Here is a 56,136-nt window from a genome sequence, read left to right as displayed (position 1 = left end):
TTTCAGCTATCGGCCGAGACTGCCCTGAGGAATGCCGCCCACTCACTCGGCCCGAAAACAAGCGCGGGGCCGACGGGGTTCTTCGAGTCTCGAACACCGACTGCATCGGCTGTGTGCGCAACCTCCACGCATTCGCCACCGTGCTGGCTGTAGCTGCTCTTGAACCAGCTCGCACCCGATAGGTCAGTGCGCATATTCACCGCTCCCTTGCTAACTCTCTGAGCGCTTGCCGGCTATCCGGACCGGCAATCGCCCTACCTCTGATGAGATCGTACGTCCGGAGAAACCTCGCTACGTCGCTCCGATCCTCGATGTACATGTTGCCGACGACTCCTTCCAAGAAGACCACGGGCGGCTCTACGGGCTCCCCGGGTGCTGATTCGCCGAAAAGGAGGACCACGAAAGGCGGCATGGAAACGCCGCCGGGGAATCCTGCGGTAAACGGCAGAATGGCCAGCTCGATGTTGTCTCGAGTGGACATATCGGCAAGATGCCGAAGCTGCGCGGCCATGACGCCGCGGCCGCCCGCCGCTCTCCGTAGGGCGGCCTCGCCGACCACCACGTCCAGGGTGACCGGCTGTGTACGTCGGGTGATTATCTTCTGGCGCTGCATCTTCAACTGGATACGACCCGCCTGCTGTTCGGGATCGTCGTCCGGACCCTGTTCGTGCGCCAGTGCGCGATCGTAGTCTGCGGTCTGCAACAGGCCGGGCACCAACTCAGGCTGGTATGAAAGGATTTTCGTGGCCGCCGCTTCCAAGCCTACGTAAACATCGAAATCCTTCGGGATCAGATCACCGTACTGGTGCCACCAGTTCTTGACGTTCGCCTGCTTGGCCAGTCCGATCAGAGCTGCTATCAGATCGTCCGGAACTCCGTACAGGTCGCAGGCAGCCTGGATGTCCCGGGTCTTGATCCGTGAGTTCTCGCCTTTCTCGAGTCTCCCGAGACTGGTAGCCCCCATCTCCAATAGCTGGGCGGCTTTGGCCTGGGTGTAGCCGGCTCGGGTTCGCCACTCCAGCAAGTGCCTTCCGAGTTGGCGCCGGGGCAGCGTCGATCCGGTACCGCCGAGGTCTTGAGGCATCTGTCCTCCGTTTCGGGGATTCGCATTTCACCGATTCGGTGCAAGCCCTTCACCTGGCACGGTTCTCCTGCAGGCAGTTTGGAGAGCTTCGTCCGGAGGCACCGAAACGGTGGGACATCGAGCTCTGTGAAGTGTGTCATAGAGGCGCGCGCGGCCGTGCCGGTTCCGAATATCCAGTGCCCGAGCGCATTTCCCAGCCCATTCGATGTCCTCGAGGTGCCGCCATGACTCAGCCGACCGGTAAGTGCGTTCCCCACCGCCCCCGAGCGCTCGGCTATCTCCGAACCGATCTTTCGTTCAACCAGGCTCTCCATGCGGAAGCTATCCGCGTACTCGCCCGAAATCAGGGTCACACACTGGTTTACATAGTCCGGCTCGGGCCCGATTCAGTGCCAGACCCAATCAGCCACGTCCTCGACATTGTCCGCGCCACCGCGGCGACCACACTGATCGTCCCCGACCTCGGCCACCTTGAGAACCATCCTGGCCGCGTCTGCGACACCTGCGATCTGATCACAGTATGTCCGGAGCAGCTGTGGATGAAAGCCGGCGCCAACACCCTTGATATGGCGAGTGACCCCATCTGGTTGCCGGAGATCTGGCACAGCGAACCCGCCACACGGCTCCGTGTCGCCGACGCGCACCGAATCATGCAGGCGCACCGATGCTGCAACCCTTTGAACTGCCCTCGCAAGGCCGCCGCCTTTGCGCTGCTAGTCGAAACCGGCAAACTGGTCCCCGCCACCCGCAGTCCCCGTGAACGAGCAGCTGCCCGCGGCCTCCCTTACCCACCGGCCGAACCGGCCACCGTGAGCACAGGCCAGTCCCTCGCGGTTCTCGAACGGTTGCTCGCCGGACTCACCCGGACAGAACGATGAGCGCGGTCCCAGCACGTCGTTCGGGCGCAGACGTCCATCTCACCGTCCTCCTGCACGGGCTCCGTCTCGAGTATCGAGCCCACCCCACCGCCGCCCAGCTCTTTCTCCAGGAGTGGACTGCGCACCACGGCAACCACACAGCGGAAGTCCTCGGTGCGAGCCCGGCCGACCTCCCACGCCTCCCGTGTGAGCGGCTCTACCTGAATGGCTGAGACCGCCGTGTTGCACCGGCGACGCTCACTAGGCATTACCTTCTGTTAGCCTGAGCAGCCGAAGCCGTTGAGGGGGTCCTATCGATGAACGAAACCGCAATCGACTACGGCCAGGCGCAGATCACGGCCTTCAGTAACGCCGCAGCCGCCGGAGAAATCCAGTATGACCCGGACGTTGCTCGTCAAGCCGCTGCGGAGTATCAGAAGATGGTCAATGGGCTCCTGGAAATCCGGAATCGACTGCGAACGGCGACCGAACCGCGGGGGTTCGGGGGCTTTCAATCTGCGCTGGACCTGCAGCGTGGGTTCGGTAGGAAGGCAGCCGATGGGCTGATGGTCCTCGACCAGCTGGTCCAAGGAGCCATGCAGCTCCAAGAGGCATATTTTCGCTCCGGCAACCTCATTGCCGAGGCGGATCAGAGTAACGCCGCCCGGACCAGATTTGTTGCCGAAGCCACTGGACTTGGAGCACCTCAGTGATCAAGAGACTTGCGCTGATCCCGGCTTCGCTGGCACTTATCTCTGTCGGTGCTTGTACGGCTCAGGATAATGATGCGGCTACGCAGGAGCCTTCCAATGTTGCGACAGCACCCAGCATTGCGGCAACGGTGCCGCCGACATCGAGTCAGGTCAACAAGGGTAGGCCCGTGGTCGATCGTGACCCATGCACGGATCTCGGTGATGAGGCTGTCGGCGCAGCTGGATTCGACCACATGACGAGGCAGCGGATCGACCGTATATTCGACACATACTCATTCGTAGGGTGTCAGTTCGACCATAAGGAACGTGACCAATTCGGCATGATGGTCACCACCCGGACTCTCCAAGTTTATTCGACGAATGTAACGCTCGATGAATTCCGTGAGCGGGAGGGTTCATCCGCAACGCCTGCTCAGATAAATGGGCGCGCAGCCATAACATACACAGAACCGGCTGCAGAGGCTTGCTACATGGTGGTCGAGACAAGCTACGGAACTCTCGATATCTCGAAGAGTGTTGCCAGCGTCTTCACGCAGGAAAAGCCCTGCGACAATATGCAAGATATCGCTTCTGAGATCGATTCCTCCATGCTGGATTGACAGGGTTTTTAATGAAGATTACCGTCGCGGTGTACCCTATGGCTCTGGTTGCCATTCTATCGGCTGGTTGTGCAAATCCGAACGATCCTGACACCACCGCCTTTCCTCCCAGGCCGCCGGGGCCGCCGGTGATTGAGATCTCCGTGTCACCAGTGGAAACTCGGACCGATGACGGTCGGCCATTTACTGGGGCTGACCCTTGTCTTGAGTTGGGCGACGACGTGATCGAACGCGTCGGTTTCGACCCCCTCAGTCGGGCGCGGAATGAGCAGAGTCCGTCTGACCACGTATTCGTCGGATGCAGGTTCGAGGGGCGGGAGTTGGCCTCCCCGCCTTCGCCTTCGCAGTCTTCGGTGGTGACAGGCCTTCTCAATGTGACTTCCTCTGATATTACGTTGGGCGAAATACGAGATCGAGTCGAGACCGCAAAGGATACGGAAGTGGGCGGGAATGAGGCCCTTGAATATGTTTACGGTGATGACAAGATATGTGATGTCATCGTTGAACGGCCCTATGGGACTCTTTCCGTGCGCAGGTCGGTCGTACGGATGAATTCCAATGAGGAACCTTGCGCTGGAATGAACGAGCTCGCCGAGGAAGTTTCATACTATCTTTCCGAATAGAACCTTACTTAGAGTAGGGGGAGTTCTGCTCTTCGGGGTCTCGATGCCGTGAATTATTGTTTACTTCTTTCAACGACATTTATCCTGTACGACTGACTTAGTCGGTGATGTACTGATCCAGTCCTCGGGTGTCGGTGAATTCCTTGAATATATCCCAGGTGGTCGAGTTTGCTCTGATGTCACCGAATTTCATCGGACCATTCTCCGTCTGCAATTCCGCCGGTAGCGCGCCGGCGGAATACGCCGCGTTGAGGATGGCCTCATTCGCGCTGATCACGGCATCGACATTCATCATCTGCTCGTCCGGACGGTTGAGGAATTGGTAGTCCGGATTGGCGCCGAGCACGTTCTCCACCGCCTTCTGAACCGTCTCGCCAGCTTCGACTCCTGCGAATCCGAGCCCCGTTTCGACTGGCTTGACAGCGCCGACGGCTGTATCGGCTATTCCTCCCGCCACCTGCGCACCCAGCATCTTCGCCCGGTGGAGGGCATCGGTCGGGTTCAGGACTTCTTCCCCTTTGATCTGATCCTGATGGATCAGCGCATTCCATATGGCCTTGTCAGCGCGGCCGGATAGTGTGCCGACGTCGCTATCGTCCAATCCGGCCGTAACATCGCCCGGATTGTCGCGCATGGCCTTGGCGAGTTCGTCGATGCGGTACTGTTCGATTGCGGCAGTCAATGTGACCCTGCCTTCATCGCTGTAGCTCCCGAGTTGCATTAGACGGTCCGCTTCCTGTGCGCTCCATTCGACTCGGCCGTCAGGGTAGACAGTTGTGGCTCCGAACCCGGCCGCCATTCCGGGAATACTGACCGACTCCAGATTCTGTGAAACTGCACGGCTGACCGCCGCGGACAGTTCTGGACTGTTGGCAATACCTTCCTTACTCTTTTCCCATACCGCGGTGTCATCGGTGGGAGCCAGCATCGCCCCGAGACTCGCGAGCGCCTGTCGGCCTCTCTCACCCCGGGGGTCGTCGGCAGGCAGGGCGGCCTCTTCGGTGATCCGGTTCACCATGGTGGAAGCCGCTACCCCATTGTCGGAACCGGACCAATCATGGCTGAGAAGACTACGGACGGTTTCCTCGGGCTTGTACCCGTCGGGCATACCTTCGCCCGTCCAGATCTGGTGGCTACTGTCGTCATTGCGCCCCGCAACACCAAGGAATTGAGCGGCAGCATCATCTCGATCCGGCCAATCGAACTGGTCTTGCACCATGTCCGACGATTTGAGAACCATCTGGGTGCCGAGCTCTGTGCCGGGCTCGTAGGCAGGATGGGCCTCTCCGAAGAGAGCCGCGAGGGCGTTGGTGTCCTCCCACTGCTTCTGAAGTCCGGCTGTCGGGCCGCCCGGCACATTGGGTTCGAGCGGGTCGGGGTCCGTACGCCGGGATTCGAGTAGTTGCCGAACGCTTTCGGGCAGCTGCTGGTAGCTGCCAGGGTTCGTCAGGGTCCCGTCGGGGTTTCGGCCGGTGCCGATGTCCTCGTTGCTCACAACCATCAGTCCGTTTGCCAGGTTGTCGAGTTGGCCGGCAGCATTGGGATTACCGGCGGCCTCTTCGGTACGAAGATGCTCACTGAGCGCCAGAATGCCGTCTTTGCCGGCCGACTGGTACAGACTGCGGTAGTACTCTTGAACGTCGGCAGGTAGATTGTCGACTTCGCCGCCCGCCGCGAGGACCCGTAGCTGCTCCTCCGTCAGAGTTCCTTGGGGAAGACGGCCAGCGATTTCTTCGAGAATCTCGGTGTTCTCTTTGTCCGGGAGCGAACCATCGGCCCATGTCGCGAGTGCTTCGCCGTCTTCCTTGCCGAGTCCACCGGAGTCATTGGGGGAAACCGAGGTCACGGAGACTCCGTCGCCGATCTGGTCACCTCTGACCCGAACTTCTTGAGTCGCGGACGTTATCGTGATGCCGACTTCGCTGACCGCGTTGGCTAGGCTGTAGTAGGCGGCGTTGATGGCGTCCTGATGCGCATGGACCTTGTCGGTGACCTTCTGCTGATCTCCTTGGGACAGTCTTGCCCCGGTGCCTGACACGGCCCAGTTGTCGGCGACCTGCAGCCGCACAGGACATGTCGGGTCGTTCTCGGCTTCGCCGACCTTGCCGAGCAACAGGCGGCGTTCGTTTGCCAGCCGCTGATCAGCGTTCCGGAGGGCGACAGCCACATCGCGGATCTCCTGGGACAGCTTCCGGCCCTGGTCGTGTTCCTCCGTGAACCGGTCGGCTGCCGCATCATGCGCTGCTCCCGACCAGCTGGTGCCGGAAAACTGCGGGAGCAACCGGCCGAGTTCTGTCTCGTAATGCTGTGTGTCGGTTTCGAGTTCGGTCGCCCACTCCGACAACTTCGCGGTGTTCCAGGATTCGACCTGCTTACGGGTTGGCATGCTCGCCACCTCCAGGAATCCGGAAGTCCATGGTGTTCAGTTTGTCCTTGAACTGCTGGTCCGTGGTGTTCATATCGTCGGCGCTCTGCCTGACGATCTCCGACAACGCCCGCATCCGCAGGGCTATCCGGAGCCACGCGCCCTCGGTGAACTCGCCCGCCTGCGCACAGATCGTTCCGAGGTTGCAGCCCGGGAGTGCCGTTCCGATCTGGTCTCCGGTGGTGCGCACGTCTATCGTGTCGATCTCCCCGCCGATGTCGTCCAATGTGTCGGCCAGCTTCTTCAGCTGGTCGATATCAGCTTCGAGCATGCGCCGATAACCCCCTCGAACTCTCGGCCCCGTCGGCTCGGACGGTCGTCAACAACAGGTGCGATCAGACGATATCCGAGCCGACGATGCCGGGGCCAGCGGGAGGTGTGCTGGAGATTGCTGTGTTAATCTCCGGCCAGCGGGCTTTGCCGGTGTGCCCGTGAGCAAAGGGGGCTGTGTGAGCGAGCAGGAGCTGCCGGAGGTTCTGCTACCGGGTGTCGGTGACTACGTGGCGAATCAGCAATCGCAGGCCGCGGTGCAACAGTCTACGAAGGCTCAGGACCGAGTGGCGTCATGGGACTCCGGGCTCGCCGACCTCGGCGCCGGCACCGACCCTGATTTCGTCACCACCCTCGAACATTTCGAGGGCATGACTCATCAGGCCTTGTATCAAGCGGTTCACGGCGAAGCTGGAATGGACGCGGCCGGCTTGCGGACGCTGCAACAGGTGTGGCGGGAGAACTACTCGGAACTTCTTGATCTGACGACATTCAACCGGCTGGGTTTGAACCGGATCTTCTCGGATGGCCTGTGGACGGGTGCTGCTGCCGACGCCGCGCAGGTCGCCTCAGAACGGTATGCGCTGGCCGCCAACCAGATCGGGCAGGTTTTCGCTTCTGTGGCCGACCGTCTCGACGCGCTGGCATGGTCGGCCGAGGCACTTCGCGCCGCCGTGCAGCCGCCTCCTGGCCCGGCGGTGCTGCTTGCCGACCCGGACAACCCCAGCCAGTCGCTGCTACCGGGCCTGGTCAATCCAGAGTTTTCGGATCAGGATCGAGCGGCCCGGGAAGTGGCGCGGCAAGAAGCAGTGCGCGCCCTCAACAACATTTACAAGCCGACTTACCCACCGGCTGGTTCTGGTGTGCCCACATATGTAACCGTGCCGCAGATGGCCGGTGATACTCCTGGTGCCCCCGGCGGGACCAGTCCAAGCACGCCGGGGGCTCCGGTGACGACATCCACAACGCCGCCGGGTACACCCACCGCGCCGGGAACGCCCGGAGCGACGATTCCACCTGGCGGAGACACCCCCGCCGGCCTCGACCCGAGCCAGCTCGGAGCTTTGGAAGGGCTACTGCCAGAAACCGGCATGACGCCTGACGACCCGGCTGCGACGACTCCTGCGGGGGTCACGCCGAGTACTACAACCATGCCCGGCAGCCCTGGGCTCGGCACAGCGGCTCCCACGTTGGACAATTCGGATCAGCCAGGTCGCACGGTAAGCAATCCCGGTGGGCCGGGGGCGCCCGGTGCATCGACCACCCAGCCCGGAGCGATGGCGACCGGAGCACGGGGTGCGCCGCCCGCTGGCCGCGGCCCGATGATGCCCATGGCGCCGGGCGCTGCGGGGAACCGCCGTCAAGAGGACGATGACGAGCACACGGCTCCGGACTACCTGCGCCGTGTATACGACGAATGGACCGAGGGTCTCGCAAACCCGGAGGGCGTGATCGGCGCAGACCCGGCTTTCGAGCCGGACCCGAGCGACCAGCTCCCCAGACGGAGCTCATTCGTAGCCGACGAGTTCGACGACTTCGTCGATGATTTCGCGCGCCCGGGAGCGGCTCCGGAAAATACTCGGGCCGCTCGGTTTTCGGTGACTCCTGCTCCGACAAGTCCTGCTGCTTCGCCTGCCTGGCCCAGCCAGAGCGCGCCAGCCGTCGCTGAGTCGGAAGTACCGCCCGCCGTTGCCGCCCGCGCTGGCTCATCGGCACCTGCGTCCAACAGTATCCAGTCGCAGTCGGCGACCACCCGCAACGAGTCCTCAGTTCCGCCAGCGCACCCGGCGGATCCCGAAACCCCAGTTCAACGCGAAGACCACGGTTCCACGCCGGTCCCCGCAGAGGCTGGCACCACGAGCCCCGCCGAACACGAAATCTTCACAGTGACCGGCAGCGGACCGATCATGGACTTCGACACTGCTGGGGACGATTCGCCCAGATGACGGACTCTTCACGGCAACGGTGGGTACTCACCCCGGACGAATTCGCCTGGGTGTGGACGGAAACAGGCAGCGATGTCTATCCGGACCCGATCAGCATCCTCGAATCGCCCACTACCGAAGATGAATACCACCTGCTGACCCGAGCGATCAGCGTTCGGTACCCGCGAGGCGACCATCCGGAACTGACCGATGCGCTTCGTGTTCTCGCCGATCCCGATCTACGGATCATCGGCACTGGCTACTCACATCGGTTCCCTGAGAAACGCCTGCGAGTAGTTGCAGCAGCCGTCGGCGAATCCGGAGCGGTCGTGGTCCAACGCTCAGGCCCGACCGCGGAAGTCGGCGGTGACATCCAAGTGTTCACCACTCCCCGGGCGACCCTGGCCCGCCATGTCGCGGCGGCTATGCCGCCGAGTACAGCTGGACCAGTGGAGAGGATGGTCGGCTACACGCCGCGGATACGAGGTGACGAACCACCGACAACCTATTTTCAGGACAGCATCGGCCGACCACCAGTCGAGGAACGAATCCGCGCCTTCCTCCGTGCACCGCGGGCTGCGGAAGGCCACTTCACCATCGCCACCCACGTGTCACGTGGCGCACCGCCGACTTACCTCAGTTGGGTTGATATCCGGGAAGATCGCCCTGCGGCGGGTCGATACCTGATATCCGTCGACGAGAACCAGACGACCGTGTCCCCGGCGGCCCGCGAGGACGTCCAGCGCCACCTCTCCAGATCGATATCGGTGTCGGTGTGGTAGAGCTGCGCGCAGCCGGATCCGGGATGCAACCCGGTGTTCAGTAGACCCGGCGGCCGTTGGTCACATGTAGGCGACGTTGACTGCGCTCATCGAGTCAGCCCGGTCGGGAGGCTCGATGAGCGCAGTAAACAGCACGTATCAAGTCCGACCCGACCGCATGCCGCGCCGCCTGTGTTCCCACTAGTGGTGACTTCGGATCCGTTCGCGTCGTCGAATCAATCCGGAACCGTGTCGGCCCGATCGGCAGCGATGGAAGTCATCACAAGCGCTGTACCGTGAAAGCATGCCGTTACAGCCGACGACGAGTTCATGGGCGTCGAGTCCAGGCCGTCGTCGTAACATGCAGGCGAACCGCTCACGGGACACCAAACCTGAGCTGGCAGTCCGCCGAGCGCTCCACAGCCTCGGCCTTCGCTACCGGGTCGGGATTGTTCCTGAACCAAGTCTCCGCCGACGTGCTGACATCGTCTTCACCAAGGCGCGCGTTGCCATCTTTATCGACGGATGCTTCTGGCACGGCTGCCCAGAGCACGGCCGGGCGAAATTCAATCACAACACTGAATACTGGCCAGCGAAAATCGCGGCCAACGTGGCTCGCGACGCAGATACGACAGATCGCCTCCGCTGTGCCGGTTGGACTGTTCTTCGGTTCTGGGAGCACGAGGACGTAGCCGATTCTGCTGAGAGAATTCGGCAGGTCGTCAACATGAACAGGATTCCTCCTACTGGATGAATGTGGCGAAGTATCCCAAGCTCGGCTCCGCGAATGTTCCAACCACGAGGCCCCTGTCGAGAAACCGGTTGAACTCCTCGCAACTTGTTTCCGGCAGAAGTGCGCACCCGTGGCATGCGGCCAAGTTGCAGGAGTCCGGACCCTGTCCTTTCTCACCGGCATCCATACAAACCGGGTCAGTTGTGCACCAGCGGGAATCGCTAATAGCCGATGCGAATACCGAGCGCAGGTTGTCGGGTCGCGCCATTCGCACGAGACCGCCCATTGTGCCCTCTGAATCGCCAGCCGCCGTATAGATGAGCAATCCTGCCATTTCTCGCGCCTGCGCGGCCGACACATAGAGCCGTTCGCGCAGAGAGGCCGAGCTGTAGCCACAGGCGAAAACCAGCTCGTTGATGAGCAGGTGCCCGAGAGTATGGAGCAGGATGAAGCGCGGGCTAAGCGTCCTGTCCTGGAGTCCGCGACGCGAGGCTACCTGGCCGTAATGGTCGGTTATCTTTTGTGCGCGTGCTTGTACCTCGGCTCTGGCCTCCCATGTTGCCAGTCGCTGGGGGTTGAGTTCGAAGAAGATTCCCTCACCTTTGACGACGTAGGCTGGGAGCCAATCCTGGACAGGCGAGAGCGGTTTTCGTCGCAGGAGGGCCTTTCCTACACTGAGCTTCAGGACATCATCGCGAACACGGGTGAACCCGCGAAGCGCCCTGGTCTCTCGGAGAACATCGACCGAACGCACCCGCTCCAGGTGTGAATCAAGATCAGCATGGATACCGGGATCGGTCGCTGTCAGGTACTCATCTTTCGGAGTCTCGCGAATGCGCTGGAACTCTGGGTAACGCCACTCATCGTCGCCTGTGAGCAACTCGGCGTCAGATTCTTCTCCAGACTCAGGTGCCGCTGCTCCAACGCCAAGTAGGTCGCGGTAGCCAGCGATGAGTTCTTCGTCGGAAATCGGGCCGAAGAGTTCTGGAGGAACGTTCGTGAGAAGTTGATCCCGGAGCATCTGCACGTCGAGCGCGGCTCCGAAGATACTGTGCAGCGTCCGCATCGTCCCGCTCACGGCCGGGTGCCGCATCAGCTCGTGCATCTCCGCACTGACCGCCCCCTCCTTGCGGGGAAGGTAGATCGACGACTCGACCTTCGGAAAATAGACGTTGCCTGCAGCGCGCAGGGCACCGCGCATGGGCTCACCACAGTGACCCTCGAGCTGTGCAAGCCAGGGTCGTGCACCAGTGCAAAGGTATGGGCCAACTGTCGAAGAAAGCTGGTCACTGAGGGTTGTACGCTCTTCGCCGTTGACGAAGCGGGCTTCGGTAATCCCGCGCAAGTTTCGCTCATTCTCACATCCGTCACAGGTGACCCGCTGCCCCTCGAGGCCGCCACCACCGACGGACTTGAGTCGCAGCGCACCGTTGCAGGCTGGCTGGTGTGTCCGGTGTACCCACTTGTCGAAAGGAAAGTCATCGAGGTGGCCTTCCGCGCAGACAGCGACGAATGGCACCTGTGACATCCGCGGTTTGTGTTTCCAGTCGGCGTGCTTCTTGTCTTTGCAGACGACGGGCTGCTGCATAGTGAGCGTGGCGAGCTCCAGGCGCTTGCAGAACATACAGAAACACCAGCGGGGGAAACGCAGCACTGGGACGGTCAAATTGACGTTGCGGTTGTCGTTGCCCTGCCCCTGGTAGCGGAAGTCGGGCGGCAGCCGGAACTCTGAGACCTTCAGGCGAGCTTCGAGTCGCCAGTCATGCTCCTGGTATTCCTCGAGCGCAAGGCTGATGGTGTCGTCTGGCTCATACCAGTGGTCGAGTCCCGCGGTGATAACCGACGTGCCGTTGACGAGCACGCTCATTGCCCCGACGCCGAACGGGGTGACGAGCTGGGCTCGCCTCATTGCTCCGGTGCTCACAAGCCGTCCTCCATGTCGGCGTCAGCGTGGGCGTACGCTAGCGAGATCGCTAGGCGGCACTCGGCATCGACGTTGCGCATGCTTGTCGGCACATCCCAGATGGGAGCTTTGCTATCAAGATCGGGAAGTGTGCCGGCGTAGCGCATCAACCCCTGTTTGGGGTCGCCCCAAGGCGCGGCGTTGGCGTCCCAGCCGGTGCGCTCCCATCCGTCCCACTGCCGGGCGCGTTTTTTCGCCATCCGCTCCAGGACGGGTATCTCGCCGCTATCAGCGACCAGTGCTCTTTCCCGCAGCAGTTTGATCGCTGCGTCGTACTCGGTCGCCGGGAACGGGTATGGTGAGAGATCGTTGGGAGCGGTCTGGCGAACGTAGGCCACTGCAGCCGCGTGGAGCGCCCGGCGCAAGACAGGTGTCGCGAACGGCGTCACGGAGGTTGGCTCCACCTGCGCGTACAGCTGCTGGTGATAGGTCAAGAACCGCTCGTAGTGACTGCGGTCGCGCGGTTTGGCTGCCCCATAGATCGTGATGACCAACCCTGGGCTGACATCGGTGCGCCGGCCAACGCGACCACTGACCTGGATGTACTGCGCCGTAGTCTTGGGTTGACCGATGATTGTCATCAGGCCGAGGCGGTCGATGTCGACCCCAACCTCGATGATGTTCGAGGCGAGGCAGATGTCGATGGCGTCCTGGCCTTCTTGACCCGGCACGTAGCGTACCTGGAGTTGCTCAATCGCCTTGGGGATCTCGTCGGAGCGTCGCCGGGAGGTGAGTTCCATCGTGCGATTCGGCCAGCGAGGATCGATACCGTCCCGGCGGACAAGTCCAGTCAGGTAGTCAGGGACGTCGGACTGCAATAGCGAGACCGTGTTGCCCAACTCGCGCAGAGAGTTGAGGAAGTTCAAATTCGTCCAGTAGCCATCGCGGTCTTCTGCAGGAACTTTGGTGGCCCCCTGCAATGTAGCGGCGGCAACGCGGGATTGAAGGGTCTGCATCGAGCCGAGCGAGGCGCTCATGACTCCTACATAACGGCGGCCCGGCTCCAGCGACCCGTCGGCCTGCCGGGCAGGCTCGGCGAAGAACGATCGGCCTTCCTCCAGACCGTGAGGAGGGAAGAGGGCGACGTTTTCCCGTCCGAACAGGCCCTTGATCTGGTCTTCGTACCGGCGGATCGTCGCCGTCGAGGCGATGATCTTCGGTGGGATTGCAGTCTCTTCTCTGCGGTCTGTGCAGAGTTCGTTGATGACCGGCTCATAGAGCCCAACCATGGAACCGAGCGGCCCGGAAATTAGGTGCAGCTCGTCCTGGATGATCAGGCCAGGTGGCGATGCGATTCGCTCTCCGTGGTCGTCGAGACCGAAGAGGTTCCGCGCCTCGGAACGCCAGGCCATCATGGCGAACTTGTCGACGGTGCCGATCACGATCGAGGGACGTACCTCGTAGATGTCGTCGTCGACGACATGGACAGGCAAACCGGAGCGGCGGGAGTACCGGCACTGAGAGTCAACGCAGCGCAGCACGACCTTTTTGCCGACCTGCTCGTAGCCGATAACATCCTGCCCACCTTTGCCTTTCGGCTTAGTGCCCATCTGTGCGCCGCACCACGGGCAGCGCAATAGGAGGAAGCGATTCTGCTCCTGGGGATTGCGACGGAGTTGAGTGAGGACGTGGACAGCCTTCTTCCAGCTGTTGGGGGTCGAGGAGCTACCGACCCAGATCCCGATGGCGAACGGAGATTCGCCCAATGCCTCTGAGTGACGGTCGCGGATGTCTTCCAGTACGCACACCAGCGAGGATGCACGCAGAAACTGCTGGGCCGTCAGGAGGCGCAAGGTGTAGCGCATCAGGGTGTCAGTGCCGGCGTCCTGGGGGTCGCGGAGACGCCGCGCCAGCAAACTGATCGCACAGGCACCGAGATACGCCTCGGTCTTTCCGCCGCCGGTCGGGAAGAAGATCAAGTCGACGAGCGGGCGGGTCTCCCGGCTCCGGTCGACCAGTTCCGGGAGGGTTGCCAGGATGAAGGCGATCTGGAAGGGACGCCAAGTTCCCCTGCCGCTGGGGATGTCTGGCTCGGGGTGGGCTCCCTTGACCCGTAGAACGTCATCTTTGCCACGCTGGACCTCGCGCAGCGGGAAGTTGGAGCGCACCTGCTGATAGAGCATCGCTTCGTTTGCCCAACGGAAGGCTTGTTGGGCGGTCTCGTCCGATCCCACCAGTCCCCAGCCGGTCTTCATTCGCCGTAGGGCAACGTCTGCCAACCCCATATGCCGGTCGGCGGCGGCCCGGAATCGCTTCGGCAGGTCCGCGATCTCCAACTTCCGAGCTTCAATCCATTCTCCATAGAGTCGCAGCACGGTCTCGACCTGCGTTTGTCCCTCAGTCGTGCCATCGGCGAGTTCCTTCATGCTGACAGTGACTGCCTGCCGCTCACCGTCGGCGTTGAGCAGGTACCTACCGCTTCTATCGGTGAGATAGATGCTCGGTGTCAGGCTGACTACTTCGTAAGCCGGCAATGCCACCGCTCTGATATGCGGCACAGGCGATCCGCTGCCGCCTTCCCATTCGGCAGCGCATCCATGTCCGATGGCGAAGGTGCGCTTGTTTCGGTAAAGCAGCTCGATCGACTGCTCTTCATCGTCTTGGTTGGGTAGCTCGACCTCGGGATATGGCTCGACAAGGAGACCGTTCTCGGCGCTGACGGTGAACCCCATCTGGAACAACGCACTTCGCGGACCGGTGCCCATCACTTGATTGACCACGGCGACGGTTACCAGACGGAGCTCGGAATCGTTATCCCCAGGCACCGGACGGCTGAAGACTTGTGTTGTGGGCGCGATGCCGGGTGCATCTCCTTCAGGCCTGGTGTCTACGATCTTGAGCCGGTGGGTCTCGCCGATAAGGACGCGGCCCGGCACGGAGCCCACCAGGGTGAACGGGCGACGACGCCACCAGTCGACCGGCTTGGAAAGTCCGGGAATATGGACGCTGAGGCGCTCGTAGTGGGCGCCTGTCACCGCGATCTTGAGGGAACCGTTGGTGGGCACTCGGCACTGAAACGAGATCGCTATGGCAGAGGGCTTGAAGCTGTTGGCATCGGTGAGGTCGAAGTCGTCGGAATCAGCTTCGTCGTGGCGTAGCCGCCCTTGGATCTCAACCGGCCGACCCTCGGGATCGTCTTCGCTGTGCGCCACGCCGGCGAACCCGATGAGGTCATTGTCTTCGTCACTGGGCTCCCCGATCGCCGACCCTCCAACGGCGGCACCGCTGTAGAGCACGCCGATGCCATAACGCGTGAGTGGCGATCCGATCGTCAGGATCTCTTCCAATGTGATGCTGTCGTGGAACTGTCCGCGGCTCTCTTCAGCTGTCGAGAAGGAGATCGTTCCGCCAGAGCAGTCGACCGGCTTCCCAGCGGGCTCCTCACCGCCGACAGGTCCGAAGAGTTCGCGCCTCAGTTCGTTCTCGATGATTGTGCGGGCCTCGAGTCCACTCATTCGGTTCCTCGTATCGCATTCCGGAGCGTGGTTGTTTCGATGAGAGCAATAAGACGGTCAGTCGCACGGGTGAGCCCGATGTAAAGCAACGAGTCGAAGCTGTACGTCGTCTGGGCTTGATGGAGGTCAGTCACGACGACGGCTGGGGCCTCCAGGCCCTTGAATGCATGAATAGTGGAGTACTGCACCTGCCCTGGCCGAGCCGGAAGTCCGTCGGCGGGCTTCAATATCTGCCGCAGCCACGGGTCGTTGGTGCTGGCTGCGGTCGAGCCATCCTGCTGCGGACTCAATACCATGATCTCGTTCAGCTCGTAGCCCTCGTCCTTGAGGCCGCGGACAGCAGCGGCCAGCCATGCCGACTGGTCATGCCCTGATTGGTACTGGCGGAAGAGCGGGTCAATCCCATCGTCGAATCGCCGGAACCGCTGGTAGCCGGGTTGGAGGTGGCTGAGTAGGTTCACTTGATAACCGATGCGTGGCAAGTTGCGGCAGTTCTGCGTCAACTTGTGACTGGAGAGGTACGGTGAGCGCGCCCAGAGCAGTTCCCGTCCCCCGTCGTTCTCGAAAATCGCCTGGCGCTCGAAGTCACCGAACAGAAGCAGACGACCTTCCTTCAGGCCGCCCGTGACCATGAGGTCCAAGACATCGAGGTACTGCTCGGTGGCGATGTCCTGGATCTCATCGACGATCAGGAAGTCGCTTGTCAGCGCGTCGCCGCCCTCGATGAGCGCCTCCATCGCCCGTTCGGGCAGCTCTTCATTCCAGAAGTCAGAACCCGCCTGCTCAGGGGCACGCGTGAGCCCAGACAGGCGGAGCAGTTCCTGATGGAAGGTACCGACAGTCAGGCCAGCCAATCCGGCCATATCGCTGGAGAGGCGCTTACCGAGGAGGCGATTGAAGCACAGCAGCCGGCCCTTATTGCCCGTCAGTACCTCCCGTCGAGCGGATTCCATTGCAAGGAGAGTCTTGCCCGATCCAGCTGGACCGGAGAACAATGCGGCCCGGTTTTCGCTGGCTGCATCGAGGGCAAGGTACTGTTCCTCGATGAAGGTGATCAGCTGGGATTTGCGAGCGCGGCGACGATCACCGGGAACAGTGGTCATCTCGAATTTGGGACGAAGCAGGCTGGCGATCCGCTCAGCAGCCTCCGCGTCCGGGCCGATGGCGCCAGAGGCGAAGTGCTTTCTCTTTTCTCTGAGGTGCCTTGTGCCGAGTGCGAGTGTGCGGAGGACCGCGTCGGGAGCGGATTTGAGATCTTCGGAGTCCAGCACCTGCCAGTCGTGCCATTCCGGGCTCGGCGAAAGCATAGTGCGGGCCCGGATGCTGGTGAACCAGACGGCTGAGAGCATTGGGATCGACCGCAGGTCGGCCCTCTTCGACTCTAGATAATTGCGCAGGCTGTACATGCCTTCTCTTGATTGCTGGAAGGGCCCCCGAGAGGTTGGGGCATCCTTGCCGAGCTTCCAAGTGCCGTCGCCGCGGCGGCTAATCGACCGGTGTGACTTGATCTCGATGAAGACGATGCCGGTGTCGGGGACGATCACAACGAAGTCGGTTTCGCCCTCGACCTGGCGGACATGGTTGGCAATGCCGAGCGAGTGGAGTACGAGCCAGCCATCTGTGTCACAGCTCTCCTGCAATGCGGCGTATAACGCCTTCTCACCTGGTGGGGCATCGTCCGGGCAGAAGGCAGGCATCATTCGAGCCACTGTCCACTCCGATCTTCAAACAGCACCCGCGCATCGTGCCGTGACACGATCTCGGGATAGGGTGAAATCGCCAGGACACGAGTCGCTAGGATTCCCCGGAAGCCCTCGGCCTCGACGTCCAGACTGAGGTGCCCAATGGTCTTCAGCGCTGACAGATCAGCAGCGGAAACTGCCACCTCAAGCTGCTTCCCGATCCTTGAACTTGCCTGATAGAGCATCTTTCGCAGCCAGTTGGCGTGGCCGAAAGACGGCTGTACGGGAATCCCGAGCCACTGAAGCAAGCGGTCGAAGTCTCGGTCGCTGCTGGGGCGAATCAGGTTGGGATCAGTCCAGGCGCGTGCTCGGTCGGCAGACTTGACACCTGAAGCCTGGAGCTCCTTGACGACCTGACGGTGGCCGAGGCTCCGAATCCTCCTGGCGAGGAGGTCCTTCCATAAGGCTTGGGTGGCCTCGACGGACCCGCCCCGATGGCCAAGTTCGGCGATGGCGGCGTGGTAGAGCACGCCGCGTTCGGTTACGCCTTGCCGGAGCAGCAAGTGGGTGCCTCCGCGTACTGCCGCGACTTCGGTGTAGGTGACCCGCTCACCGGCAGGCTGCTCAGGATCCAGGGATCGGATGCGCTCGCCGTCATCGAGCCACATTGCCAGGTTGCCGCTGAGTAACACCTTGTGTGCGACAACTTCTTCGCTGGTGGGTTCACGGTCTTCCGACCGGCGGTTGCCCCACACGGGATGCGGCAGTAGGACATCCTCGTCCGTCACCTCGGTCGGTACGTTGTATTCCGGCTCGGCGGTGTCGCCCTCGGTGAATGGCTTCGCCTTGATGCGGATAGCACCTTCGGCATAGGGGGCGAGAGCGGAGCATGGCACGCTGTGGTCTTTGAACCAGGCGGGGAACAGGAAGCTGACATCATTGGTAAGGGGTGCGGTGACCAGTGATGACCGGAAGAATTTCGGCGGACCGACAACGTACGCCTGGTCGCGTTCGGGCTGGTCACGCTCCAGTTCACCGGGAGTCAGCACGAGCAGGTCGTGCTCCTGCAGCCACCGCTCCAGGCCAATTTGGGCCGACTTGCTAGCAGCGACAACAACGCACGTTCCTGGCCCGGCTTCGACACAGTCGCGTAGAAGTGCGTTTCCGACCGTCGAGTTTCTTTCGACCACACCCGCAGCGGACGCGTCAAGCTCGTTGAGCAGGTCCTGATCGTCTACTGCTCCACTCAGGCGCTGGGCATAGCGTCTGACTTCCTCTGCTAGATGAATTAGTCCTGGGTTGAACTCCAGCGGCTGCGGCTGGGTGATCAGCCGCCAGCGCATCGCCTTCGATGCGCCAACCAAGTCATCCCACACCCCCGGCCCGTCATCACGCAGCGCGACCATCAGTCGTTGGACTGCGAGATTGAACCGAGCACCGCCGGGGTCGCCAACGGTGAGGATCTGCACGCCGTTCCGGAAAAGAGCAGCCGAGGCATCGTAACGCTGGTTCAGGGAGCTAATACGACTCATAATGCCGCCGTGAAGGCGAACGCCTCGACACCCGTGGGTGGGCGCCAGCCCAAGTCGCTGATCACGACAGGCTCTCCGCGGGTATTGCGCATCTGCACCAGGATCTCTGCTGCGGTCTCGTCTGCAACTGATCGGTCTAGGATGCAGATAATCACAGGCGTTTCGATCTCGGCCACGTACTTGATGGCGCCACCTCCGTCGAGAATCACCGTGCGTAAGTCCGTCGGCAGCGGGAGATGGTCGGCGAGCCTGGCGGAGGAGAAGATTCGTGTGAACCACGTTGCGACGCGGCCCATTTTCGGCATCAGCAACGCCTCGATAGAGCTCGGCGGGATGTGGTCGCCCTCTTTGCCGAGACATGCCTCGAAGTCCTCCTTCAACCATGTCGCGGTGCCGACGATGGCGAGGTCCGCGGCCGGCTTTGCCAGCCGGGCGTCCCAGGTGCTGTCGAGTAACGCCATGTGCTCGAGACTTCCGGGCTCGGGGCGAGGCGCCTGCTCGGGTTGTTCCAGCTCCGGCAGAGGTGCAACTGCTTGGATGCTGTCGACCCGCCACAGCGAACCGGCAAACTGAGCACGGGGCGGATGCACTGTTTCGTTCAGCGAAGAGAAGAATCCGGTGATCACCTGACGGCTGTTAACCGCCCGGAGGGGTTGTCCTGGCTCCAAGGCGCGCAGAGCCACCAAAGGTTCAGCGAGCACAGGCGCCTCGCTCGCCAGGACCCAACCACAGCCGATCAGAGCCGCCGCAAAGTCCCGCTTGGGAACTGACAACGCGATGACCAACTGACGGCCGGCAACTTTCTGTGAATATCGCGCCGCCCGAGCGCCTAGTGCCAACAGCGGCCCGATCCACGGTGCCGCCTGACCGGGTGCATCAGCAGATTCTGACAGCACGAGCTGGACTGGTCCACCCCTAGGAGAAGCCATGACAGACACCTTTATCTAGAACTCGCCCCTACACGTTGTTCGTGCCTGCCAGCCTAGTGAGTTTCACCGAATTATGGTGACGTCTTGTTGTTTTCGGTGTCTGGACACGGCCCTCCAGGGTACGCATCAGGAGTTACGCGCTTAGCGCCTCACCGGTGGCCGACTTCCGATTTGCCCGTTGCGTCGCGCGCTCTATCGCTGTTGCAAGCGACTGCGCGAGGGGTGGTGGAACCGCGTTTGAGACCTGCTCCACCTGGGACGAGAGCGTCCCTTCGAGAACGAAGTCGTGGGGGAATCCTTGCAGCAGCATGGCCTCGTAGATGCTAAGACGACGACGACCATCGGGATGTACGTGGATCTCGCGGTGACCGTAGGCAACTGTTGGACTGGGCTTGTGCCACTCCAGTCGACGGAAGCTTCGGCCGGCGCGGTCCGCGCCGCCGGGCCGGGAGAACCGCTTGGACACGGGCCGCATAGTCCAGTGGTTCTCGTGGTGGGGGATTGCTGACTTGTCGAGGTCACGAGCGAAGAAGGCAGGGTCTGGAAGGGACCCGATCACCGAGTGCACCGTGAGGTTCGTGGCTTCGACTCTTTCCGGCTTGAAGTTCCGTGCGACCATTTCGTCGCGGAAACCTGAGATGATCACGCGGTTCCTGGTCTGGGCGACACCGTAATCGAGAGCGGAGTACTCACTGACGTCTGGAGTAAGTCCGATCTCCTGGAACTTCGAAAGTATGCCGTGGAACGTAACTGAGTGCTTGGCGTCACGGATGCCGAGCACGTTTTCGAACAGCACGAACTCGACGGTGTACCTATCTTGGAGTGCCTGAACGATCTGCAAGTACAGGAGTGGGAGCCGATTGCGAGGATCGTTCGCCGAAGATCCGGTGTTGGCTCGAGAGAAGCCCTGGCAAGGCGGACCTCCGATGACACCGATCGAGTCTCCCGGCTCGAGTAGGCCATCAAGGTGTGCGAGCACTCCATCGGCGCCGAGTTCCTCGAGATCCGCCGCGACCGAGACGGTGCCCTTGAAGTTGCGGCGATGAGTCTGAATGGCTGCGGGCGACAGATCGACCGCGAAGGTCAGGGGGAATGACGCCCGATGGAACCCTAGATCCAGTCCGCCAGCGCCGGAGAAGAGGCTAACGATCTTAGGTAAAGTATCCGACGCCGTCCCGGTAAGGTGTTCGTCTGGTGATTGCCGGGAAGGGGGCCTGGTTGACTCCCGCTCGACTGGGGCAGGGACGACGCGGTTCATGTGTTCACCTTAGCGACCAATGGCGGTACACGGATACAGACATAGGGACGTAGTGTCCATCCGGCGGTCTCGAGAATGCTGCTGGCTGGTCCGACAGGGTTCGGGTGGTTCTCTGGCGTTCAACTGGCTATTCAGGACTCCGGTAGCCGTGATTGCGTGGTCGGTGCGTGGCAATCTGCGCCGTTCGCTGGTGTCTTCAGCGTCATGGCGAATTACTGTAAGTAGCAGCCCGTAAACTATGACTCGTCATCATGCCCGTCGACGAAATTGTCCCACGCGAGTGATGGATGGAACTTGGCCGGAATAACGACGGTTGGATCGACCACTTTTCCGAAGTTATCGACGAGAGGGTTAACGCCCATCCGGATCGGCAGGGTTAAGCCGACCGCAATCGCTTCCTGCGCTGTCAAGATGCGGGGAATCCGACGGGGGTCAAAATTCTCAGTAGGCGATAGCCAGTGCAGGGCACCAGGGAACCACAGCCTCGGTTGGCGGCTGACATCGAGTGTCTGTGAAAGCATCTCCTCCCCCTCTGTCATGGAGACGAGGAAAAGATGGCCACCCAGCCCAAAGGCCACATGCGCCACGTAGGTGCCATCGAGAAAGACCGATTGGTGGGCGCCTGCCTCGAAAACGTAATGGGTGCACCATCCGAGCTGTATATAGCTGCCTCGTGGGACGCGTCGATTATGGTGTGCGTCTTCAAACATCGAGTCAGGCGCGTGGCCGCGTGGGCTGATACGAGTACGTATCAAGGCGCGGATGTATGCCCAGAATCCAAGATTCTTCAGTTCGTCGGGATCGACCAGATCGAAAGGGAAGTGTGACAGTTTTTGTAGTATTGGTGTGACGGCGTTCTCCAGGTCGTTCAGCCAGCCCGAATTGCACTGCTGGCATACCTGGTTCAGGGTCATGTCGAACTGCGAAATAGGTCGAGTGTAGACGGTGAGACTGTCCCGTGTCTGTGCGGAAAAAGTCAGTCCCGAGGCTTCGTGGTGTGTCCCCTTGAATGCGCGACGGAAGACGTGCTCACGGGAGCGTTTCCCAGTTGTTGTTCCGCAGAATAAACATCGTTTACGGGGAGTGGCCTCCGCGGCCACTGCGCGGTAGTCGGTCATGCGTGGGTCACTTCTGTGCCGTGGCTCCTGTGGATTCCGTGGTTAAGGCCGATGAGTCGAGGTGCCTCATCGGCGACAGTAAGTTCGGACGCTGCTCCCGGGTGACGACCCCGTATCACAAACGATTTCCTCGATATGATCGAAAAGTAGCTGTCGCAAGCTGGTTTCAGCGCTGGTGCCCACCACTGGAGTCTGCCAGATTCGGTGGACTCCTGTCGGCATTGGGTTTGTTCCGGTAGCACGGCACAGCGCATCATCGGCGTATGGAACGCCTCGCAGACATTCCCTTTGCATCCGATGCGGTTCTCGCAGCAGATCGGTATCCCGGCTCAGACGACGCTTCCGGTTCGTCGATGCCGCTCAAGCGTGGACCACGGGTACATCATCCGATCCGTCATGCTAATGCGTATGGATTTGTATCCATCCTGCGGCGAGGAATTGGGCGAACATGCTCTGCGGCAGTCTCTGCCCGAGGGGCATTGCACCCCGCGCCCGTCGTCTGGTTCGCGAACTTCGACGATGTTCCTCATGCCGTCGGCTCCCACCGCGCGGTGTCGGATCTGATAGGCCCTTGGATGATGCTGGCACCGATCCCACCACCGACTATCTCTTCGATGGGATGCCGAGGGCGCTTCCGGAACCCGGGATTTTACTCTCGGGCCCAGAGATGCGGGCCGCGCTGGAACGACAGCTGCGCATCGAGGTCGGACACGGCCACCCACTGTTCGGCAAGCCCGTGACCACCGTCGCTCGGTGCTCCCTCTGCGACGAAGTGTTGTTTAGCATCGAAGATGCCCCCCGCCTGGGTTCCCCGCGCTCCACGTCACCTGGCGGCAAATCCCCGACACGCCGCCATGGCCCCGGGCCGAGCGGTTGGCTGTGCCATCGGCGGACGGCCTCACCGGACACACGCACTGACCCGTAACCAGTAGTGTCGTGACGTCATCATCCGGATAGACGCCAGCGCCATGTGCTCGATAGGGATCCTGATGGACTTCGGATTCTGGTATCCCAGCGTAGGGGCCTCTACGATAAGCAGCCATGATCGGTTCCGAGGCCGCGGTTGCCTTCGATGCACTCCGGGAGGCCGATTTGCATATCGACCGTCTGTACCTCGGCGGCACCGAAGGGACGGCGGGGGACGATGCTCTGGCTCGGTTGCTTCCGGTTGGGAATCAGGGCGGATTCCGGCCCAATGGTTCGGTGCGGAAGAAGGCTGTGCGACTGGTGGCCCTGTATACCACCGGGGCAGAGCCGGACTGGCCGGACCACCTCGATCCAGAGACCGGAATATTCACCTACTACGGAGACAACCGCGAGCCCGGCTCCGAACTGCACCACACCAAGCGGTCTGGCAATCTGCTCTTGCGGGATGTCTTCGAAGCGACCCACGGCCTGCCCGAGGAGCGGGCAGTGGTGCCGCCGTTTCTCTGTTTCGAGAAGGCCGCGCCGGGTCGATCTGTCCGGTTTCGAGGACTACTCGCCCCTGGTACCGAAACGATGACATCGGACGAGGACCTGTCCGCTATATGGCGCCACACGAAGGGATCCCGGTTCCAGAACTATCGCGCGTTCTTCACCGTCCTCGACGTGGGGATAGTGCAACGCAATTGGTTGACCTCGGTCCTGGCCGGGGAACCCACCATCGGCCCGGGGTGTCCTGAGCCGTGGAGGGAATGGGTCGAGGGGCGCGTATATCGCCCGTTGGTTGCACCGTCGACATTGACTATCCGGACCAAGGAGGAGCAGCTTCCGGACGACCCTGCGGGTTGGGAGATGCTGAGGATGATCCGCGCACATTTCGAAGGCAGAGAGACAGACTTCGAAGAGTGTGCAGTGGCGATCTGGCGCATGATGGCACCGGCCACCGGGAAGTGCACGGTGACACCTCCATCTCGCGATGGCGGACGCGACGCAGTCGGCGCCTACTTGCTCGGTCCCGGCGCCGACCGGGTCGCTGTTGAATTCGGACTCGAAGCGAAGTGCTACCGGGAAAACAACAGCATCGGCGTCAAAGAGATGAGCCGACTGATTTCCCGGATCCGGCACCGGCAGTTCGGTGTTTTCGTGACGTTGTCCTACTTCGCGAAACAGGTATATGAGGAAGTTCGTGAAGACGGACACCCGATAGCCATGATTTGTGGACGCGACGTGGTTGACTCTTTACGGCAGAAGGGATACAGCGACCCTGATCGCCTCCGGAAGTGGTTGGACGAGGGGTTTCCGAAGGGCAAGCATATCGATTCGACCCTCGACCTCGGTAGCCCGTTAACAGTTGATAAAAGCATCTTCGACGGGGGCAGGTCGCCGTCGGCAAGTAATCAGACGCAGCGGTCCTGAGCAGGCTATTGCAACGCAACCTTCGCGCCGCCGGAGAACATCGAATCATGGAACTCGATCGCCGCGGGCTGAGCATCCGCGGGGATATCGAATGCGATCACCACATCCAGAGAATTGCCGGGGTTGATGTCGGCCATCATGACACCGGAATCATTGACATTCATCTCGGCCATGGTGTCATTGGTGAACTCGCGACCCTGAACATCGATGAGTTTCTGGTTCTCGCCGAAGTAGGACTGAGGCTGGTCGCCTGTGTTGGTGACCGTCGTATATACGAGCACGTATTGGCCTTGGGCTTCCGTCTGCATGTATGGGTTGGTGCCTGCCACCGTCAGTCCTTGGTCGACCTTGGTGACAACGAACTCGAACTTGCCATCCCGGACCGCTTCGCCTGCCGGTGCCTGGTCGGCTTCCGGCTGACCACCACCCTCGACTGCTGCTTCAGTGGGTTGTCCAGGCGCAACACTGCTGCTGGTTGATTCTTCGACGGCATTATCGAATCCATTGACGAGAGCGATGCAGCCCGCCAGACCGCAGAACGCGAGCGCGCCCACCAAGAACAGCAGGGGCCATTTGGCCTTCTTTTTCGGTGGCTGTGGCGGTGGATACGGGGATCCGTAGGGATACTGAGGCGGTGGTGGATAGGGCGGGTTGGTCATGATTTCCTCGTATCGGCTGGTTCGATCGGTTGACGCCGGTGAGTTGGTCGGGGCAGATTGCGATTGCAACGACGGAATTGAAACCTCTTACACACGCAGGTTTTTCAACATCGGCCTGGGGCTGTCGTATGAGGTATCTGCCAGTTGGTGGGCACGGCTATGTGTGCAAGTTCTGACGGGTTCATACATTCGGGCCGATACATTCGCCCGATCGATTCGGGTGTTGCGGCGGTGAGAAGGCAAGGGGGTATCCAGCATGGGCAACGGGGGACTCCTGGGAGTGGAAGAGAGAAAGAATCTGGTGCTGCGGGATTGTTCCGTTTTCATTGAAGCCCGCTGCTGAATGTTATGCACGGCCCGTCAGTTTTGGAAAGCTGTTGGCCGGATTGTTTTCCGGTAAACTTGCTATCCGATGGTCGGACGGGGTTTTGTTCCCGAATTGTATCGCCGGCAGCGTGCGACGTTACCGGGTTGTTTCACTCGGCGTGCGCCGTTTGGGCGTCGACCGCAGCGACTGTATTCCATGGAACTTTCATCGCTCTCGCAGCTCGTAATGTTTCACAACCTTCGCGAAGAAAATAGCTCCGGTAGGAGGACATCATCGATGAATAGCGGGTACCTGCTCCGGTCGACTGCCGGGCCGCGAGCATGATGGCCCCGTGGAGTCGACCACACGCTGGCGCTCGGTCGCCCGACTGCGCTTCGACTTCACTACCTGCTCTTGCGGGATTGAGATCGGAGTCCGGATGCTACCGACAGTGCCGATTCGCATCACCACGAGCACAATTATGGTTTCGGTGACCACCGGAACTTAACGTCACGACCATGACAGCCGGGACTTCCTCGCTCAACGACATCACCGCCTCCACCGCCGACGCGGTCGCACAGGATCCGGCGAATGCCGCGGTGGTCTTCCGCGCATCGGGGATTCCGCAGGGCACGGTGGGTAGCGCTATCACTGCGGGTGCTCATGGGCTGCGGGTGGACGAACCGCCGGCGCTCGGTGGTGAGGGCACCGCGCCGAACCCGGTGGAGGTGTATCTCGGTGCGTTGATCTCCTGCCAGATCGTCACCTACCGGTTCTGGGCGCAGCGGCTGGGGATCGTGGTCGAGGATCTATCGATCGAAGCCGAAGGGGATCTGGATATCCGCGGGTTCTTCGGTCTCGACGAGCGGGTTCGGGCCGGGTTTCAGGCGGTGCGGGTCCGGGTGAAGATCACCGGGCCCGAGACCTCGGAACGGTATGCGGAACTACAGGCGGCTGTCGATGCCCACTGCCCGGTGCTGGACCTCACCACCGGTGCGACGCCGGTCGAGACCACGCTGGAAACAGCCTGATCAAGGCTGTCGTCGCTGGGCGGCGGTGCGGATGATGCCGCACCGCCGCGGTCACGAAATCAGTTCGCCTGGCAGACGAACATCCATTCGGTGCCGTAGTGCGCGGCGGACTCCTCGTCCAGGTGCACCCACTCGTAATGCCCCGCCACGCCGCCACCTGCCGTGCACGGGTCGCCGACCTTCTTGCCGTCCGGCGGGGCAGGCGGGCCGGGCTGGGTAGCGCCCGGGAGCCCGGGGAGATCGGCGCTGCCGGAGGGGAGGGCGGCGGCGGTGGCCCCCGAGAATCCCATGACTGCCAAGGACATTGCTGCGATCACGCAGGCTTTCTTCATAAATGCGTCTCCGCTCGACGTTCGTGCAGGGTCGGACCTGTGACCGTTGGTCGCCGGGAAGGGGCCGGGAGCGCGTCGCCTGCGTCCGAACCGGCCGGTCGTAGGAGCCGGTGCCAGGGTAGTGCCGGGGCGAGTGTCTGGCGAACCGGTGCGTCCACACCCGAATCGCTTCGACAGACCGCGTGCCGAGTCACCGGCGGTGGTTTCGGGCGGGCTCATCGGTCGCGCAGGTCCATGGCCTCGATCCGCTCCGGATCCCCGATCATCGCTATACCGGCGATCTTTCCCTGCCGGACGGTGAAGGTGAAGACGAATCGTGGCCGGCCGCCGACCCGCCAGACCGCACCCGGCTCCCGGTCGATCAGGACGGGCCGGGCACCGCGGGCGCGGCCGTCGAAGGTCCGGGCCACGGGATCGGAGCCGACCACTTCGGGCGCCGCCCCGGCTGCTACGACAGTAGCGTCGGCTCGCAGCACCACGTCCGGATCGAGTAGCTCGAGCAGGGTGGCGAACTGGCCCATACGCGCGGCGCGAAGGAAGGCGTCGACGATTTCACGGCGTGCCGTGAGGTCGGTACTCGGGGGCTGATCGTTTCCCTGGACCCGGCGCCGTGCGCGGCTGGCGAGCTGACGGGTCGCGGCGCCGGAGCGGCCCAGGATCGCGGCGATCTCATCGAACGGCACGGCGAACATATCGTGCAACACGAAAGCCAGCCGTTCGGCCGGAGACAAGGTATCGAGAACGACCATCAGTGCCGATCCGACCGAATCGGCCAGTACCGTTTCCTGCTCAGGCGACATCGTGTCGGCGCGCTCCGCGCCGTCGTCGACCGCTTCGGATCCGTAGAGGTCCTCGCGGCGGCTCCTGCGGCGCTGCAAAACATTCAGCGACACCCGCGACACCACAGTGGTGAGCCATCCGGCCAGATTGTCGACATCGGATACGTCGGTTCGGCTGTTCAGCCGTAGCCAGGTTTCTTGAACCGCGTCCTCGGCGTCGGCGGCCGAGCCCAGCATCCGGTAGGCCACTGCGCGCAGGTGTGCCCGGTTTCCTTCGAACTCCATGACCAGCCGATCGCTGTAGTCCATCCGCCACCTCCTTCTCACGAGGTCTGTCGATAGGTATGACCTCCCGGACCCGGCTGATGTGACATGGCGGGCAGGTCGAGCTGTCACATTCGCCGGATTCGGACGGTCAGACAGGCAGCGGGAAGATCCCGTGTCCCGTTCGAGCTGCTTCTGGAGGAGCGAAATGACTGATCGCCGCACTGTGTCGAACTGGTTGCGCACCGGCTTCTACTGGTTCGTGGCCGCTGAATTCTTCGTAGGGTTCGCTACCAAATTCTGGTCCGGGGAGACGATGTTCGGGCCCGCATATTCCGAGAAGTTCGCGGATTGGGGTTTCGACCCGAATATGCGTTTCGTCGTCGGGGCGATCGAGCTGATCTGCGCGATCCTGCTGGTCATCCCCCGGAGACAGGCCAGATTCCTTGGTGCCGCGGGGCTGGTGCTGGTGCTGACCGGCGCGGTGACCACACACGTCATCGATGATGGACCCGTTTACCAAGAGGTCTCGGCTCCCTTGCACCTGGTGATCATGCTGGGTATCGCGGCGGTGAACTGGCCGGCCGATGTGCGCGAACTGTTCCGATGGCGGCGGCCTGCTGTTTCGGACGCCGCCACCGGGTGACCAGACAGGACTGTCGAACCGTTCCCGGCCGGGGAGTCTTCGACCTGACCGGCTCCGCGGGGCAGCAGGGGGTCCTGATCGGGTGTTGCGGGTGTCAGGAGAATCGGGACACCAGTCGTAGCAATAGGACGTGGGAGAGGCTGACCGAACGCATCTGGTTGACCGTGGCGGCGAGATAGAGATCGCGGTCGGGGACGTGGTAGAGGACGGTGCCGAAGGCGCCGGCGTGGCCGATCATGGGTGGGTTCGGTGCGAAAGGGTTCTGCCAGCGGGGCTGCTGGTAGCGCATCATCCCGATGCCGTAGTGGATGGGGATGACAGGGGAGAACACCGAATGCCACCGTGCGGTCATTTCGGCGAGGTATGCGGAGGGGAACAGGTCGCCGGCGATGAAGGCGTGCAGGAAACGCACCTGGTCGGTGACCGTCGAGACCACCGCGCCGTCGGGTGGGAACGAGGCGATCGTCTTCGGAATACGAAGTCGGGTGCGCCCGTGCCGGATCGTGGCGACCTCGTCGTAGCGGTCCAGGGTGCGCGGGGTGAACAGCCAGGTGTGTTGTAGATGGAGTGGTTCGAGGATACGGCGGCGCAGTGCGTCGTCGAAACTGCCGGAGGTGGCGACCTCGATGATCCGCCCCAGGAGTTGATAGTTGGTATCGCAATACTGTGCCCGGCCCGGCGTCGACGGGGCGAAACGGCTCGGCATGCTCCTGGCCGTTTCGAGGTAGTCGTCGAAGGTTCGCGCGATATCGACACGGAGCATTTCGTCGGCCATCGTTGTGCCGTCGGGTCGTTTCTGCTCGTAATAGTCCGGGATACCGGAAGTTTGGGTCAGCAGTTCGCGCACCGTGATCGCCGGGCCGTAATCGTGGCCGTCGTGCACGACGAGTCCACGCATCGTGTCGGCGCCGAGAATATCGGCTGCGGGGGTGTCGAGGCTGAGTGCCCCCTCGTCACGAAGCTGCATGATCATCGCGGCGGTGTAGAGCTTGGTGATGCTTGCGATGAAATACGGCTGATCTGTGTTGCCGTAGCTCCAGGTGAACCCGGTGGAGGGCTGTTCGATGGCGGCGCTGAAACCCGAGACTGACGGTTTGGTGGCGTAGCGTGCCGCGAGGCGATCGAGCCGGGTGGTCAGGGTCGTGCTCATGGGGTGATCCGATCCAGTCGTTGTTGTGCGGCGTCGAGCCAGGCGATTTCGGCCTCGGCCACGGTGATTCCGTAATCGAGCGTGGTGAGTCGGAGTGCCTGCCCGATATCGGCCGGCTCGTCGGGGACCGAAATCGCCTGCAGTGTTGCCAGATACTCGTTCAGTTCCTGCCGGCGTGTCTGCAGGAGGTCACGAATGCGGTCTGGCGGCAACCTGTCCGCGAAGAACAAACGCACCAGGAACGGATCCCGCGTCGGTGGGGTGCGCAACGGTGAGGCGAGCCAGGAGTCCAACTCGGCCGAACCGAGATCGGTGATGCTGTGGACGTGCATATTCGGACGCTCCTCCTGCACGACCGTGCGGCGGGAGGCCAGTCCGCTGTCCACCAGATCGGCGAGGGTGCGATACACCTGCGACTGATCCGATGTCCAGAAATGCGCAACGCTTGCGTCGATCACCTTCTTCAGCTCGTAGCCGCTCATCGGCTTGATGGAAAGGAGGCCGAGAATCGCGTGCCGCAAGGACATGCATAGATGTTAACGCACATATATGTGATGTCCAATATGGAGGAGCTGGGCTTTCGGTGTTCGAGGCGCGGCCGTGATGTTCGTGCCGTCGGTACGGTGCCACCTCGGACTCTCGGCGCCGCGGATGGTCTGGTCAGGCGTTCGGATCCGGGGTCGGTTCCTCGTCAGAGCTTCGAAGCATGCCCTGTTGCTTCGCCCGGCCGCCCGTAATCCGGGAGCGTGATGGACTCGGTCGCGGTGAGTCGGTGGGGACGCATCCCGGCCCACAGGCCGAACTCCACCAGTGGAAACAGCACGCGTTGTGATTGCTCGTGCCCCTGGTTCTTACGGGTAGTGACCACATTTCCTCCGGTGACTGCGCCCGCGCTGCTCGCCGATGTCGAACGTGTCTTTGCCGCGCTGGTCGATGCCGGCCTCGGGCCGATCCAGGCTTACCGCTCATTTCAGAGTGTCACCGGGCTTGTCGAAGGACTTTCCGCATTGCGGACGAGCGCCTCGGAGGCCGATGGCAACGGTATGACGAGCCGGTGGAAGACCCTGGAAATCCCGGCGATCCTCGAGCGACTCGGACGGAAAGAGCATCCGGTCCAGTCCGCGCTCCTCGAATCTCTCGACGAGGCGATGGATGTGGACTCGATGTTCGAGTTCGGTCTCGCGCGACTGCTCGACGGAATCGAGCAGGTAGTGGAGCAGGGGTAGCTCGGCCCCGAGGCGAGGCCTCCGCCCACCCAAACGGGCGGATTCAGGGTCTCAGTCGAGGTCTAGGGATGCGGTGACGGCGTCTCCGCTGACCGTTGTGGTGGCACCGGCGAGTAGTCTGCGCGCCGCATGGTTGTCGACGGTGGTCTTGGCGACCACTCGCCGCGCGCCGAACCCGGTGGCGAGTTCCCGCAGTCGTTCGGCGACCACCACGCCGACCCCACGCCCACGATGCGACCGGCCGATCCAGACGCCTGCCTCCAAGTCCTCGTGCCGCGGCTCCAACCGGGCGGCTCCGACAATCGACTCGCCGACCGAGATCAGATACGTGTACTCCGACGGCTCGCCGGCGCGCAGTGCCCTGCCACGGTGGAACTCGAGAAATGCCTGTTTGCGGCGGTCCGTCCACCCCGGCTCGTCCTCTACCGGCGTCATCACCTCCAGCGGATCCGAATCGCGGACCGCCGCGTCGAGCAGCAAGACAAGGTTGCCCTCGGTGAGCGGTACGAGCTCGACCGGTCCGGTATCCACGGCATCGAGCCTGCCATGCGAGGCAAACCTGTTCAACAGTATTTCGTTGCCTACCTCTTCCGCAGCATCGGCGGTGTTGCCCGTCTGTGCAGGTACACCACCCAGAGCGTCAGTAGCCAGAAGGCGGTCACAGCGCCCATCACCGAACAGATCCACACTGCCGAAAACGCGCGGCCGCCGCCGGGGACGAAAACCTCGTCCCGCCACGACCCGACGTCTATCGCTCGCCATCGAGTTCCGACATCATCGGGCCGCAAGGAGAAGTCGCGGCCCGCAAGTTTCACGTGCTGTCGTCCTCGTTCGCCGCTGTCGGGAACGAAGTGGCCCCATGCGCGGCACTGCGTGTCGTGACACGACACTTCGGTTACCGTCCAGATTCCCGGGCGGCCGTCGCCACCACGGGCGGCCCACGCATCCGGGACGTGGGTTCCGATCAGGATCAGGAGCAGCACCGCGGTGGGGCCGATTGCCCACAGCCACCACTCGCGGACCTTCCTGACCAGCGCCGTCCGTGACAATCTCGATCTGCTCATCGCCGTTCCCCTTCCAGCCGACCGACATCCACTGTGATCAGCTCGAGCACAGTTCGGCGAATCGGCAGCCCTGGATGAGCGTCTAGGAACATCGGGATACGAGCCGCAGCTTCATCGGCAGGATTCCGTTCGGCGTGAGTCGGACCGGGTCCTGATCGAGCAGTCGTTGCTAGCGTGATCGGCGTGGATCTGGAACTCGACGGTAAACGGGCGATAGTCACCGGCGGCAGTAAGGGGATCGGGTTGGCGATCGCCCGCGGACTGGCGGCCGAAGGTGTGGACCTGGTGATCGCGGCCCGGTCGGCGGGGCCGCTCGAGGCCGCGGTGCGCGGCCTGGCCGAGGAGACGGGGCGACGGGTGATCGGGGTGCCGACCGATACCGGTGACGACGACCAGGTCCAGAACCTGGTCGCGCGGACCGTCGAGGAATTGGGTGGGGTCGATATCCTCGTGAACTCGGCCGCCACACCATGGAGCGCCGGCGCGCCCACCGACCTCGCCGCAACCACCGACGACGTGGTCCGCCGGGAGGTCGAGATCAAAGTGCTCGGCTACTTGCGGACCGCACGCGCGGTCGCGCCGCATTTCATCGCCCAAGGTTTCGGGCGGATCATCAATGTGAGCGGTCTCGGTGCGCGGCAGGCGAATTCGATCGCTCAAACGGTTCGCAATGTGAGCGTCGCCGCGCTGACCAAGAATCTGGCGGACGAGCTCGGACCCAAAGGTGTCAATGTGACGGTCGTACACCCGGGGATAACCCGGACCGAGCGCCTGACCGAACGGCTTACCGCGCGCGCTGAGAACGAAGACACCACGGTCGCCGCGCTCGAGGCGGAGCTCGCGAACAACTCCGTGCGGCGGATCATCGACGCCCGCGAGGTCGCCGATGTGGTGACATTCCTGGCCTCACCGCGCAGTATCGCCATCACCGGTGACGCCGTCGCGGTCGGTGGTGGGGTGCCGGGGCCGGTCTACTACTGACCACCGGACAGCCTGCCCCGGGCGTGGTCCGGTCCATAGACCACTCAGGCCACGCGCCAGGTGCGATCACCCAGGGTGGCAACAATAGGGGTGGGCGCTCAGTGGGCCTCGGGTTGGCCGAGTGAGCGTAGGTAGATGAGGGTTGCTTGGACTCGGCGGTCGCCGTCGTGGAGGGGGAGTTTGGCGAAGATGGCGCCGATGTGTTTGCGGACGGCGGCTTCCGAGACGGTCAGGACCTCGGCGATTCCGGAATTCGTGCGACCCTCCGCTACCAGCGCGAGCACTTCCCGTTCTCGGGCGGTGAGATCGGCCAGAGGTGTGCGGTGCCGGCCGGATTTGACCAGCGCCCGGACGACGTCGGGGTCGACGATCGTCTCCCCGGTCGCGATCCGGGCGACGGTGTCGAGAAATTGCCGGACGTGCCCGACACGTTCCTTCAGGAGGTAGCCCACACCGGCGGTCGAGTCGTCGCCGAGGAGATCATCGAGGTAGGCGACCGAAACGTACTGTGACAGCACGACTATCGGTAGGTGGGGGTCGCGGTGTCGTAGTTCGGCGGCGGCGCGGAGGCCGTCGTCGGTGCCGCCCGGCGGCATCCGGACATCGGTGATCACCAGGTCCGGCGTGTAGGCGGCGCAGGCGTGGATAAGCCCGGGTGCGTCGCCGACCGCTGCGCTCACCTCGTGGCCGGCGGAGGTGAGCACGCTTTCCAGCCCGGCCCGTAACAGGGGACTGTCCTCGGCCAGCACGATCCGCAGTCGGGCGGGTGGGGTTGTCACACTGTGCACTCCATCCGGATGGTGGTCGGGCCGCCGGGCGGGCTGGCCACCGTGAGCTGCCCGTCGAGGGCCGCGAGGCGGCGTTGCAGGCGGTCGAGGCCGTGACCGTCGACGATATGCGCACCGCCCGGACCGTTGTCGGTGACGTTCAGTATCCACCGCGAGCCGGTTCGGCTGCCGCGCACGTCGACGCGGGCGGCGTCGGCGTGCCGGGCGACATTGGTGAGGCATTCGGCGACCAGGACATAGGACATATGCTCGACCGCGGGTGGCAGGCGGTTGTTGTCGAGGTCGATGTGGATATCGAGCGGTAGGTCCGCGGCGAGGTCGGTCAGGGCCGGTTCGAGTCCGCGTTCGGACAGCACTCGGGGGGAGAAGCCGCGCAAGACGGCCCGTAGTTCGCTCAAGGTGTCGTCGACCTGTCGGTGGGCCTCGGCGGCGAGGCGGCCGGCGGGGCCGTCCGTGTCCTGCGCTTCGGTCAGTCCCAGGTTCATCGACAGTGCGACGAGGCGATGCTGGACGCGGTCGTGCAGTTCGGATTCCAGGAGTTCCCGTTCGAAACCCTCCGCTTCCAGCAGGGCCGAGCGGGAGCTCTCGATCCGGACGGCCTCATGACGCCAACGATCGGAATCGGGAGTCAGCAGGCTGCGGGCGAGCAGCGCCTCGAGTGCTGACCAGGCGCCGAGAAGTACCAGCAGCAAGAGCGTGGCGAGCAGACCCACGCCCGCGCTGGCCCAGGCCGCCGCATTGTCGTCGATCACCCACGGGCCGAAGTCGAAGTAATCGTCCCGGACGATGATCGGCGCGGCGAGCAGGACAGCGGCGACGGAAAAGCCCAACGCTGCCAGGCAGAACACCACACCGCTGAACAGCGTGGTGGTGACGATATAAGTGATATGCCGGAATGTGGGCAGTCGTTGCGCCGCGCTCGCCTCTCGTACTCGGGTATCAGCTCGGACGGCCGTATCCGGGTCGATCAGCCGGAGCCGCATGCAGTGCAGTCGCAGCATCGGCTCCCACAGGGCGGCCCGCAACGAACGGGTGAAACCGAGCAGTACAACCGGCACCGAACCGATCACCGTCACTGCCGACAGGACGCCGCCGCACACTACTGCGAGCAGTGCACGCCATGGGGAGATGAAGAAGCGTGGACCGGTACGGCGTGCGGATCCCATCACCGTCACCGCCCGGTCTTCGGGTTCGCGTTCCGCGGACCGCCGAGCCTCGTCGTCACGACGATCCACGCGACTACCGGCAAATACGCTGCGCACATCAGCAGGGTAATCGAAGCGCCGGAGGGACCCGCGTTACCGACGAACAGTTCCAAGCCCACCGCGACCACGAGATTACTGCCGCCGTGGAGCAGCGCGGGCGGCCACACCGACCCACTGCGCGCCCACAACCAGCCGATCAGGAACTCCAGTTCGATCGACAGCGGCAGCCACAACAGCATGGCGATGAACGCGTCCGTGGCCGAACCACCCGAACCCAGGTAACCCACCCACGGCAGCGGCCAATGCCACACACCCCAGATCACACCGGTCGCGAAGGTGGTGGCCACGGGACGGCCGGGGAGGAGGCGATCGCGGAGATAGGTGGTCCAGCCGAACTCCTCGCCGAAGAAGATCGGGGCAGCCACCACCGGGATGATCGGGGCGAGCACCAGGAACAGCAGGGTACCGGAACCGAAATCGTGCAGCTCGGGGCGCCACATTCCCAGGGGCACCGCAAGCGCGAGCGCGGCGGCGAGAATGCCGATCGGTAGCAGGGCCGCGGTCAGATACGACCGCCACTGCGTGCGGAGTCGCAGCCGAAGGCCGGAATCGGCGAAACCTTCCCGGGTGATCCACCGGCGGGTGATGATCGCCGCCAGTGCAGGGGTGAAAGCGCCGGTCAGCAGTTGGACGACCGGATTGTCGAGGGTGTACCCGGCCGCTCCGGCAATACCCCACGGGATCCAAGCGCCCGCGAACGCGAGCACCAGGAACCAGAGGATGCCTTTTCGTCGAGTTGCGGTGCTGCGCCCGAACGGCTTCCGATCGGTCAACGCTGTTGTCATACTTCGATTACACGGTGGCGGCCGCGCGAAGTCGGTGGTGAACGGGACCGTTTCATGGTCGCGTACGCGCTACCCTCGCCGATCCTTCCGGGGCGGTGGGGTCCGGTTCGTGCGGACGTTTCGGCTATGTCGCCGGGGGAGGGAATGGCAGAAGCAGGGGCGTTACTGGTGTCCTTACGAGCGGGGCCGTTCGGGGGCTATGGGCCGGTGTGCCGCAGGACGCCGCCGAGGAGTCCGCGGATGTGTTCCGGGTCGGCGCCCCGATCGCCGAGCAGGATCGCCGCACACAATCCGTCGCAGAGTGCGACGAAAGCCTCGACGATATCGGGGTCGTCGGATTGCGTCCGGGCGAGTTCCGCGACGCTGTCGCGCCAACGCCACGCCGCGGGACGCAGTGCGGGCCGGCGAGCCGCCAAGGTGGAGAGTTCCCGTTCGGCGAGCGCACGCTCTCGGCCCGGGCCCGCGGATTCGGCGATGAGCCGGGCGAGCCCGTCCAGTGGGTCGTCGGCGGTGTCGACGAGTTGACGGATGCGCTGCGTGTAGGCGTCTGTGACGCTGGTCAGGGCGGCGACCAGAAGCTCGTCCAGGGTGGCGAAGTAGTAGAGGGTCAGGCTGGTGGTGATACCGGCTTCTTTGGCCACGGTTCGATGGGTTACACCGGAGGCGCCGTCGCGGTGCACGATCGTGAGTGTCGCCTCGATGATCTGAGCCCGGCGCCGCCGGCCGCGTAGTTTGCGGCCGTCGACAGTGTCCTGTTCGGTCATCGTGGTCCTCTCACCGATCGTCGCCGCCGTGGGTCGAGGCTATCGGTTCCGCGGGGTGGCCGGTGGTGCCGATCGGGTGGAGATGGCGCAGCATCCGGAAGCAGACGACGGCGGCACCGGCGACGGCGATACCTGCGGCGATCGCAGCGATGTTGAGGCCGCTGGTGAACGCATCACGGGCATGCCGAAGCGCTTCTGCCGGTAGCTGTTCGGTCACCGATACCGCGCCGGGGAGGCTGCCGTCGTAGGCTTCGGCCACGGAACGGGTGGCGCCGGGCGGGGCCTGCGCCATGGTTCGGTAGATCGCTGTGGTCAGGCTTCCCAGCAGCGCAACCCCGGCCGCGATCCCCAGCTCTTGCACGGTCTCCGACAATGCCGCGGCCGAACCGGATCTTTCCGACGGTGCCGCGTTCACGACGATATCGGTGCCGAGTGCGGCGATGACCCCCAGGCCGAGATAAATGAATGCGAAGCCGGCGACAACGGTGGGCTTGTTGTCCGTTCCGGCGAATGCGAGCAAGACGTAGCCCATCAACGACAGCGCCAGGGTGCCTGCCATGACAATTCCCGGCGGGATCCGACCGGCGAGCGCCGGGGCACCGATCCCGCCGATCAGCATTGCGAGGGCCGGGGGCCCCATCCACAGTCCGGCCGTCAGCGGCGAGAGCTCGTCGACGAATTGCAGGTACTGGGTGACCAGGTACATCACCCCGCCGAACCCGGCCAAGCCGATCAGCAGGACCGACAGGGCAGCGGCAAAGGTCCGGTCGGTGAAGAGCCTGATATCCAGTAGCGGCTCGCGTAGGCGGAGTTGACGGCGGACGAAGGCAACGGTTGCGATACCGCCCAGCGCAGCGGCGGCGAGGGCCTGGGCGTCGATGCCGTGCGCGGCGGCATGCTTGATCGAAAAGATGGCCGGGAGCAACGCGGCCAGCGATAACGCGACACTCCACAGGTCGAGCCGGGAGGTTTCACTCCGGAACTCCGGCAGTAGTGCCGGCGCCGCAACCAACGTCGCCACACTGACGGGAACCGCGATCAGAAAGACTGCACCCCACCAGAAATGGGCGATCAGGATGCCGCCCACAATCGGCCCGGCCGCCATTCCCAGGGCGAACATTGTCGCCCATACGCCGATCGCCGCCGCTCGCTGCCGGGCGTCGGCGAACATATTGCTGATCAGGGACAAGGTGGACGGCATCAGCGTCGCCCCGGCCACGCCCAGCAGCGCCCGCGCGGCAATGAGCCAGGGGGCGCTTGTAGCGAACGCCGCGAATACCGAGACCGCGCCGAATGCGGCTGTGCCGATCATCAGCAGGCGCCGACGCCCGATCCGGTCGCCCAGCGTCCCCATCGTGATCAGGAAGCCGGCGATGAGGAAGCCGTATGCGTCCATGATCCACAACGTCTCGGTGGCGGTCGGTTGCAGGTCCGCGGACAGATTCGGGACGGCGAGGTAGAGCGCCGTGACATCGAGACCCAGCAACGCCGTCGGCAACATCAGCACAGCCAGGCCGGCCCACTGCCGCCACCTGGAGGTGGGCGCCGGGGGTGTGTCCATCGCGAACTCCGATCTAATTGAACGAACGTACTAGTTGTACCATCGTTCAAAATGATCGGGAAGTGGGTGCTGTGAAGCCGCGGGGCGGGCGGTCCGGTTCTCGTGGGTTCGGGCTGCGCTCGGGTTATGTGGCCGTTTCGTCGGCGAGGCGTTGGAGGTAGGTGGCGAATCGGCGCCGGTCGTCGGCGGGCCAGGTGGCGGTGAGGCGGTCGAAGCAGTCGCGTTGCCAGGTGTGGGCCGCATCCAGGAGGTGGATGCCGGATTCGGTGGGTTCGAGGGTTACGCGCCGCCGGTCCTGCGGTGAGGTGGTGCGGGTGAGATAGCCGCCGGCGGTGGCGTCGCGGACCATCCGGCTGGCGCCGGAGTGGTCGATACCGAGTTGGGTCGCGATATCGGTGACAGTGGCTTCCGTGCGGACGCACAGGGCGGCGGCGACGGCTTCGAGGACCTGGATGTGCTGGATGCGGCCGGTATCCGCGGGTGGGGCGGTTCGTTCGTCGAAAACTCGGCCGGTCCAGCGGCGGGACCAGAAGCGGACCAGGCGGAAAAGTGCCGATCCGCCGTCGGAGGGGTCGGGAGTCTCGGACATGCCCGCCGCCGACTACGGGTCCGGTCCGGAAAACGGTTGGGATCGGCGGATCAACCGATTGTCGGGTGGCCGCGGAATTTACGTCCGCGACCCGGATGGTCACAGCTACGAACTCTTCACTGTGATCCCCGATGTGTCGGGGTGAAGCAGAAGTTGCGGTATCGTAGTGACTGATATTGGAAAATTGGTCACTACGAAGAGTGGAGTCGAATGCCGCGACCACTTGTTCCTGATCGCCGGGGAAGGATTCTGACCGCGGCCGCCGAGTCGATCGTCGAATCGGGCTGGCCCGACACCACCGTCGCGCAGATCGCGGAACGAGCCGGAATCGGCAAGGGCGCGGTCTACCGCGAGTTCGACGGCAAGGACGCAATCCTGGCCGCGGTGCTCAACCGCAGCATGCGGCGGATGACCGCGCAGGTGCACCGGCGAGTGACCGCCGCCGAGGAGCTGGTGGACCTGCCCGCCGTGTACCGGTTCGGGGTGGAGGCGCTGCTGTCGGAGCCGCTGATGCGAGCGCTGTACCTCGGTGATGATTCGGTCCTCGGTGACCACGTTCGCGAGGTCGGCGATCGCCGCTATTCGGTCCGGATGGGCTGGCTCACCGACTACATCGAAAAGCTCCAGCAGGCGGGTGTAATCGCGAATGACGTGGCGAGCGACACCATCACCCGCATGCTGGGTGTTTTCACCATCGGCCTGGTCAACGCACCCGGCACCCTCGGCGCCGGGACCGCCGACGGGCTGACCGATACGGTCGCGCTCTTCGCGCAACTGATGGGCGCCGGTCTGCGCGGCCCCGGCCCGGTGGATGCCCCTGCCGCCCGGCAGGCCCAGCTCGCGCTGCTGGACCAGCTGTCGGATCAACTCACCCAACTCGAGGAGCCGGTATGACCTCCGCGTTCGAACGCTGCACCGACCTGACGATCGGCGGCGGGCCCATCCGGCACTACCGATCCGGTGAACAAGGGCCGCCCGTGCTGTTGCTGCACGGCGGAATGATGGACACCGCCGAGGGGGTTTGGCGCGATATCGCGCACCGAATGGCGACGAAATACCAGGTGCACGCGATAGATCTCCCACGGCACGGCGCCAGCAGGCCGTGGCCGGGCCGCCTGGACCGGCAGTTCTTCGATCGCTTCCTCGACGATCTCTTCGACCGGCTCGACCTGCCGCCCACGGCCGTCGTCGGGTTGTCCCTCGGCGCGGGAATCGGAATCGGCTACGCACTACGCAATCCCGGCCGCGTATCCGCGCTGATCGCGATCGGGCCCGGTGGGATAGGTGCGAAACGCCGGGCCCAGTTCACGACCTGGGCGGTGATGCGCACGCCGGGCATCCTGAAACTCACCAGCAAGTACTTGGCCCGCAGCCCCGAGGCGGTCCGGCGGTCGATGATCGCCAACCTGACCGCCGGGGCGGGTACTCGCGACTTCGACGCCATTCTGGAGCTGGTCCGAGCCGAAGCGCGGGCCAAGGCCCGATTCGGCGAACCGGCGCTGGACGATTGGATGGTCGACGCCTACGGCCCCCGGCGGATGCGCTTGGACTATCTCACCGAACTCGACCGGCTCGCGGTGCCCAGCCTGTGGATCCGCGGCGAGAACGATCCGCTCGTGGGACACCCGGAACTTGCTGCCGCCGCGGCGGCAGCACCCGGCGGCCAGTTGGTCACCATTCCCGACGCGGGGCATATCGTCACCTACGACCAGCCGGCCGAATTCTTCCGGCTGGCCGACGAATTCCTCGCTGCGGTTGCCGGGGGCCATCAGAGCGTCGGGTGAGTCGACGACGCGAGGCGGCCGCGCTGCCGGAACGCTCGCCGAGTCCAGGCGCCATCGGACGAGTATCAGGTCTCGATGGCGAGGCGCTGTATTCGGCGGTCGGATACCGGCTGCCGGCGCTGCGCTGTCCGATTCGCGTGCTGGTGGATTCGGCCGAGGATTCGCGATTCGTATTCGCTGCAGGTCCCGCGGCCGGTCCGGAGATGCGCGAACGGTATCGGGCACGAACGCCGCTCCGCGCGTCCTGACACAATCGCGGAGCTATACGGGTGAGTGGAGGAACCGGGTGCTTCGGCGGCCTGGTGAGGAGCACGCCGCCGGATCTCGGTCGAGCGGGGTCGCGTGTTGTTCGCCGCGACAGTGCCGCCGGCCGGTCGATGCGGTGGCCGGACATCCACCGCATCGGCCGGCAGCGTCCGCGCGACGGCGGGTCGAGGCTGCGACCGGACCCGCCGCGCCCCTCATCGGTACGGTGGGCCGATTCGCCGTCGCTGCGAAACGGTGATCGGGACCGTGGTCACCGATCGGCGTTCAGATAGTTTTTCCACCCCCCGTACTCGGTGATATCTGTTGCGTCACGTGATGATTCGAAGTCGCAGGCGAAACCCGTGACCCATTCGCCGGAATCCAGTTCGACCTTGCCCAACGTCATGGGCGATGGCAGGTTGCTCAGGAATGTGCCGAGGGCGGCGGGGGCGAGGCGATACAGTTCGCCGGGTAGGGAGCTTCCGCCGGCACCGACTCGAAGCATCCCGGGTTTCGGTGGGGTGGCGGGCAGCGCGACCATCCGGTACGCCGCCGACGTCGTCACCTCCCCGACGAAGCGGGCGCGGGCTTGTTCCAATTGGTGATGCAGGGGGAGACCGCGCAGGTGGGCGCCGACGACCAGGAGATCGGTGCCGGTATCGGTGAGCAGGGGAGAGGGTTCGCCGAGTAGGCGGGCGGCGAGGTCGATACCGACCTGATCGGCGAAGTCAGGGGTGACGAACATGACGCCGAAGGGGTCACCGTCGGCGGTGTCCGCGCCCGGCACCGCGACCGCGGCCAGGTCGAGGAGGTTGCAGAAATTCGTGAATGTGCCCATCCGGCTGTTGATCGCGATCGGCTCGGCCGCAACCGCTTCGAGGGTCGGATGTTCGGTGGTGGTGGGCAGCAGCAGGGCCGGGTATTCGGTGAACAGGCGGCGGGCGGTGGCCGCGGCGCGCGTCAGATGGTCGAGGTCGGCGACGTAGGAGTGCGCGGCGGGGCGCGCACCGCCGGTGATGATGGCGGAGACCACCGGGTCGGCGCCTTCGGGGTTGCCGCTGAGGAATTCGCCGACGGCGGCATAGCGCTGGGCCACGATGGCGCCGTCGTAGAGGAGTGTGGCGGCGTCGAGGAGTTCGGCGATATCGACCGTGACGATCTCGCCGCCACCGGCCTGCCAGCGCTCGACGGTCGCGTCGAAGGCGGCACGGTAGGCGGGGGTCAGGGATTTCAGGTTGTCGTCGGCGGGGACGGCGAGGACGGTGCTGGACGGCGCGCCGAGGGGTGTGTCGGCGGGCCACGGGCGGGAGCGGGGATCGGCCGCATCCGGGCCGATCATGGTGTTCGCGACCTTCGTGGCGAGGGCGAGGTCGCGGGCGAAGACGGTGACAGCGTCGTAGTCGGGGCAGGCGGGAACCACGCCGGTCGTGGGGATCAGTCCGAGAGTCGGTTTGATGCCGACGATGCCGTTGAGCGCCGCCGGGACCCGCCCCGAACCGGCGGTATCGGTGCCCAGGGCGGCGTCGACGATGCCGAGGGCCACCGCGACCGCCGAGCCGGAACTGCTGCCGCCCGAAACCCGGTCGGGAAAGCGGCTGTTGCGGACCGCACCGTACGGGCTGCGGGTCCCGACCAAACCGGTGGCGAATTGGTCGAGATTGGTTTTGCCGAGGACGATCGCGCCCTGCTCGACCAGCCGCGCGACGGCGGGCGCGGTGCGATCGGGAGTGCGGGCGAAACCGGGGCACGCGCAGGTGGTGGCCGTTCCGGCGATATCGATGTTGTCCTTGACCGCTACGAGAACCCCTGCCAGCGGCAGCTTCTCGCCTTCTCCGACCCGGGCGTCGATCGCCGCGGCCTCGGCCAGGACATCGGCTTCGGCGCGTAGCGAGATCCAGATCTCAGGACGGTCGTGCTCGTCGATTGCCCGGTACGCGGCAGCGACTCTGCCGGCAGCGCGAATTTCGTTGTCGGCCGTCCCGGATGCCTCGGCACCCGCGCCGGCTAGCGGTAGTTTCTCCATGGTCATGCCGCTCCTTCGGTTTCGATGGCGACCAGAGGTGCGCCGGTGGTCACTTGGTCGCCTGCGGTGGCGGTGATCGCGCGGACAGTTCCCGAGATTTCCGCCACCACGGGCAGCTCCATCTTCATGGCTTCGAGCACGAGCAGGGTCGCACCGGCCTCGACGCGATCTCCCTCGGCCACTTCCACCCGCCACACATTCGCCATCATGGGAGCGCTGACGATTTCGCAGCCTGCGGGGAGGTCGAGGGTATCGGCGGTATCGGGGACGGGATCCGGTTCGGCGCGGGCGTTGAGTTCACCGCTGGCCTCCCAGCGCTGCCGTTCGGCGGTGAACGCGGCCTGCCGGGTTTCCTCGGTGGCGGCGATATCGGCGGAGTGTTCCGCCAGGAATTCGAGATGTTCGGCCATGGCGAATTCGCCGACGCTGGTACGCATCTCGAAGCGTCCCGCCGACATATCGGCGCGCAGGTCGAGGAGTTCTTCGGCCGAGACCGGATACCAGCTGATGCGGTCGAAGAACCGGAACAGCCACGGTTTGCCGGTTTCGAACGGGACGCGCTGCCGGTAACCGGACCAGATGGGGACGGTGCGGCCGATGAGCTGGTAGCCGCCGGGGGATTCCATACCGTAGACGCAGAGGTACTTGCCGCCGATACCGACGGCGTCGGACGGGGTCCAGGTGCGTGCCGGATTGTATTTGGTGGTCACCAGGCGGTGGCGAGGGTCCAGCGGGACGGCCAGCGGTGCGCCGAGATAGACGTCGCCGAGGCCGAGCACCATGTACTGGGCGTCGAAGACGAGATCGCGGACCTCGTCGATACTGTCGAGTCCGTTGATGCGGCGGATGAATTCGATATTCGACGGCAGCCAGGGGGCGTCGGGCCGGACGCCGTGACCGTAGCGTTCGATGGCCTGCACGATGGTCGGATCGTCGAAGGAGAGCGGCAGTTCGATATGGCGGCTCGGGACGCGGAGATCGGCGGTATCGGGGATATCGTCCTCGAGCTCGCCGAGCAGCCGGACCACGGTGCGCTGATCGATCACGTCTGCGTCGAAATGCAGGTGCAGGGAACGCACACCGGGGGTGATATCGATCAGGCCGGGGATCGAGGCTTGTCCGAGGCGTTCGCTCAGGGCGTGCACGCGCATACGCAGGCCGAGGTCGAGTTCCATCGGGCCGTATTCGACGAGGACGTTATCGTCTCCGCCGCGCAGGTACTCGACCTCGGGGGTCCCGGTACCGGCGTCGCGGCGGCCGAGCACACCGTTGTCCTCCTCGCGGGCGCCCAGGAGTTCGGGAGTGGATACGTTACGGCCGCGCAGTGCCGGCGACGAGCGCAACCCGGCGGTGCGGTCATCGGCGACCGGTACGAAACGCACCTGGTCGCCGGGGCGCATCTGGCCCAGTTTCCAGCGGTGCGCGGAAACCACCGTGAGCGGGCAGGCGAAACCGCCCAGGCTGGGACCGTCGGGGCCGAGCAGGATCGGGGTATCGCCGGAGAGGTTGAGCGCGCCGACGCTGTAGGGGCAGTCGTGCAGATTCGAGGGATGCAGGCCGGCGTCGCCGCCGTCGGTGCGTGACCAGGTCGGTTTCGGGCCGGCCAGGCGTAGGCCGGTGCGGTTGGCGTGGGCCTGCACTTGCCAGGTGGCGTCGTAGAACTGGGCGATATCGGCCGGGGTGAAGTAGTCGGGTGCGGGCTGGGGGCCCTCACCGACTCCGACGTACCAGGTGTGGCCGAATTCGGGGCGTTCGTCGGCCGGGATGGGCGCGGGGTCGAGTAGACCGCCGGCGTCGGGTTTGATTCCGAGAATATCGCCGGTCGCGACGGCGCGGCCGGTGATACCGCCGAATCCGCCGAGGGTGAATGTGGCTGCGCTGCCGTGATAATCGGGAGCGAGGATACCGCCGCGGACCGCGAGGTAGGTGCGCAGACCGGTGTCGTGCGGGGCGCCGATATCGAGAACCGAACCGGCGGGCACGGTGATCGGCTCCCACATGGGCACGGGTTCGCCGTCCACGGTGACCGGGGCTTCGGCGCCGGTGACGCAGACGATCGTGGTGTCGGTGCAGCGCAGGCGCGGCCCGAGCAGCGTCGCCTCGAGGCCGTTCTCGCCGAGCGAATTGCCGACGGCGTGATTGGCGAGCTGGAAGGACAGATTGTCGAAGGCACCCGACGGTGGGATGCCGACGTTCCAGAGTCCGAGGCGGCCGGGGTAGTCCTGGATGGTGGTGGAGATGCCCGCGCGCAGGATCTCCAGGCGGGGACGGATCGTGGCCAGGCTGCCGAGGGTTGCGGTGGTGTGCCGGGCGTCGAGCATGGGTGAGCTCGTGGCGGCGGCGCGCAACTGGGGCAGATTGGTGGTGATACCGAACATGCGGGTTTCGTCGAGCGCCGCGCGGAGCCGGTGCAGGGCCTCGGTGCGGCTCGCACCCGAGGTGATGATCTTGGCGATCAGCGGGTCGTAGTAGGGGCTGATCTCGGTACCGGTTTCGACCCAGGTCTCCACCCGCGCATCCGCGCCGGGGATCTCGACACCGGTGAGTGTGCCGGCGCCGGGGCGGTAGTCGTTACCGGGATCCTCCGCGTAGACACGAGCCTCCACGGCGAAACCGGTGAGGGGCGGGCCGGCATCGGGAACCTCGTCGAGGAAGGCGGAATCACCGCCCGCCAGGCGCAGCATCCACTCGACCAGATCCACGCCCGTCACGGCCTCGGTGACCGGATGCTCCACTTGCAGACGGGTGTTCACCTCCAGGAACGACGCCTCACCGCGATCCACGTCGTAGATGAACTCGACAGTCCCGGCGGACCGGTAGCCCACCTCGCCGAGCAGCTTCCGGCTCGATTCGAGCAGCCGTTCGCTCACGGTATAGGGGAGTCCGGGCGCCGGCGCCTCCTCGATGACCTTCTGATTGCGCCGCTGCAGACTGCAGTCACGGGTACCCAGGGATACCGCGCGACCCCGCCCGTCACCGAAGATCTGCACCTCCACGTGCCGGGCCCGGGCGACGAACCGTTCCAGATACACCGCTGACGACCCGAAGTTGTTCTGCGCCAGCCGGATCACACGCTGGTAGGTTTCGGTGAGCTCCGCGGGACCGGCGCAGGCCGCCATCCCGATCCCGCCGCCGCCCCCGGCCGCCTTGAGCATTACCGGATAGCCGATCCGGTCGGCCTCCGCCAGCGCCTCGTCGAGCCCCGCGAGCAACCCGCTCCCGGCGACCAGCGGTACACCCGCCGCCGCGGCAGCCTGGCGGGCACTGTGTTTATCGCCGAAAAGCCGCAGATGTTCGGCGGCCGGCCCGACGAACGCGATACCCGCCGCCTCCACCTCCGCCGCGAAATCGGCGTTCTCGGAAAGGAACCCGTAACCGGGGTGGATCGCCGTCGCACCACTGGACAACGCCGCTTCGATCACGGCCTCGGCGCGCAGATAGGACTCCGCGGCCGGTGCGGGTCCCAGCCGGACCGCGCGATCGGCCATCCGCACATGCCGGGAACCCTCGTCGGCATCGGAGAACACAGCGACCGTATCGATTCCCAGCCGCCGCGCGGTGCGCAAGATGCGGCAGGCGATCTCACCGCGATTGGCGATCAGCAGACATTCGGGAAGCGGCGTATGCAGTGGTGTATACAGCTGCGGGGCGGTCTCGGTCACGGTCGATCCTCTCGGCGTGGACAGTGCCGGCTACCGGAGTAGCCGGGAAATTCAGGTCTTGGTCGCGCGGGCCAAGCGGGTCAGCTGGAGTACCTGACCGGCTCGGTCGGCCACCACGCGGCGGGATTGGTCGATATGGGTGAGGAGCTGCTCACGGGCGGTGGCGAGGTCGCGCTCCAGGACGGCTTCGCCGATGGCGATGTGCTCGTCGATGGTGGCGAGCATGCGGTCGGGGGTCAGGTAGTCGAACATCCGGACCGGGCGGATCCGGGCGTTCACCGTGCGCAGGGCCTCGGTGAGGGCATGATTGCCCGAGGATTCCAGCAGGACGGTATGGAACTGTTCGTCGGCATCGACGAAACCGGCATCCGGTTCCGGGGGTGCGGTGCGGAAGGCGCGCCACCGGTCGATCTCCGGGCCGAGCACGGCACGGTCGTGGCCCAGATCCGGATCGTCGAGGACGCGGGCGATGCCCTGGACTTCCAGGGTGATCCGCAGCTCGTAGTAGTCACCCAGAGTGTCCAGGCGGGGGCGGTACGGGAACAAGCCGGTGTCACGGCGTTCGACGAGACCGTCGGCCTGCAACCGGGCCAGCGCCTCCCGCACGGGGGTGCGGGAAACGCCGTACCGGTCGGCCAGCCGTTCCTCGCCGAGCCGCTCGTCCGGCGCCAGCGCACCGCCCATGAGTTCGTCGCGCAACGCCTTGTACACAGTGTCGCTACGGGATTCGCGTTTGCTACGTGGTTCGGTCACGACGCGCAGCCTAAAGAGTCATGGCGGCGCGAACGGTATCGACGGCACCGGCACCACCCTCCCCGGTCGAGGCCACCCGGCCACTCTCCAGCACGTAGTACCGGCTCGCCGCCCGCAACGCGAAACCGATGTGCTGCTCCACCAGCAGCACCCCGAGCCCGCCGCGACCCACCAGTTCGGTGATGGTGTTCTCGATCTCGGCAACCACCGACGGCTGGATCCCCTCGGTGGGTTCGTCCAGGATGAGCATCCGCGGTTCGGTGATCAATGCGCGGGCGATGGCCAGCTGCTGGCGCTGCCCGCCGGACAACAGCCCGGCACGGCGGTCGAGCAGATCCTTCAGCGCCGGAAACAGATCCAGCTGCTCGTCGATCAACGCCGCGCCCCGTTTCCGGCCGTCGGCCACCACCCGCAGATTCTCGGCGGTGGTGAGATGGCCGAAGCACTGCTGGCCCTGGGGAACATAGGCAATCCCGCGCTTTACCCGCGCGCTCGGGCGCAACGAGGTGATATCGGCGCCGTCGAACCGGATCCGGCCCCGAGCGGTTTTCACCAGCCCCACCGCAGCACGCAGCAGGGTGGTCTTCCCGGCCCCGTTGTGCCCCATGATCGCGGCGACACCGTCGGCCGGGACCTCGATCCCGACCCCGTGCACCACCTCGGTGCGGCCGTAGCCGGCATGGACATCGATGAGTTCCAGCATCGCGTCAGCCCTCCTGTTCGTCCGCGACGGCGGCGGTGCCCAGATAGGCCTCCTGCACCGTGGGATCGGCCTGGACCTCGGCGACCGACCCCTCGGCGAGGATCGCGCCACGGGCGAGCACTGTCACCGAGGTGGCGAAGTTGCGCATGAAATCCATATCGTGTTCGACCACGACGACCGTGCGTTCGCCACCGATACGGCGCAGCAGGTTCCCGGTTTCCTCCCGCTCCTCCTGGCTCATCCCGGCGACGGGTTCGTCCAGCAGCAGCACCGAGGCGTCCTGAACCAGCAGCATGCCGATCTCGAGCCACTGTTTCTGGCCGTGGGCCAGCGTTCCGGCGGGTTTGTTCCGCAGTTTGGTGAGCCCGATCGTTTCCAGCGCCCGCTCGACCGATTCCGAAACCTCGGCCGGGCGGCGGCGCAGCATGGTCCACACCGACCGGCCCGCCCCCGCGGCGATATCCAGGTTCTGCAGGACCGACAGTTCTTCGAACACGCTCGCCGTCTGGAAGGTGCGGCCCACACCCAGCCGGGCGATCTGATGCACCTTCTTCCCCAGTAGTTCGACCCCGGATTTCTGCACCGACCCGGTGGCCGGCACCAAACCGGTGATCGCGTCGATGATGGTGGTTTTTCCGGCGCCGTTGGGTCCGATGAGGAACCGCAGATCACCCTGGAAGAGGGTCAGATCGACATTCGATACGGCCTTGAATCCGTCGAATTCGACGCTCAGTCCCCGGACCTCCAGGTAATCGCTGTGCATTCCGGCGTTACCACCGGCGACCGGTGCGGTGGTCGTTTCCTGAGTCATGACGGCACTCCTACCGGGGTAGCGGCTGCGGGTTGCGGCGCCGGCCCGGGTGGTGCCGGATCGTCGTCCGCGCCCTGTTTCCGCCGTCGCAGCAAGGTGACCAGGCCCGCCAGGCCCGCCGGGAAGAACCCGACCACGACGATGAAGAGAATGCCCTGCGCATACACCCAACCGGAGGGAAAGTTCTCCGACAGACTGGTCTGCGCCCAGGCCACCGCGACCGCTCCCAGCACCGGGCCCAGCAGCGTCGTGCGGCCACCGATCGCGACTCCGATGAGGAACGCGATGGACGGCACGATCCCGATATCGGCAGGGGAGATGATCCCCACGATCGGTACGAACAATGCCCCGGCGATACCGGCGAACAGCGCGGCCACCGCATACGCGACCACTTTGACGTTGGCCGGGTCGTAGCCGAGGAAACGTACCCGCTCCTCCTGATCGCGCACCGCGACCAGCAGTTCGCCGTACCGGCTGTACATCAGTTGCCGGGTCAGCGCCACGATCACCAGCAGGGTGCCCGCGGCGATGAAGAACAGCAGCCGCCGGTTGATCGGATCGTTGAGCGCCAGCCCGAAGAAACTGCGGAACCGGTTGAGCCCGTTACTGCCGCCGGTGGACTGCTGGCCCACCAGCAGGATCGCGAAGGCCGCCGCCAGCGCCTGCGACAGGATCGCGAAATAGGCGCCCTTGACCTTGCGTTTGAACACCCCGAGCCCCAGCAGAACCGCCACCAGCGGCGGAACGATCAGGATGCCCAGGATCGTCACCACCGGCGACGAGAACGGAACCCAATACGCCGGCAGCTCGCCGATCCCCGCGATCTGCATGAAATCGGGTACATCGTCACCGCGCAGCTGGGCGTCGGAGATCTTGAGGTGCATCGCCATGATGTAGGCGCCGAGCCCGAAGAACACCCCCTGGCCGAGGGTCAGCATGCCGCCCCGGCCCCAGGCCAAACCGATCCCGACCGCGACGATGCCGAAGCACAGGAACTTACCGAGCAGATTGAGCCGGAAATCGGAGAGCACCGCGGGCGCCACCGCGAACAACAGGACGGCGGCCAGCGCGAACCCCGAATAGACCTTCCAGCGGGTGGTCAGGAATTCCCTCATACCAGACTCCTCGACCGGATCATGAACAGTCCCTGCGGCCGGACCTGCAGGAAGATCACGATGACGACGAATACGATCACCTTCGCCACCGAGGCGGTGGTGCTGTATTCGATGAACGAATTCAGCAGCCCCAGCGCCACCGCGGCCAGAACCGCGCCCCGGATCTGCCCGAGGCCGCCGATCACCACCACGAGGAAGGCATCGACCAGATAGTTGGCGCCGGTATTGGAACTGGTGGAACCGATCAATGTCAGCGCCACACCCGCCACCCCGGCGAGACCGGAACCGATGAAGAACGTCGTGATATCGGTGCCACGGCTGGAGATCCCGCTCGTTTCGGCGAGATCACGATGCTGCACCACGGCCCGGATACGCCGGCCCATCGCGGTGTACTTCATGGTCACCGCGATGGCCGTAACGCACAGCACCGCGAGCAGCATGATGAAGATCCGGGTCTTGGGGACCACGGCCCCCAGGATCTCCACCCCGCCACCGAGCCATTCCGGGGAGACCACGCGGACCGCGGGCGCACCGAAGATATCCCGGGCCGCCTGCTGCAGGATCAGGCCCACCCCGAAGGTCACCAGCAGGGTGTCCAGCGGCCGGTTGTACATCCGTTTGATCAGCGTCACCTCGAGGACGACACCCATGAGACCGCCGACCAGGAAGCCGACCACCAGCGACACGATCAGTGAGATATCGGTGTTCGACACCAGATACGTCTGCACCGTGTAGGCGGTATAGGACCCCGCCATGATGAACGCGCCGTGGGCCATGTTGATCACGCCCATCTGCCCGAAGGTCAGCGACAACCCGAGGGCCGCCAGCAGCAGAATGGAACCCAGGCTCAGGCCGGTGAAGAGCTGCCCGACAAGTGCTTCCATTCAGATCAGCCCCCGAGCCCCTCGGCCCACGAGTAGCCGGCCAGGTACGGGTCGGGTTCGATGGCCTCGCCGGAATTCCAGATGCTGTAGATCAGGCCGTCGGGCCGGATCTCGCCGATCCGGGCGGTTTTGGTGATGTGGTTGTTCTCGCCGTTGATCGTGACCGTGCCCTCAGGCGCTTCGAAGCTCACCCCGCCGGCCGCGTTCTGCACATCTTCGACAGCGAAGGACTGCGCCTTCTCCACCGTGTTCTTCCACAGGTGGACCGAGGTGTAGGCGGCCTCCATCGGATCCGAAGTGGGTTTGTCGGCACCGTATTTCGCCTTGTAATCCTGGACGAAGGAGTTGTTCACCGGGTTGTCGACGGTCTGGTAGTAGTTCCAGGCGGTCAGCTGGCCGGCGATGTTCTGAACGCCGATACCGCCCACCTCCTCCTCGGCGATCGATACCGAGACCACCGGCATACCCTGCGCCGTCAGGCCGACATTCTTGTACTCGCGGAAGAACGCGACATTGGAGTCGCCGTTGAGGGTGTTGAATACCGCGTCCGCGTCGGCGGCCCGCACCTTGTTGACGATGGTCGAGAAATCGGTGGACCCGAGCGGGGTGTAATCCTCGCCCAAGATCGCGATCCCGTTCGCCTCCGCATAGGCCTTGATGATGCGGTTCGCCGTCTGCGGGAACACATAGTCGCTACCCACCAGGTACAGCGATTTCACGCCGCGGCCCTTCAGATAGTCCAATGCCGGCACGATCTGCTGGTTGGTGGTCGCGCCGGTGTAGAAAATGTTTTCCGACGATTCCAGGCCCTCGTACTGCACCGGGTAATACAGCAGTGCGTTGCGGTCCTCGAAAACCGGCAGCATCGCCTTACGGCTCGACGAGGTCCAGCCACCGAAAACCGCAGCGACACAATCACTGCTGATCAGCTTCTCGGCCTTCTCCGCGAACACCGTCGGCTCCGAGGCGCCGTCCTCACCCACCAGTTCGATCTGCTTGCCCAGCACCCCACCGGCGGCATTGATCTGGTCGACCGCGAGCCGGATGGAATCCCGGACGGTGACCTCCGAAATGGCCATCGTGCCCGACAGCGAGTTCAGCGAGCCCACTTTGATCGTGGGACCCGATGTGTCGACACAGGATTGGGCACTCGCGCCGGCCTGCTCGGAGGCCGAGCTGCCACAGGCGGTGGCGGCCAGTGCGGTAACACAGAGAGCGACCGGCAGGGCGAGCAGTTTGCGCCTCCGGCTCCCTCCTCTCCGGCGGATTGCCGCAGCACTCGTGGGTTCTTCGGTTCTGGCTGCATTCATGACCGTTCGGCCTCCACTCCGGAAAAGGTCAGGCCCGCTGACTCGCTATCGGCTCGCTGTATACAGCGGCGTATACGAGGAATTACGCTAAGGACACTGTGTTTCCGTGACGTATCCCAGCGTGAAACCTCCGTATCCGTTTCCTCTCCGCGCAACCAGGCGCGTTCCGTGGTTGCGGAGGCCGAGGCCTGCTCACTCGGTGTTTCCGGCCTGCATCTGCTGAGAGCAGATCCGCTCACAGCAGCGTGCGGTTCCGGTTCCCGCGCAGGTCGGGCACCGTGAAAACATGGCTCACGACGAAAAATCCCCGCTGTTCGGCTGGCGCGCCCGCGAACAACTGCTGTCCCGCCGCATCCTCGTTCTCGACGGCCCACTCGACGACGACAACGGCACCCTGCTGGCCACCCAGCTGCTCACCCTCGCCGCCGAGGATGCCGACGCGGGGATCTCCCTCTGGATCCACTCACCGGGCGGATCGGTACCGGCCATGCTCGCCATCCGCGACGTCATGCGCCTCGTACCCTGCTCCGTCTCCACGCTCGCACTCGGCCTGGCCTGCAGCGCGGGACAGTTCCTGCTCTCCTCCGGAACCCCGGGAAAACGCTTCGCGCTCCCGCATGCCCGCATCCTGATGCACCAGGGGTCGGCCGGAATCGGCGGCACCGCGGTCGACGTCGAAGTCCAGGCCGACGATCTGCGCTACACCGTGGAAACTGTCCTCGGCCTCATCGCCGAAGACACCGGTCAGCCCTACGACCAGATCTACGAAGACTCCCTGCACGACCGCTGGTTCAGCGCCACACAAGCCGAGGAGTACGGGTTCATCGACCATATCGTCGGCGAATTCGGGCAGGTCGTCCCGCTACGGCAACGCGTGGGAATCTCCGCATGACCCCGGCAGGCACGGCAGCGGTAGCGCAGCGTAGGGCGCCGCTCGCGCGTGGGAGGCGCAACGTGGCCGGCACCGGGCGGCGGCGGCAGCGTGCGTCACTACGGAGAGTGCCTGCTCCTGCATGGCGGCAGCAACGTGACCACGTTCCGCCCGGTGGCAGCGCGCGGCTCCGCGAGAACGATTCCTGTCCGGGCACGGTGGGAAACAGGCAGCACCCGGAGATCTATCGACCCGGATACGAAGGGGACAACCGATGAGTAGTTACACGATTCCCAATGTGATCGCCCAGCATCCGCGGGGCGAGCGGATCACCGATATCTATTCCCATCTGCTGGCCGAGCGGATCGTCTACCTCGGTACCCCCATCGACTCCGGGGTCGCCAATGCGCTCATCGCGCAATTGCTGCATCTGGAGTCGGAAAGCCCCGGCCAGCAGATCGAGTTCTATATCAACTGCGAAGGCGGCGATCTGTCGTCGATGCTGGCCGTCTACGACACCATCCAGCACATCGGCGCCCCCGTCCACACCACATGTGTCGGGCAGGCCATCGCGGTCGGCGCGGTCCTGCTCGCCGGCGGCGCTCCCGGACATCGTGCGATGCTCCCGCACGCCCGGGCGGTCCTGCATCAACCGGCTGCCCGCGGCCAGGGCGCCATCCCGGACCTGATCCTGCAGGCCGACGAACTGGTCCGGATGCGCGCCGAGATCGAGTCCATCCTGTCCCGGCACACCGGACAGTCGGCCGAACAACTCCGCCGCGATACCGACCGCGACCGGGTCTTCACCGCATCGGCCGCCGTCGACTACGGCCTCGCCGACACCGTTCTCTCGCCACGGGCGTGAATACGACGCCGGTCGAGACGGTGCCGCCTCGACCGGATTCGGCCGGAATCGGTGATCGAGGTGACCTCGGCCGCTGTGGTGGTGGCAGTTCGCCGAACCGAACGTCCGGCCTGACTCGGCAACGACCACCACCTCGACCACTTCGGCTTGGCGCGGCATGGTTCCGGCCGACGACACCGCGCCGGCGGTGAGCGATGCCGGCGGCTCCGGCCGGCCGGTCGCCTACCTCAACGGCGCCTACGCCGACCGATCGCACTGGAGGAAAGTGATCGCCGACCTCGGTCCGGGAGCCTCCGTCCCTGTTGTCAGCGGGCCGATCGAACATCGGCTCGCCCTTCGCGCCGAAGTGGTCCGTTCGACCGGGCGTCGGCGCAGTCGTATCGGGTCGCTGCGGCTGTGTCGCCGGCTCCGTGGGTGTGGTGGTGGCCGGGATCAGGCGGCGCGCAGCATGGGTACCTGCGCGCCCGGGCGTTCGGCGGCGGGGCGGCTGCGGAAGCGGAGTTCGTGGGCGACCTGTTGGGTGAGCGCGCCGAGGGAAGTGCCGAGGGCGCCGGCCAACGCGGCGATCATTTCGCTCGACGGTTCCTTGCGGCCGCGTTCGACCTCGGAAAGATATTGCGGCGAGATCCCGGCCCGCTGCGCGGTTTCCGCGAGGGTTTCGCGCTGACTATTGCGCAAGGCGCGTAACCGGCTGCCGAGCACCTCGCGCCACAGTGGTTCGGGTTCTTCCGCCGGCTGCCGGCGCGGCGGCTCGTCCCGGCCACCGGGGATTGCGATCAATCTGCGCGGCTCGGTCATGGATCGAGCCTAGATTCGCGGCCGGGGTGGTCGACACCTATTACGCTGTGGGCGTAACCGGTGGCGCGCGCCGGTGTCCGGAGCGAGGCCGGGCCTTTGTGAGAGGCGCTGCGCACCAGCCGATTCGGGCGTTGCTCCGGCGAAACCGATCGGGATGTCGCCGCCCGGTTCCATTGCTGCGGGGAAGAAAGCCCGGGCCCGCATTCTCGGCGGAATGCGGGCCCGTGCGCGATCAGCTGCTGCCGAATGTTCCGCGCAGAATATGGCGGAACCAGTCCGCCGGATCGTCCCAGCCGTGGTGGTGGCCGCGGTCCCAGTGCCGGTCGCGGTCGCGATGGTGGTCGCGATCCCGGTGGTGGTCGCGGTCGCGGTCCCAATGCCGGTCCCGGTCCCGGTCCCGATCCCGGTGATGGTCCCGGTCGACCTCGGTGTATCCGGAGGCAGGGGCCGCGGGATCTGCGGCGGCGGGGGCGGCGAGCGCCGCCATGGGGAGTAGGGCAATGGCGCCCGCGATGACGACCCGGCGGGTCGCGAACGTTCGTTTCGTGCGGAACACTTCGTATCCTCTCGAACTCCAGCCGTGGCGCGGCAGGGGAATCCGCGCCGAATCGGCGATAGAGCCCTCACCCTCGCGCAATCCGTGCCGGTATGTCAGCGATTTTCGCGGAAATCATCCCTTGGAACTACGGGGTTTCCCGGGGATGACCCCGGGGTCGGGAGGAATGGGGAGACGAGCGCCACCGTGCTGGTCATATCGTGCGCGATATCACCGCGTTCTGCCTCACAAACAGCGGTTTTCGAGGTGCCGGAACTTCCCGCGACATGGCATCGTTGTCATAGAGATCAGGCGGATCGACCGAGATCCGGCTGGCTCGCAACAGAAAGTATGAAGTAAGTAACATGGCTCAAGGCAGCGTGAAGTGGTTCAACAGCGAGAAGGGCTTCGGCTTTATCGCGCAAGACGGGGGCGGACCTGACGTCTTCGTGCATTACTCGGCAGTCGCCGGCTCCGGCTTCCGGACCCTCGAAGAGGGACAGCGGGTGGAGTTCGAGATCGGGCAGGGCCAGAAGGGTCCGCAGGCTCAGGATGTTCGCTCCATCTAAGTGATGTGACGAATGACAGGGCCCCGCACCACACGGTGCGGGGCCCTCGTCGTATCCGGGGAGGATCCGGCCTCCGTTGCCCGCCTCCGAACCGATGCCACGGTTCCTACCGTGCCGGCGGCCGTAGCGACGGCTGTCCGGGAAGGTTGCGCGTCTGCCGCGGGCTGGTCATGAGCGTGATTCCGCCCACCCGTCGGGCCGGGTCCGCACAGGTCGCGCCCTGTCCGGATGCGCCCGACGGTGAGGGGGCGGCCACGGCCGGATTCGCTGGAACTAAGCTTGGCCGCGTCAACTGGCCGTCCCCTTCATCCAGGAGAACCCCACCGTGAGCCAAGCAGGCCGTCCTGTAGTTCTGATCGCCGACAAGCTCGCCCAGTCGACCGTCGATGCGCTCGGTGACGGTGTCGAGGTCCGTTGGGTCGACGGCCCGGATCGGCCCGCCCTGCTGGCGGCGGTGCCGGAGGCCGACGCGCTGCTCGTGCGGTCCGCCACCACCGTCGACGCCGAAGTCCTCGAGGCCGGCAAGAACCTGAAGATCGTCGCCCGGGCCGGGGTCGGCCTGGACAATGTCGACGTCCCCGCCGCCACCGAACGCGGTGTCATGGTCGTCAACGCGCCCACCTCCAATATCCACACCGCCGCCGAACACGCCGTCACGCTGATGTTGAGCGCGGCCCGCCAGGTCCCGGCCGCCGACGCCACGCTGCGTGAGCACACTTGGAAGCGCAGCAGCTTCAACGGTGTGGAGA

At 64.5% G+C, this 56,136-nt stretch carries 53 protein-coding genes and 1 pseudogene; 19 read left to right on the top strand and 35 right to left on the bottom strand.

The genetic code is table 11. The features are described 5' to 3' along the window. Positions 1-2 precede the first annotated feature (2 nt). Both ON22_RS35760 and ON22_RS18205 read right to left on the bottom strand, forming a co-directional pair. Complete coding sequence (locus tag ON22_RS35760) at positions 3-194, bottom strand: DUF397 domain-containing protein (protein WP_081595665.1); 192 nt, start codon at positions 192-194, stop codon at positions 3-5. Positions 195-196: 2 nt separating this feature from the next. Next, positions 197-1,084 carry a helix-turn-helix domain-containing protein gene (locus tag ON22_RS18205; RefSeq protein ID WP_033241293.1) on the bottom strand — a complete coding sequence of 296 codons (888 nt, stop codon included), beginning with the start codon at positions 1,082-1,084 and terminating at the stop codon, positions 197-199. Between the two features lie 224 nt (positions 1,085-1,308). Between ON22_RS18205 and ON22_RS18200 the strand changes: the two genes are divergently transcribed. The 5 genes from ON22_RS18200 (at position 1,309) to ON22_RS38555 (ending at position 3,876) form a co-directional block, all read left to right on the top strand. After that, the gene (locus ON22_RS18200) at positions 1,309-1,962 is read left to right on the top strand and encodes a hypothetical protein (protein WP_033241294.1); all 654 of its coding nucleotides are present in this window, start codon (positions 1,309-1,311) and stop codon (positions 1,960-1,962) included. Further along, a complete protein-coding gene (locus ON22_RS18195) occupies positions 1,959-2,174 on the top strand; it encodes a hypothetical protein (protein WP_033241295.1) in 216 nt (71 codons plus the stop codon). The genes ON22_RS18200 and ON22_RS18195 overlap by 4 nt, the downstream gene beginning before the upstream one ends. Positions 2,175-2,258: 84 nt before the next feature. Beyond that, entirely contained in the window at positions 2,259-2,654 is a 396-nt protein-coding gene (locus tag ON22_RS18190) for a hypothetical protein (RefSeq protein WP_033241296.1), read from the top strand. Continuing rightward, the gene (locus tag ON22_RS35755; RefSeq protein WP_157170417.1) at positions 2,651-3,253 is read left to right on the top strand and encodes a DUF3558 domain-containing protein; all 603 of its coding nucleotides are present in this window, start codon (positions 2,651-2,653) and stop codon (positions 3,251-3,253) included. The genes ON22_RS18190 and ON22_RS35755 overlap by 4 nt, the downstream gene beginning before the upstream one ends. A gap of 11 nt (positions 3,254-3,264) precedes the next feature. Next, positions 3,265-3,876: a DUF3558 family protein gene (locus tag ON22_RS38555; RefSeq protein ID WP_081595663.1), complete on the top strand. Its 612-nt coding sequence runs from the start codon at positions 3,265-3,267 to the stop codon at positions 3,874-3,876. A gap of 97 nt (positions 3,877-3,973) precedes the next feature. On the opposite strand, the gene ON22_RS18180 is transcribed toward ON22_RS38555, so the two are convergent. Then, positions 3,974-6,262, bottom strand: a complete 2,289-nt coding sequence (locus ON22_RS18180; protein WP_051157763.1) for a TPR repeat domain-containing protein — start codon at positions 6,260-6,262, stop codon at positions 3,974-3,976. Continuing rightward, entirely contained in the window at positions 6,249-6,572 is a 324-nt protein-coding gene (locus ON22_RS18175; RefSeq protein ID WP_051157762.1) for a hypothetical protein, read from the bottom strand. The genes ON22_RS18180 and ON22_RS18175 overlap by 14 nt, the downstream gene beginning before the upstream one ends. Before the next feature lie 178 nt (positions 6,573-6,750). Between ON22_RS18175 and ON22_RS18170 the strand changes: the two genes are divergently transcribed. The 3 genes from ON22_RS18170 (at position 6,751) to ON22_RS35745 (ending at position 10,011) form a co-directional block, all read left to right on the top strand. Continuing rightward, the gene (locus ON22_RS18170; protein WP_043740314.1) at positions 6,751-8,517 is read left to right on the top strand and encodes a hypothetical protein; all 1,767 of its coding nucleotides are present in this window, start codon (positions 6,751-6,753) and stop codon (positions 8,515-8,517) included. Then, positions 8,514-9,278, top strand: a complete 765-nt coding sequence (locus ON22_RS18165; protein ID WP_033241298.1) for an ESX secretion-associated protein EspG — start codon at positions 8,514-8,516, stop codon at positions 9,276-9,278. The genes ON22_RS18170 and ON22_RS18165 overlap by 4 nt, the downstream gene beginning before the upstream one ends. A 283-nt stretch (positions 9,279-9,561) precedes the next feature. Continuing rightward, the gene (locus ON22_RS35745; RefSeq protein ID WP_081595662.1) at positions 9,562-10,011 is read left to right on the top strand and encodes a very short patch repair endonuclease; all 450 of its coding nucleotides are present in this window, start codon (positions 9,562-9,564) and stop codon (positions 10,009-10,011) included. On the opposite strand, the gene drmB is transcribed toward ON22_RS35745, so the two are convergent. The 7 genes from drmB to ON22_RS36750 all read right to left on the bottom strand — a co-directional run bounded on the left by drmB (position 10,001) and on the right by ON22_RS36750 (position 21,723). After that, positions 10,001-11,899, bottom strand: coding sequence for an MrfA Zn-binding domain-containing protein (gene drmB / locus ON22_RS18160; RefSeq protein WP_033241299.1), 1,899 nt, complete (start codon positions 11,897-11,899; stop codon positions 10,001-10,003). The two genes, ON22_RS35745 and drmB, sit on opposite strands and share 11 nt — an antisense overlap. An 11-nt stretch (positions 11,900-11,910) precedes the next feature. Then, complete coding sequence (locus tag ON22_RS18155; protein ID WP_033241300.1) at positions 11,911-15,408, bottom strand: helicase-related protein; 3,498 nt, start codon at positions 15,406-15,408, stop codon at positions 11,911-11,913. Next, positions 15,405-17,108 (bottom strand): nuclease-related domain-containing DEAD/DEAH box helicase, encoded by a 1,704-nt coding sequence (locus tag ON22_RS18150; protein ID WP_033241301.1) that lies wholly within the window; start codon positions 17,106-17,108, stop codon positions 15,405-15,407. Before ON22_RS18150 ends, ON22_RS18155 begins: the two co-directional genes overlap by 4 nt. Beyond that, positions 17,105-18,622 carry a DISARM anti-phage system protein DrmE domain-containing protein gene (locus tag ON22_RS18145; RefSeq protein ID WP_033241302.1) on the bottom strand — a complete coding sequence of 506 codons (1,518 nt, stop codon included), beginning with the start codon at positions 18,620-18,622 and terminating at the stop codon, positions 17,105-17,107. The genes ON22_RS18150 and ON22_RS18145 overlap by 4 nt, the downstream gene beginning before the upstream one ends. Beyond that, on the bottom strand, positions 18,619-19,248 hold the full coding sequence (locus tag ON22_RS18140) for a hypothetical protein (RefSeq protein ID WP_255218539.1): 630 nt from the start codon (positions 19,246-19,248) through the stop codon (positions 18,619-18,621). Before ON22_RS18140 ends, ON22_RS18145 begins: the two co-directional genes overlap by 4 nt. Before the next feature lie 436 nt (positions 19,249-19,684). Next, the gene (locus tag ON22_RS18135; RefSeq protein WP_081595661.1) at positions 19,685-20,809 is read right to left on the bottom strand and encodes a DNA cytosine methyltransferase; all 1,125 of its coding nucleotides are present in this window, start codon (positions 20,807-20,809) and stop codon (positions 19,685-19,687) included. A gap of 236 nt (positions 20,810-21,045) precedes the next feature. Continuing rightward, entirely contained in the window at positions 21,046-21,723 is a 678-nt protein-coding gene (locus tag ON22_RS36750) for a hypothetical protein (protein WP_156052186.1), read from the bottom strand. A gap of 1,245 nt (positions 21,724-22,968) precedes the next feature. Here ON22_RS36750 and ON22_RS18120 point away from each other — a divergent pair. Beyond that, positions 22,969-24,267, top strand: a complete 1,299-nt coding sequence (locus ON22_RS18120; RefSeq protein WP_063820602.1) for a restriction endonuclease — start codon at positions 22,969-22,971, stop codon at positions 24,265-24,267. 5 nt (positions 24,268-24,272) lie between these two features. Here ON22_RS18120 and ON22_RS18115 read toward each other — a convergent pair whose 3' ends face one another. Next, the gene (locus ON22_RS18115) at positions 24,273-24,926 is read right to left on the bottom strand and encodes a DUF4352 domain-containing protein (RefSeq protein WP_033241307.1); all 654 of its coding nucleotides are present in this window, start codon (positions 24,924-24,926) and stop codon (positions 24,273-24,275) included. 825 nt (positions 24,927-25,751) lie between these two features. Between ON22_RS18115 and ON22_RS18110 the strand changes: the two genes are divergently transcribed. Beyond that, complete coding sequence (locus ON22_RS18110; protein ID WP_033241308.1) at positions 25,752-26,264, top strand: OsmC family protein; 513 nt, start codon at positions 25,752-25,754, stop codon at positions 26,262-26,264. 59 nt (positions 26,265-26,323) lie between these two features. Here the strand turns inward: ON22_RS18110 and ON22_RS18105 are convergent, their stop codons facing one another. Continuing rightward, the gene (locus ON22_RS18105) at positions 26,324-26,569 is read right to left on the bottom strand and encodes a hypothetical protein (RefSeq protein WP_156052187.1); all 246 of its coding nucleotides are present in this window, start codon (positions 26,567-26,569) and stop codon (positions 26,324-26,326) included. A gap of 242 nt (positions 26,570-26,811) precedes the next feature. Next, positions 26,812-27,684, bottom strand: coding sequence for a sigma-70 family RNA polymerase sigma factor (locus ON22_RS18100; protein ID WP_033241310.1), 873 nt, complete (start codon positions 27,682-27,684; stop codon positions 26,812-26,814). Between the two features lie 163 nt (positions 27,685-27,847). On the opposite strand from ON22_RS18100, the gene ON22_RS18095 reads away from it, so the two are divergent. Continuing rightward, positions 27,848-28,285: a DoxX family protein gene (locus ON22_RS18095; protein WP_033241311.1), complete on the top strand. Its 438-nt coding sequence runs from the start codon at positions 27,848-27,850 to the stop codon at positions 28,283-28,285. Positions 28,286-28,379: 94 nt separating this feature from the next. Here the strand turns inward: ON22_RS18095 and ON22_RS18090 are convergent, their stop codons facing one another. The 3 genes from ON22_RS18090 to ON22_RS36745 form a co-directional block, all read right to left on the bottom strand. Then, positions 28,380-29,435 carry a serine hydrolase domain-containing protein gene (locus tag ON22_RS18090; RefSeq protein ID WP_033241312.1) on the bottom strand — a complete coding sequence of 352 codons (1,056 nt, stop codon included), beginning with the start codon at positions 29,433-29,435 and terminating at the stop codon, positions 28,380-28,382. Continuing rightward, a complete protein-coding gene (locus tag ON22_RS18085; RefSeq protein ID WP_033241313.1) occupies positions 29,432-29,962 on the bottom strand; it encodes a PadR family transcriptional regulator in 531 nt (176 codons plus the stop codon). The genes ON22_RS18090 and ON22_RS18085 overlap by 4 nt, the downstream gene beginning before the upstream one ends. A 164-nt stretch (positions 29,963-30,126) precedes the next feature. After that, entirely contained in the window at positions 30,127-30,303 is a 177-nt protein-coding gene (locus tag ON22_RS36745; protein ID WP_157170416.1) for a hypothetical protein, read from the bottom strand. A 10-nt stretch (positions 30,304-30,313) separates the two neighbouring features. On the opposite strand from ON22_RS36745, the gene ON22_RS18080 reads away from it, so the two are divergent. Further along, a complete protein-coding gene (locus tag ON22_RS18080; protein WP_033241314.1) occupies positions 30,314-30,661 on the top strand; it encodes a TetR/AcrR family transcriptional regulator C-terminal domain-containing protein in 348 nt (115 codons plus the stop codon). Positions 30,662-30,712: 51 nt separating this feature from the next. Here ON22_RS18080 and ON22_RS18075 read toward each other — a convergent pair whose 3' ends face one another. Together ON22_RS18075 and ON22_RS38035 are read right to left on the bottom strand one after the other, a co-directional pair. Beyond that, entirely contained in the window at positions 30,713-31,192 is a 480-nt protein-coding gene (locus tag ON22_RS18075; RefSeq protein ID WP_051157761.1) for a GNAT family N-acetyltransferase, read from the bottom strand. 50 nt (positions 31,193-31,242) lie between these two features. Beyond that, positions 31,243-31,725, bottom strand: a complete 483-nt coding sequence (locus ON22_RS38035; RefSeq protein WP_051157760.1) for a hypothetical protein — start codon at positions 31,723-31,725, stop codon at positions 31,243-31,245. Between the two features lie 183 nt (positions 31,726-31,908). Here ON22_RS38035 and ON22_RS18070 point away from each other — a divergent pair, with 183 nt between their 5' ends. Continuing rightward, on the top strand, positions 31,909-32,706 hold the full coding sequence (locus ON22_RS18070) for an SDR family NAD(P)-dependent oxidoreductase (protein WP_033242181.1): 798 nt from the start codon (positions 31,909-31,911) through the stop codon (positions 32,704-32,706). A 98-nt stretch (positions 32,707-32,804) separates the two neighbouring features. Here the strand turns inward: ON22_RS18070 and ON22_RS18065 are convergent, their stop codons facing one another. From ON22_RS18065 to ON22_RS18040, 6 genes are all read right to left on the bottom strand, one after another. Continuing rightward, positions 32,805-33,485: a response regulator transcription factor gene (locus ON22_RS18065; protein ID WP_033241315.1), complete on the bottom strand. Its 681-nt coding sequence runs from the start codon at positions 33,483-33,485 to the stop codon at positions 32,805-32,807. Beyond that, positions 33,482-34,756, bottom strand: a complete 1,275-nt coding sequence (locus ON22_RS18060) for a sensor histidine kinase (protein WP_231507909.1) — start codon at positions 34,754-34,756, stop codon at positions 33,482-33,484. Before ON22_RS18060 ends, ON22_RS18065 begins: the two co-directional genes overlap by 4 nt. Further along, positions 34,666-35,544, bottom strand: coding sequence for a CPBP family intramembrane glutamic endopeptidase (locus ON22_RS18055; protein ID WP_051157759.1), 879 nt, complete (start codon positions 35,542-35,544; stop codon positions 34,666-34,668). Before ON22_RS18055 ends, ON22_RS18060 begins: the two co-directional genes overlap by 91 nt. Before the next feature lie 197 nt (positions 35,545-35,741). Then, the gene (locus ON22_RS18050) at positions 35,742-36,308 is read right to left on the bottom strand and encodes a TetR/AcrR family transcriptional regulator (RefSeq protein WP_033241316.1); all 567 of its coding nucleotides are present in this window, start codon (positions 36,306-36,308) and stop codon (positions 35,742-35,744) included. Between the two features lie 10 nt (positions 36,309-36,318). Continuing rightward, positions 36,319-37,869, bottom strand: coding sequence for an MFS transporter (locus ON22_RS18045; RefSeq protein ID WP_033241317.1), 1,551 nt, complete (start codon positions 37,867-37,869; stop codon positions 36,319-36,321). A 124-nt stretch (positions 37,870-37,993) separates the two neighbouring features. Next, on the bottom strand, positions 37,994-38,458 hold the full coding sequence (locus tag ON22_RS18040; RefSeq protein WP_033241318.1) for a MarR family winged helix-turn-helix transcriptional regulator: 465 nt from the start codon (positions 38,456-38,458) through the stop codon (positions 37,994-37,996). A 210-nt stretch (positions 38,459-38,668) separates the two neighbouring features. Here ON22_RS18040 and ON22_RS18030 point away from each other — a divergent pair, with 210 nt between their 5' ends. Both ON22_RS18030 and ON22_RS18025 read left to right on the top strand, forming a co-directional pair. Continuing rightward, positions 38,669-39,352, top strand: coding sequence for a TetR/AcrR family transcriptional regulator (locus ON22_RS18030; RefSeq protein WP_033241319.1), 684 nt, complete (start codon positions 38,669-38,671; stop codon positions 39,350-39,352). Beyond that, the gene (locus ON22_RS18025; protein WP_051157758.1) at positions 39,349-40,242 is read left to right on the top strand and encodes an alpha/beta fold hydrolase; all 894 of its coding nucleotides are present in this window, start codon (positions 39,349-39,351) and stop codon (positions 40,240-40,242) included. Before ON22_RS18030 ends, ON22_RS18025 begins: the two co-directional genes overlap by 4 nt. A 517-nt stretch (positions 40,243-40,759) precedes the next feature. On the opposite strand, the gene atzF is transcribed toward ON22_RS18025, so the two are convergent. The 8 genes from atzF to urtA are packed head-to-tail and all read right to left on the bottom strand — an operon-like array spanning position 40,760 to position 51,749. Then, positions 40,760-42,511 carry an allophanate hydrolase gene (gene atzF / locus ON22_RS18020; RefSeq protein ID WP_086007761.1) on the bottom strand — a complete coding sequence of 584 codons (1,752 nt, stop codon included), beginning with the start codon at positions 42,509-42,511 and terminating at the stop codon, positions 40,760-40,762. Positions 42,512-42,513: 2 nt separating this feature from the next. Then, positions 42,514-46,173, bottom strand: coding sequence for an urea carboxylase (uca, locus tag ON22_RS18015; protein ID WP_231507910.1), 3,660 nt, complete (start codon positions 46,171-46,173; stop codon positions 42,514-42,516). A 51-nt stretch (positions 46,174-46,224) separates the two neighbouring features. Next, entirely contained in the window at positions 46,225-46,926 is a 702-nt protein-coding gene (locus ON22_RS18010; RefSeq protein ID WP_033241322.1) for a GntR family transcriptional regulator, read from the bottom strand. 10 nt (positions 46,927-46,936) lie between these two features. Next, the gene (gene urtE, locus ON22_RS18005; protein WP_033241323.1) at positions 46,937-47,629 is read right to left on the bottom strand and encodes an urea ABC transporter ATP-binding subunit UrtE; all 693 of its coding nucleotides are present in this window, start codon (positions 47,627-47,629) and stop codon (positions 46,937-46,939) included. Positions 47,630-47,633: 4 nt separating this feature from the next. Continuing rightward, a complete protein-coding gene (gene urtD, locus ON22_RS18000) occupies positions 47,634-48,440 on the bottom strand; it encodes an urea ABC transporter ATP-binding protein UrtD (protein WP_033241324.1) in 807 nt (268 codons plus the stop codon). Beyond that, the gene (gene urtC / locus ON22_RS17995) at positions 48,437-49,555 is read right to left on the bottom strand and encodes an urea ABC transporter permease subunit UrtC (RefSeq protein ID WP_033241325.1); all 1,119 of its coding nucleotides are present in this window, start codon (positions 49,553-49,555) and stop codon (positions 48,437-48,439) included. Before urtC ends, urtD begins: the two co-directional genes overlap by 4 nt. After that, positions 49,552-50,439, bottom strand: coding sequence for an urea ABC transporter permease subunit UrtB (gene urtB / locus ON22_RS17990; protein ID WP_033241326.1), 888 nt, complete (start codon positions 50,437-50,439; stop codon positions 49,552-49,554). The genes urtC and urtB overlap by 4 nt, the downstream gene beginning before the upstream one ends. Before the next feature lie 5 nt (positions 50,440-50,444). Next, a complete protein-coding gene (urtA, locus tag ON22_RS17985) occupies positions 50,445-51,749 on the bottom strand; it encodes an urea ABC transporter substrate-binding protein (RefSeq protein ID WP_081595658.1) in 1,305 nt (434 codons plus the stop codon). 286 nt (positions 51,750-52,035) lie between these two features. On the opposite strand from urtA, the gene ON22_RS17980 reads away from it, so the two are divergent. After that, complete coding sequence (locus ON22_RS17980; RefSeq protein WP_033241327.1) at positions 52,036-52,641, top strand: ClpP family protease; 606 nt, start codon at positions 52,036-52,038, stop codon at positions 52,639-52,641. A gap of 253 nt (positions 52,642-52,894) precedes the next feature. After that, entirely contained in the window at positions 52,895-53,485 is a 591-nt protein-coding gene (locus ON22_RS17975; RefSeq protein ID WP_033241328.1) for a ClpP family protease, read from the top strand. 432 nt (positions 53,486-53,917) lie between these two features. Here the strand turns inward: ON22_RS17975 and ON22_RS17970 are convergent, their stop codons facing one another. Both ON22_RS17970 and ON22_RS17965 read right to left on the bottom strand, forming a co-directional pair. Next, complete coding sequence (locus ON22_RS17970) at positions 53,918-54,283, bottom strand: helix-turn-helix domain-containing protein (protein WP_051157757.1); 366 nt, start codon at positions 54,281-54,283, stop codon at positions 53,918-53,920. A gap of 232 nt (positions 54,284-54,515) precedes the next feature. Then, the gene (locus ON22_RS17965) at positions 54,516-54,839 is read right to left on the bottom strand and encodes a hypothetical protein (protein WP_051157756.1); all 324 of its coding nucleotides are present in this window, start codon (positions 54,837-54,839) and stop codon (positions 54,516-54,518) included. Positions 54,840-55,183: 344 nt separating this feature from the next. Between ON22_RS17965 and ON22_RS17960 the strand changes: the two genes are divergently transcribed. Then, positions 55,184-55,387 carry a cold-shock protein gene (locus ON22_RS17960; protein ID WP_033241329.1) on the top strand — a complete coding sequence of 68 codons (204 nt, stop codon included), beginning with the start codon at positions 55,184-55,186 and terminating at the stop codon, positions 55,385-55,387. Between the two features lie 325 nt (positions 55,388-55,712). Next, positions 55,713-56,136: pseudogene (locus ON22_RS17955) on the top strand (phosphoglycerate dehydrogenase); the annotation flags it as partial.

This window comes from Nocardia carnea NBRC 14403, assembly GCF_000308515.1.
Classification (GTDB): Bacteria; Actinomycetota; Actinomycetes; order Mycobacteriales; family Mycobacteriaceae; genus Nocardia; species Nocardia carnea.
The sequence above is the reverse complement of the archived record's forward strand: the minus strand, read 5'-3'. Positions and strand labels throughout refer to the sequence as shown.

What these genes read in the sequence shown, in the direction of transcription:
- ON22_RS35760 (WP_081595665.1), bottom strand. Translation starts at nt 194, where the DNA reads ATGCGCACTGACCTATCGGGTGCGAGCTGGTTCAAGAGCAGCTACAGC.
- ON22_RS18205 (WP_033241293.1), bottom strand. Translation starts at nt 1,084, where the DNA reads ATGCCTCAAGACCTCGGCGGTACCGGATCGACGCTGCCCCGGCGCCAA.
- ON22_RS18200 (WP_033241294.1), top strand. Translation starts at nt 1,309, where the DNA reads ATGACTCAGCCGACCGGTAAGTGCGTTCCCCACCGCCCCCGAGCGCTC.
- ON22_RS18195 (WP_033241295.1), top strand. Translation starts at nt 1,959, where the DNA reads ATGAGCGCGGTCCCAGCACGTCGTTCGGGCGCAGACGTCCATCTCACC.
- ON22_RS18190 (WP_033241296.1), top strand. Translation starts at nt 2,259, where the DNA reads ATGAACGAAACCGCAATCGACTACGGCCAGGCGCAGATCACGGCCTTC.
- ON22_RS38555 (WP_081595663.1), top strand. Translation starts at nt 3,265, where the DNA reads ATGAAGATTACCGTCGCGGTGTACCCTATGGCTCTGGTTGCCATTCTA.
- ON22_RS18180 (WP_051157763.1), bottom strand. Translation starts at nt 6,262, where the DNA reads ATGCCAACCCGTAAGCAGGTCGAATCCTGGAACACCGCGAAGTTGTCG.
- ON22_RS18175 (WP_051157762.1), bottom strand. Translation starts at nt 6,572, where the DNA reads ATGCTCGAAGCTGATATCGACCAGCTGAAGAAGCTGGCCGACACATTG.
- ON22_RS18165 (WP_033241298.1), top strand. Translation starts at nt 8,514, where the DNA reads ATGACGGACTCTTCACGGCAACGGTGGGTACTCACCCCGGACGAATTC.
- ON22_RS35745 (WP_081595662.1), top strand. Translation starts at nt 9,562, where the DNA reads ATGCCGTTACAGCCGACGACGAGTTCATGGGCGTCGAGTCCAGGCCGT.
- drmB (WP_033241299.1), bottom strand. Translation starts at nt 11,899, where the DNA reads ATGAGGCGAGCCCAGCTCGTCACCCCGTTCGGCGTCGGGGCAATGAGC.
- ON22_RS18155 (WP_033241300.1), bottom strand. Translation starts at nt 15,408, where the DNA reads ATGAGTGGACTCGAGGCCCGCACAATCATCGAGAACGAACTGAGGCGC.
- ON22_RS18150 (WP_033241301.1), bottom strand. Translation starts at nt 17,108, where the DNA reads ATGATGCCTGCCTTCTGCCCGGACGATGCCCCACCAGGTGAGAAGGCG.
- ON22_RS18145 (WP_033241302.1), bottom strand. Translation starts at nt 18,622, where the DNA reads ATGAGTCGTATTAGCTCCCTGAACCAGCGTTACGATGCCTCGGCTGCT.
- ON22_RS18135 (WP_081595661.1), bottom strand. Translation starts at nt 20,809, where the DNA reads ATGAACCGCGTCGTCCCTGCCCCAGTCGAGCGGGAGTCAACCAGGCCC.
- ON22_RS36750 (WP_156052186.1), bottom strand. Translation starts at nt 21,723, where the DNA reads ATGACCCTGAACCAGGTATGCCAGCAGTGCAATTCGGGCTGGCTGAAC.
- ON22_RS18120 (WP_063820602.1), top strand. Translation starts at nt 22,969, where the DNA reads ATGATCGGTTCCGAGGCCGCGGTTGCCTTCGATGCACTCCGGGAGGCC.
- ON22_RS18115 (WP_033241307.1), bottom strand. Translation starts at nt 24,926, where the DNA reads ATGACCAACCCGCCCTATCCACCACCGCCTCAGTATCCCTACGGATCC.
- ON22_RS18110 (WP_033241308.1), top strand. Translation starts at nt 25,752, where the DNA reads ATGACAGCCGGGACTTCCTCGCTCAACGACATCACCGCCTCCACCGCC.
- ON22_RS18105 (WP_156052187.1), bottom strand. Translation starts at nt 26,569, where the DNA reads ATGTCCTTGGCAGTCATGGGATTCTCGGGGGCCACCGCCGCCGCCCTC.
- ON22_RS18100 (WP_033241310.1), bottom strand. Translation starts at nt 27,684, where the DNA reads ATGGACTACAGCGATCGGCTGGTCATGGAGTTCGAAGGAAACCGGGCA.
- ON22_RS18095 (WP_033241311.1), top strand. Translation starts at nt 27,848, where the DNA reads ATGACTGATCGCCGCACTGTGTCGAACTGGTTGCGCACCGGCTTCTAC.
- ON22_RS18090 (WP_033241312.1), bottom strand. Translation starts at nt 29,435, where the DNA reads ATGAGCACGACCCTGACCACCCGGCTCGATCGCCTCGCGGCACGCTAC.
- ON22_RS18085 (WP_033241313.1), bottom strand. Translation starts at nt 29,962, where the DNA reads ATGTCCTTGCGGCACGCGATTCTCGGCCTCCTTTCCATCAAGCCGATG.
- ON22_RS38035 (WP_051157760.1), bottom strand. Translation starts at nt 31,725, where the DNA reads ATGAGCAGATCGAGATTGTCACGGACGGCGCTGGTCAGGAAGGTCCGC.
- ON22_RS18055 (WP_051157759.1), bottom strand. Translation starts at nt 35,544, where the DNA reads ATGACAACAGCGTTGACCGATCGGAAGCCGTTCGGGCGCAGCACCGCA.
- ON22_RS18050 (WP_033241316.1), bottom strand. Translation starts at nt 36,308, where the DNA reads ATGACCGAACAGGACACTGTCGACGGCCGCAAACTACGCGGCCGGCGG.
- ON22_RS18045 (WP_033241317.1), bottom strand. Translation starts at nt 37,869, where the DNA reads ATGGACACACCCCCGGCGCCCACCTCCAGGTGGCGGCAGTGGGCCGGC.
- ON22_RS18040 (WP_033241318.1), bottom strand. Translation starts at nt 38,458, where the DNA reads ATGTCCGAGACTCCCGACCCCTCCGACGGCGGATCGGCACTTTTCCGC.
- ON22_RS18030 (WP_033241319.1), top strand. Translation starts at nt 38,669, where the DNA reads ATGCCGCGACCACTTGTTCCTGATCGCCGGGGAAGGATTCTGACCGCG.
- ON22_RS18025 (WP_051157758.1), top strand. Translation starts at nt 39,349, where the DNA reads ATGACCTCCGCGTTCGAACGCTGCACCGACCTGACGATCGGCGGCGGG.
- atzF (WP_086007761.1), bottom strand. Translation starts at nt 42,511, where the DNA reads ATGGAGAAACTACCGCTAGCCGGCGCGGGTGCCGAGGCATCCGGGACG.
- urtE (WP_033241323.1), bottom strand. Translation starts at nt 47,629, where the DNA reads ATGCTGGAACTCATCGATGTCCATGCCGGCTACGGCCGCACCGAGGTG.
- urtD (WP_033241324.1), bottom strand. Translation starts at nt 48,440, where the DNA reads ATGACTCAGGAAACGACCACCGCACCGGTCGCCGGTGGTAACGCCGGA.
- urtC (WP_033241325.1), bottom strand. Translation starts at nt 49,555, where the DNA reads ATGAGGGAATTCCTGACCACCCGCTGGAAGGTCTATTCGGGGTTCGCG.
- urtB (WP_033241326.1), bottom strand. Translation starts at nt 50,439, where the DNA reads ATGGAAGCACTTGTCGGGCAGCTCTTCACCGGCCTGAGCCTGGGTTCC.
- urtA (WP_081595658.1), bottom strand. Translation starts at nt 51,749, where the DNA reads ATGAATGCAGCCAGAACCGAAGAACCCACGAGTGCTGCGGCAATCCGC.
- ON22_RS17980 (WP_033241327.1), top strand. Translation starts at nt 52,036, where the DNA reads ATGGCTCACGACGAAAAATCCCCGCTGTTCGGCTGGCGCGCCCGCGAA.
- ON22_RS17975 (WP_033241328.1), top strand. Translation starts at nt 52,895, where the DNA reads ATGAGTAGTTACACGATTCCCAATGTGATCGCCCAGCATCCGCGGGGC.
- ON22_RS17970 (WP_051157757.1), bottom strand. Translation starts at nt 54,283, where the DNA reads ATGACCGAGCCGCGCAGATTGATCGCAATCCCCGGTGGCCGGGACGAG.
- ON22_RS17960 (WP_033241329.1), top strand. Translation starts at nt 55,184, where the DNA reads ATGGCTCAAGGCAGCGTGAAGTGGTTCAACAGCGAGAAGGGCTTCGGC.